This is a genomic window from Dyadobacter flavalbus (genome assembly GCF_006149045.1).
Taxonomy (GTDB): Bacteria; Bacteroidota; Bacteroidia; order Cytophagales; family Spirosomataceae; genus Dyadobacter; species Dyadobacter flavalbus.
On sequence record NZ_VBSN01000076.1, the window covers coordinates 173,015 to 230,685 of the forward strand.

Consider the following 57,671-nt stretch of genomic DNA (forward strand, 5'->3'; position numbering starts at 1 on the left):
GCTGCAATCAGCCGTGATACATGATAAATAATCAGCGGCGTTCTCGGATATTGATGTGCACAGCGGAAAGGTGCAGTCCGGTAACGGTCTGTTTCAATGACCGAACGGATGTAAGCAAGGCTGTCGTGATCGTGCCGGTTCAAAGGCAGGTTATGCCGGAAAATCAGCAGCATCAGATTGCTCAGCACGCAGACGTCAAATTCAATATACATATTCTTGCCAAACCATGTGGAGTAAGCCTGCAACGCGCTGTATTCCGGATACGTGTTCCGGATGCGCCGTCCGTTTCCGCTGGCATGCAGCGGCAGTTTCTGTTTGAGCCAAAGCATTTCATCCGTTGATGCTTTGGAGGTCAGGTAAATGAATGCTGTATCATCAATATCGTCAGGAATGCGGAAATGGTCAAAATGACGGAATATATGGCCATTCGGAAAATGCATCGAAGGTTTTGTTTTCCAGAAATTATAGGTTTTCAAGCCGTCTTTGTTCTGAAATGCAGGATAGTTTTTAATAACCTTGCCGCAAATTCTGTCAATCTGGTTTTGAAGTTCAGCGTCCGCCTGATTCCGGACTGATTGCAGCGTATAGCAGATAATGGCTGAAAAAAATATGGTCGTATCCGGCCTGTTATAACCAATAACCGGATTAACGCGGTATGCAGGAAAAATACCTTCCGGAAAATAACGGTTTCCTTCAGATTGCAGACTTTCGGTATGGTCAATGAATTTCCGCAGATTTTGCTTCATGTTCCGAAACTAATAAATCACTTTAAAAAAAGAAACCCTGCCTTTCAGACAGGGTTTTTGGCAACAATACAATTTAATCTTTAAACTCCTTCTGCCACAACCTGTTTTACATCCGGAACCATACGCGTAAGCAGATTTTCAATTCCGGCTTTCAATGTCAGCGTGGAAGACGGGCAACCGCTGCACGAACCCTGAAGCAATACTTTTACAACGCCGGAATCTTCATTGAACGAATGAAAGTTAATCGCGCCGCCGTCGGATTCCACCGCCGGGCGTACGTATTGGTCCAGCGCCGCCTTTATTTTCTGAACTGTGTCGGAATCCCTTGAATCTACAATAACCGTATTCTTATCAATGGTGCGCTGTTCGAAAACAGGGTGGTTTTCTTCAAAATAAATCTTTATGAACTGCTTTGTATCTCTCAGCACATCTTCCCACGCAATGGCTTCATCTTTGGTCAGCGTAATGAAGTTACTGGCTATGAAAACCCTTTTAACATGCGGAAACTGAAACAGGTCATAAGCAAGCGGCGAAGCACTGCCTTCTTCCAGAGCGGCTTCACGCGAAGGGTAATCAAATGAAAGTCCGTCGGGAACCAGTTCGAAATTCAATACAAATTTCATTGAATTCGGATTGGGGCTTAATTCCGTATATACAAAAACCGGTCGTGTAAGCATTTCTTTTTTATAAAATGATGGGGTAAATAATTCTCTACTGCAATGAACAAGTAAAATGAAGATTTGGTTTTCAAATCCGGAAATGCACTGCAATAAAAAAGCCCGTCAGCTATTTCTCTGACGGGCTTTCAAGGTTTAGCATGATAAAATGCTGTATTTCATTTCCTAAGCTTCTGCTGTTACAGGCTCAGCTGCTGCGATGGGCTCAATGTGAACGTAAGACTTGTTTTCGCGCGTTTTGCGGAAAACTACATTGCCTTCCACCAGTGCAAACAGCGTATGGTCGCGGCCGATGCCTACATTTTTGCCAGGGTTGTGTTTTGTTCCGCGCTGACGGACAAGGATATTGCCTGCTTTGGCAAGCTGGCCACCGAATAATTTTACTCCAAGACGCTTGCTTTCCGACTCACGTCCGTTTCTCGAGCTACCTACACCTTTCTTATGTGCCATGATATCTTAAACTGATTGTTGTAATTTCTTGATTTAAACAGATACTTGATTTCCGGGATGTGGAACAACTCAGGCTACGATTTCGTCAATGCTGATCTTTGTCAGGTACTGACGGTGACCATTTTTAACTCTGTAACCTTTACGTCTTTTCTTTTTGAAGACGATTACTTTTTCACCTTTAAGATGTTCAAGTACAGTTGCTTTTACAGAAGCGCCGGCTACTGTTGGCAAACCTACCTGTACTGTGCCTCCGTTATCAACGAGAAGGACTTTATCAAACACAAGGGCAGCGTTCACGTCACCTTCAAGCCTGTGCGTGAAGATAGCGAGACCCTTTTCAACCTTAAATTGCTGACCTGCGATTTCTACAATTGCGTACATGTTAATTGATTATGATATACTGAATTTCAAAATGAGGTGCAAATATAGGCACATAAATGCAGAATAACAATGCATTATGCCGTTTATTTGGTACCGCGAGCGGAGCCCGGAAAGAGAATAAAAATGCCGGCCGGATTATTTGTGCAATTATTTGTATAGATATAGTTAAAGCTGTTCAAACAATTACCTTTATACATCGGATAAAAAGTGCCGTTCACGGAATATTTGTCAAATTAAAGGATTAACAAACCTTAACATTCCAAAAATGTTACTTTTATCATTAAATTACGTCTTACCATAGAAATGATTAATAAAATATAAAATGAAAATTGGTCTGTGGATTTTGATTGCTGTATTTACGGGTTTGACAGGCCGAACGGATGCTTTCGGTTCAGATCCTATTTATCTGAATGATGAAAAACAGGTTTCCTCAGGTTATCAGATAGGCGATGCCGCGGCTAATTTCCAGCTTAAAAATGCAGACGGCAGCAATGTTTCTTTAAATGATTTTTCGGGTTCAAAAGGCGTTATTGTTGTTTTTACAAGCAATCACTGTCCGTTTGCAAAGGCTTATGAAGACCGGATTATTGCGCTGAATGATAAATTTGCGTCTCAGGGATTTCCGGTAATTGCCATCAATCCAAGCGATCCGGGGACGCATCAGGACGATACAGCTGAAAAAATGAAGGAAAGGTCTGCTGCCAAAAGTTACCGGTTTCCATATCTGGTCGATAATCTTCAGCAGACAGCCAGGGCGTTTGGAGCCATCCGTATGCCGCAGGTTTATATACTTCAGAAAAACGGCGCCAGATTCCTGGTTCGATATATCGGTATGATTGATGACAATCCGCAGGATCCGGGCGGTGTTACAAAATTTTACGTTGATGAAGCCGTAACCAATCTTTTAAGCCAGAAACCGGTTGTGACTACGGTGACCAAACCCGTCGGATGTGCCATTAAATGGAAAAATTAAAGAATAAATGATTCATTCAGTCTTATGAACAAACTTATAGCATTCGTCTTTTATGCCATTTTGTTATTGCTGGCGCAACCATCCTTTGCACAGACCAAAAGCAAGAACTTTTCCAACGAAGGTGAATTTACAAGCAATTGCGAAGGGCCTGCAGTTGATAAGGACGGAAACGTATATGCAGTCAATTTTGCGCGCGACGGTACTATCGCCCAGATCAACAAGAAAGGAAATGCCAGCTTTTTTGTTACGCTTCCCAAAGGAAGCACCGGGAACGGAATCCGGTTTGGCGATGAAAACACCTTTTATGTAGCTGATTTTACAGGGCACAATGTGCTGAAAGTGAATCTTCTTACAAAAGAGACGACCGTTTTTGCCAATGAACCGAAAATGAATCAGCCCAACGATCTTGCCATTACAGCCTCCGGGCACATTTTCTGTTCCGATCCGAACTGGAAAGAGAATACCGGCCAGATCTGGCATGTTTCACCCGATGGTAAAACAAAGATCGCCGCTGAAAACATGGGTACCACCAACGGTATTGACATCAGTCCGGACGAGAAAAAGCTGTATGTCAATGAAAGCGTCCAGAAAAATGTCTGGGTTTTTGATCTGGCTGAAGACGGCACTTTGTCCAATAAAAAACTGCTTTACCATTTTGAAGACGGCGGTATGGACGGCATGCGGTGCGACATTCTCGGGAATTTGTACATTGCACGGCACGGCGTCGGTGAAGTAGCCGTTCTTTCACCCGAAGGCAAAGTAATCCAGACCATTAAAACCATTGGCAAGAAAGTGTCCAATATCTGCTTTGGCGGACGCAATGGAAAAACCTGCTACATTACGCTTCAGGACCGCGGATGTCTGGAAAGTTTTCAGGCCAAATCTGCCGGAAGGGAATGGGCCATGATGAAGGCTTTTTCTGAAAAGAAGTAGAATGATCTTCAACGATCATTTTTGAAAGTCTTTTTGGTCAGGTTTTCAGCTACTCTTGAATTGCTTCACAGTTCTTTACACACGCTATATTTATGTATGAAAAACAGTTTTGTTTTCTTCAGAGAAATCTGAATATTGCCCTGCTTTCCATTGTTTCGTTTTCTGCCGTAGCGCTGCTTGCCTTTCGTATTTACAGCTACGACTGGGATTTTATATTTCTTGTCTGGAACCTGTTTCTTGCCTGGGTGCCATTGCTGTTTATTCAAATGGTCTGGTCATATGAAATCAGGCGCAGGCTTCCGCTATGGCTGCTGATCGTTTGTTTCCTGATCTGGCTTCTGTTCTTTCCCAATGCACCTTACATCATAACGGATCTGAAATACGTTCGCAGCGTTCCGCAAAATATGATCTGGTATGATGCACTGATGCTTTTCAATTTTTCAGTTGCAGGCTTTCTGGCCGGTCTTTACAGCATCCGGATTGTACACCGCATTTTTGCACATCGCTGGAATCATGCAGTTGCCTGGCTTGTGGTGATGATTTCTATGCTTCTCGGCGGTTTTGGCGTATACCTGGGCCGGTATGGCAGATGGAACAGCTGGGATATTGTGACGCAGCCGATAGCACTTTTACAAGGAATAACAAGCCGTGTGCTGGACCCGTTTGCAATAAAACATACTTTTACGTTTTCGTTCGTAATGATGTTGTTGTACTTTGCGTTCCATATTTTCGCCGAACTCAAAAAGCATGAAGGGACCCATAAATATTCTTAAAGCTGTGCGTAGCTTTCGATATGCCGGCGTAGGTATTTATAATTTATTCCGATACGAAAACAACGCCCGCATCCATTTGCTTGCCTGTATATTCGTCGTTATTGCAGGTGTTTACTTTGATATTTCAGCTGCCGAATGGTCATTGCTGGTTATCCAGATCGGGCTTGTATGGTCTGCGGAGGCGGTTAATACAGCCGTTGAAAAACTGGCAGACGTCGTTTCACCTGAATATCATCCCGGAATTAAAGTAGTAAAAGATACAGCCGCTGCCGCAGTGCTTATTCTTGCCATTTCGGCTGTCATTGTAGGCGGAATTATTTTTATCCCGAAAGTACTGCTGTTTTTCTGATCCGGTTATCAAATTCTCAACATTCATGCGCCTTCGGGTGAAACACTTTTAAGCTGCCATGCATCCAGAACAGGATTATCTTCAACAATTACATAGGATTCGCTGTTTTACAGCACGCTACTTCCAACTGCTGTTCAGCAGTAGGCATAGTCGCAGGCTTGCATGCATAACGGGTGCTTTTGTGTTGCTGACAACCTTCGAAAGCAGAGCTCAGCTTTCTGCTGACAGCACTTTGCAGCTTACCCGGAAATGGTACGATAAGGAAACGATTTACCTGAGAGGCGGCAACAGCTTTGTAAAAAACAATGTCATTTATTCCGGCGGAAAAGCCCTGCGCAGCGAATTCATGATTTCCCCAGGCGGGCTGGAATTATACCTGAAATCAAAACGGACAAGAAATATTGCTTTGTTAGTTTCACTGGCTGGTTCTGCCGGATCAATTGTTTCGCTTGTCTCAGGCAACAGGGACAATCTGCGTACATTCTTTTGGGTATCGCTGGGAACAGGAATAGTTTCCTCCGCTCTGACGATGCAGGCCAATAACCAGCGCGATCAGGCCGTCTGGCTGAGAAACCGTGATGCCATGATTTTAATGAAAGCGGAAAAGTGATTTTGGTGAGATGTATTTTGTAAGATGTAAGAAGAGGTTGACTTTTCTTGATTTTTTACACTGCATTTAAATTGCCGTTTGCTTACAGCTAATACAATCTTGCTTTGACTGGAAAAAGGCTGTTCTTGTAATTTTCTCTGCAAAACAAAAATGCCTGCACTTTACAGCACAGGCATTTTTTGCTTCGTAATTATAAAACTTAAAATTTCAAGGGAACCGAAAAACCTGATTTATCCCATTGAAAATCAAGAGAATTGTTCTTAACTGTAAAAGTCAGTTTCTCCTGTGAAGACGGATAAGTCTTGTTTGGAACCGTTACTTTCAGCACATCTTTTCCTTTGATTTCTTCATATTTGTAAGCACCCCATTGGTTTCCTTCGCTGTTCAGGATAATGGTCCAGTCTTTTTCGGTTGGAATTGCAAAGAATGTGTAAGTTCCTGCTTTAACTGCCTTGCCGCCAAACATTCCGTCTTTCTTGAACGTGATTGCCGTAGCGCTGTCGGCACCGATCCGCCATACTTTTCCATAAGGTTCAAGGCTTCCGCTTCCTGCGTTACCAAAAAGCACACGTCCTCTTTTGGATGGCTGGCCATAGGCAATGGTTACGTTTTCACCTTTTGCAGTTACTCTGGGGCTTTTTTGTGCAGATGCCCATGTAAATGCAATGAATGTAAGGAACAGCGTTAAAAATGTTGTTTTCATAAAATAATGAATAATAAACTGGTTTTGATGAAACTGGATTTTTGCAGTAACGAATTACGCTATTGAAAAGTTGTGAAGCAAGCCTTTTCGCTTTCATTCCTGATAAGTGATTTTAGATTGTATATTTGAATAATGATTTCTGAAAACAATCCACCGGTACGTACCCGTTTTTTCGATACCAAAATCGAATTCCTGAAAGGCGTTGGCCCGCAAAAAGCGGCTTTGCTGAATCAGGAACTGAATATCTTTACATACGGAGACCTTATTCAGCATTATCCGTTCCGGCATGAGGACCGCACTGTTTTTCACAAAATCAGTGAATTGAGCGAGCAGCTTCCCGCAGCGCAGATCAAAGGAAGGCTGCGCGAAATGACAACCGTAGGCGAAGGCGGAAAAAAACGGCTGGTAGCTTATTTTACGGATGGAACGGGCATCATGGAACTGGTCTGGTTCCAGAGTATCGGATGGTATGAAAAAAGCCTGCGGCCCAACTCGGAATACATTGTTTACGGCAAGCCCGTTGCTTTCGGCGGAAGGTGGAGCATGACGCACCCCGACATTGACCTGATGACGCCGGAAAATGAAAACGGTGGTTTCTGGCAGCCGGTTTATCCACTAACTGAAAAGCTGCGCAAACGCTTTCTGGATAGCCGTACGCTCAGCCGGATAATCCGGAATCTGCTTGAAATTGCCCATCAGCACATTCGTGAAACACTTCCTGAAAACCTTGTCCAGAAATATCGTTTGGTCTCAAAAGCAGACGCGCTCTGGAATTATCATTTGCCGCAAAGTCAGCAATGGCTTGTTCAGGCGCAGAGAAGGCTGAAATTTGAAGAGCTTTTTTACAATCAGTTCCGGCTGATCAAAAACAAGCTGCTGCACAAAACCGAATACCCGGGCCTTGTTTTCAGTAAGAATGATCTGGTCAGGGAATTTTATGCCAATCATCTGCCATTCAGTCTAACGAATGCACAGATCAGGGTTTTGCAGGAAATTCATGAAGACCTGAAAACCGGCAAGCAGATGAACAGACTTTTGCAGGGCGATGTAGGCTCGGGAAAAACGATTGTGGCTTTCATCACGATGCTCTTTGCACTGTCCAACGATGCGCAGGCATGTCTGATGGCACCAACCGAAATTCTTACCGATCAGCATTACATGGGCCTGAAAAAATTTGCGGATTTGCTCGGGATCAATCTCGGAAAACTGACGGGATCAACGAAGAAAAAAGATAGAGAAGTAATTCATCAGCAGCTGCTGGACGGTTCCATGCAGGTTTTGGTCGGAACGCATGCGCTGATCGAAGACATCGTGCAGTTTAAAAATCTGGGGCTGTGCATTATTGATGAACAACACCGCTTCGGCGTCGCGCAACGGGCAAAATTATGGGCTAAAAACCCGCGTATCAACCCGCACATGCTTGTGATGACCGCAACGCCTATTCCGAGAACACTTGCGATGACGCTTTACGGGGATCTGGATATTTCAGCCATTGATGAGTTGCCGGCAGGACGAAAGCCAATCAAAACGGTGCATCGATATGACGCACACCGCGCCTCTGTTTTCGGGTTCCTGAAAGATGAAATTGCCAAAGGAAGACAGATTTACATGGTTTATCCGCTGATCGAAGAATCTGAAAAGATGGACCTTAAGGATTTGATGGATGGGTATGAAAGCGTTTCAAGGTCTTTTCCGGATGTTCCGCTGAGTATTCTGCACGGCAAGATGAAGTCAAAGGATAAAGATTACGAAATGGCGCGTTTTGTTAGTCAGGAAACAAAAATTATGGTCGCAACTACGGTTATTGAAGTAGGCGTAAACGTTCCCAATGCATCTGTAATGGTCATCGAAAATGCGGAAAGATTCGGTTTGTCGCAGCTTCACCAGTTGCGCGGAAGGGTAGGGCGCGGCGCGGAGCAATCTTACTGTATCCTGATTACGGATTACAAGATAAGCAAAGACACCAAATTGCGGATTGAAACGATGTGCCGTACCAACGACGGTTTTGAAATCGCGGAAGTGGATCTTCAGCTCAGAGGCCCGGGTGATCTTTCAGGAACGCAGCAGAGCGGCCTTGTGGATCTGCTGGTTGCCAATCTTGCGAAGGACGGACAGATTCTGAAAGAAGCCAGGCTTTCGGCAGAAGCCATTCTTGAATCAGATCCCGAGCTGCTCCAGTCAATTAACCAGCCTATACGCCTTCATCTGGCAAATCTGCGTAAAGAGGAAACGAACTGGAGCAGGATCAGTTAACGGTTATGCCTTGATTTCCCTGTTGTCATTTAAAAACTCAAAGTTCTGCGGACGCGTAACATGCAGCGCAGCACCAAGCGAAGTCGCATACGGAAGGTCTGTGGCATGTACGGTATGGTTCGGGAAATTGCGTGCAATCAGTCTTGTGAATATTTCATTTCTGGCAAATCCGCCGTCAATGTAAATAGCTTGTACGTCATTTACGCCGACAAGTTCCAGTGAAACAGAAAGCATATCCGTCAGTCCTTTTAATAAATGATGGTATGCAGCATCTGCGGAAGCAAAAGCACTTACCTGCCATTCCATCGGGCTTGGTTCCGGGAACGGCCCGTTGCCTGTCATGCAGGCAGGATAAAACTTGGGCGTATCCGCTTTCAGAATTTCATCGTCAAACTTAACACTTTTATAAAAATCCGGTGCGACACGGAAATACTCTGCAATGCGAGTTACCTGATAATCGTGCTCCCTTCCAAGGAAAAGCCGCGATGCCGTAACGCCGCTGCCTTCGGGCGTAAGGTAATTCATGCAATCCCGTTCGAGCTGGTAAGAAGTTAAAGGCTTGGAAGTAAAGGAATTGAAATTGATACACCAGGTTCCGGTTGAAAGCAGCACAAACGGCTTTTTAACAGCCATACGGTATGGTATCAACGCAGCAGAGCTGTCGTGCAGACCAAATCCTGACTGGATTCCTTTGTCTCCGTTGCGGTAAATAAATGATGAGGAAGCCAGAACGGGCGCCAGTTTCTTGTGAATGCCTTCTGCTTTTACCCATTCGTGATAATCCCACATTTCAAAACTCCATAATGCCGTATGGCAGCCCAGTGAAGTGTAGTCGCTTACTTTTCTTCCGGTCAGCAGATAAAGAATGTATTGCGGCAAATGCAGCGTCATGGCGATCTGCTTGTAAATTTCCGGCTGCGTGTATTTAAGCCAGTAAAGCTGCATGCCCGAATTCAGCATGCCCATGGCGGGCGAGCCGGTCTGCAATGATATTCGGGTCGGATCGCCGTATGTACTGTAAAACTGGTTCAGCAGAGCTTCCGGGAATGGCTTCAGGTAAGAGTAAAGCGGTGTAAGCGGTTTGTGCGAAGCATCCAGGTGTACAAGGCTCGCTCCGTAGGCAGCCACATTCACTGCTTTGATGTCATACTCTGGATTATTCAGCAGATCGGTCCAGCGACTTTTTACCCAGTTGGTCAGAAGTTCTATGTCCTCCGTCGGGAAACCGTCTTCATCGGTCGTTTCGAGCAGCGACTCGGAGAATTCTTCTACAATCTGATACTTTTCATCAAAAAGTACGTACTTTTTATTGGTCCTGCCAATGTCAAAAACCGCTGTTAATTTCATTAATTTAAATGCTATGCCACTTCAAACCCGGAGAATGTTTCCGTTCTTATGTGACTTACGTTAAAACGAATACCCTTACTTCTTTAACTTTCTGAATTCACCGTCAGCCCTGGATTTTCAGGCTGTTTTTTCAAGAACCGGTTTCAGGACTTTGGTCCAGCGCCGGTAACCTTCGTCGTTCATATGCAAGCTGTCGCTTACGAAAATAGCCGGGTCCGGCCTTCCGTCTTTCAGCATAACAGGCCATACGTCGATATATCCGTGCCTACGGTCCTTTTTTATATAATCCTGAATAAGCTTGTTTGCCTTGATGACATCATCCCGCTTTGCCCATCTGGAAGGGGAAGGTTTCAGTGAAACGCCGTAAAGCTGGACGTCCGGCAATTTATCGCGGATCAGTTTAACAAGCGTGACATAAGCATCCCGGACTTGTTCCGGCGTTTTTGCTTTCGAGCCAAACATATCGTTTTCGCAGTAAATTACCACGGTTTTCGGCTTATATTTCGTGATCGTACGATCGGCATAATAAATGACTTCCGGAAAAGTGGAACCCCCAAAACCACGGTTGATAATTGGTAACGGCGCCAGATCTTTGCCGGCAGATTTCCATTTTGTAAAAGACGAACTTCCGGTCAGGACAATTCCGCCGGCCGCCGGCATCTGCTGCATATCCTGATTTTCAAATTCCCTGATCGCATTCTCTGACCTGTCAACCTTGTAATCCGGTTCCCACGGCGTACTCAGATTTGTGTAACTGGGTTTATGACAAGCATTTAGCCAGAGTAAGGCAAAAATCAAAAGGTATTTTTTCATTATTCATAAAATGGATATAGCAAATAAGGCATATATGTCCACTTTTTAATGATCCCGGGCCGAAAAATTGAAGAAACACCCAAGTTTTTACTCTTTCAGGAAATACCGGAAACCAAGTCCTACCGCAGGAAAATTGATAGCGGGTGCAAATTTGTAATTGAAAGTATTTGTCAGGATCGTTTCATCCGTTCCCTGCTGTGTTGATTCAAAAGCCGAATAGGATACGAAAACCGGGTTTGAAAATGCAAGCGAAGCCGTTATCCACCATTTTTCCGACAGTTGATAATACATTCCGGCACTAAGCCCGGCCGTAAGCGCAATCGTGTGGCCTTGGGTGTTGGGAAGGTTATATTCTGAACTCGGGCCTTTTGCAAAAGTATAGCCAAGGTCTATGTTCGGTCCTGCAAATACACCCAGTTTGTTGTTGAAATGCTTGTAATATTGCCAGAAGCGGCCAATGCTAAAACCCAGACTGTTGATGCCTTTATAAGTTTCCACGTTTTCATTATTGTTGAAAACTGTTTTTCCGCCGGTTAAAGAATGGCTGAGGTTCCAGCCGCTGGCTCTTGTTTCGGATTTGAATTTTCCGGCCTGAATACTGATGTTATAATTATATCCGTTTGTGGAAGCTGTCAGATCGGGATTGTGGTTGAAAAAATCAATGCTGGCTGCACCGGAAATAAATTTTTTTCCTGCAAACTGCGCATGTATGTAGCCGGCTGTACAGAACAGCAGCATAAGGGTAAAAATGAAGATCTTTTTCATAGCTGAGTTAGTTTGCTTTTTGAATATACCACGATGCCCTTAAAGAAAAATAGCTTGTCAGTCCGGTTGTTACAGCTGAATTAAAAGTGATGGAGTTAGTGTCGTTCATATGTCTGTACCCGATTCCCAGTGACAGTAAGTTCACATCCGCTTCCAGCGCAAACCTTGATTTGAGACGATAAGCAATGCCGGGCACAACGCTTAGCCCGGCAGCGTAACCGTTTTTAGTATACTTTTCCATTATATCGTTACTCAGCAGTGCTGACCTCAGATAAGAACCATAAACCGAAGTATTCAGGAAGGCATACCATTTTTCATTTAATGTTTTGTAATGCCGGATAAAAGGCGATAAAGTGTATGCCGCATTGATGTAACGGCGGTTCATATCCTCGTTTGGAGCCGTGTCTGTTCCTTTTAAAAAATCGAAATTTGCACCCAGGCCAAGACCCAGCATTTTATTGTTGCCGGTAAACCTGCCAAACTGAACAGAAGGACTGAAAGATACAGAACTGTTTCTGCTGTCAGAAAAAGCATTTTTGCCTTTTTGATGAGAGCCCTGAAAGCTCAGCGTGGCGGCACGATACCGCGTTCCCGCGGGAATTTGCGCCATTGTTTCACCTGCAAGGCAAAATATGCCGAGCAGGCCAATTAGAAGAAGTTTTTTCATGACCGTTGTTTTAGTTGATACAAGCAAGATACAGATGTTTAAGTAACTGTATTATTATTTAGCTTTATTTAACAAAAAATATAATAAAAGAGGCAGCCAATAAGCTGCCTCTAAAAATTACCGATACCAAATTTAACCTAACTGTCTGTGCAAAACATTGGCCGGCGGTTTCCCGGCATTTATAATGCTGTATTTTTCAAGGTCAGAAAACGCCTTCCCAGTTTCCCTGACGATAATATTGTAACAACCTCTGCTGCATCAGAAAACCGTATTTTGCCTGAATGGCATTTGCCTGTGCTTTGGCCAGATTGGCTTTGGCAAGTGAGTACTCAAAAATGTTTGCGACTCCGGCGTTCAGCTTGCTTTCCACAACTGCAAAGCTGGCAGTAAGCGATTCCACCTGTCCCTGCGCCGCGGCGTATTTGTCGGCCATTGCGTTCAGGTTCAGTACGGCCAGTTCTATGGCCTGCCGCAATTGCTGGTTGGTCACATCGAGTGTGTTCTGCGCCTGCCGTTCCTGTACTTTCGCAAGTTCGATTCTCGGGCGCGTAACCCAGCGGCCCATAATCGGAATGTTGAGGCTCAGGCTTAAAGATCCGTTTCGGGTTGCGTTCAGTTGCTTGAAGTAATCCAGGTTCGTGTTGGTGGAAGCGTAAAAAGCCCGGATATTGGTGCCCATGAATATGGAAGGATAATTTTCGGCTTTTATGGATTTTACCTGATATACAAAGCTCTGGCGGTACAGTTCGGCGCTGCGCAGTTCGGGAAACGTTTTTTGCGCATCTTCAAAAATGGCAACTGCATTGTCGGAGTGCTGCGTAGTATCTTTCGGGGCAAGCGATTCAAATTCCACATTGTCGTCGGGCGCAATGTTGATCCGCTGAAACAAGGCGAGCCGCGCCGTACGGTAATTGTTCAGTGCCGTAACCTGATCAAAACGGTCGTTGGCAAGCTGCGCCTTGATCTCGAACAACAGATTGGAGGCTGCGACGCCGGCATTCACCTGTTTTTCAACACGGTCCACCTGCTGCTGTGAAGATGCAACCTGCTGGTCCGCAGCTTCAAGCAATGACTTGGTCGCCAGCACATTTACATAACCCTGCATGAGCAGTACTGTTTGTGCATTCAGGACCGCCGTTCTGTTTTCCTCAAAGGATTCTTTCAGCAGCACACCCTGACGAATCTGGTTCTGAAGTTTAAATCCCTGAAAAACCGGAATTCTCAGCCCGGTTCCGATGGCGTTGTAACTGTAAACCTCGTCTATATACGCATTGGTATACTGGTCAATACTGCGCCCGACGTTCAGGCTCTGGTCTGCGGCAATGTAGATCTGCGGCAATATCTGTGACCTTGTCTGCTTCAGCTGTGCCTGTGAAGCTTCGGCCTGTAAATTGCTCTGCTGATAGGTAAGGTTGTTTTTTACCAGAAGGTCCACGCATTCGGCGAGGCTCAGCGTATTCTGTGCCTTTGTAAACAGCGGCAGCAGACAGAAAAGTAAAAGTAAATGTTTCATAGCTGTTAAATTTTTTTGAAGCTCGTAGCGTCTCATGCCAGCCAGCCGTCTTTCAACCGCACGGTCCGGTTTCCGTAACCTGCATTTACTTCCGAGTGCGTCACCTGAACAATGGTCACTTTGTCTTCCTTGTTGAGTTTCTGAAATAATTCCATGATTTCAATGGCTTGTTCGGAATGCAGGTTTCCGGTCGGTTCGTCGGCATAAATTACTTTCGGGTTGTGTACAATGGCTCTTGCCACGCCCACCAGCTGCTGTTGTCCGCCTGAAAGCTGATGCGGAAAAAGGTCTTTTTTGGCAACCATATTAAAGCGGTCGAGCAGTTCAGCAATGCGGCTTTTTCGTTCCGAAGACGGAGTTCCTTTGTAAAGCAATGGCGTTTCAATGTTTTCATAGACCGTCAGTTCGTCAATCAGGTGATATGCCTGAAAAACAAAGCCGATATGATGGCGGTGCAGCTCCGTGCGTTTCTTTTCGGAAAGTTTCTGAACGGGTTCGTCCATAAAAAGATATTCACCTTCCGAGGGCTCTTCCAGCAAACCGAGTATATGCAGCAAAGTTGATTTTCCCGAGCCGGACGGCCCCATGATGGATACAAATTCACCTTCTTTGATGTTGAGATCAATGTGGCGCAGAACATACGTCTTGCCAAAACCTGCCGGATAATACTTCGAAATCTTGTCTAACTTGATCATATAAAAACTGTAATTGAAAATTCAGGTGCAAATACCCGCTTCTCTGATGACTATCTTTTTTAAAAAGGCTTGCCAGAATATTAAGCTGTTGATAGCCAAAGAGTTTCCTTTTGGAGCGGAGTTGTGATCGTTCGGAATCGTACAAATGTGTACGGTATCGGACGAGGTTATTTTCTTGTACCAAAAGCAGTTTTCAGCCTTTTCCACGCATGCCGTTCAGCCGGTTATCCGCGTAAAAATACAGTCGCCGGCAGTCATGCAGCCTGGAACAACCGTCTGTTTTTGGTACAAATAATGATTTCCGGTAAATGTAAACGCTGGTATTTATCGTCGTGTAGCAAACATCGTTGCAGTGCAGGACATTTTAAGTGAAATGTTCTTTTATATTTCCAGAATGTATACAGGAAATCCCGGTTTGAACTAACTTTATGGAATAACAAGTATTTCAGCATAGCGTACGAACAACAAAGGTGCTGCGGTCAAGGTAATTATTCTACAAATCAGAAGCTATAAAACTTGCAGTTTGCATCAATTCAGAAAGAAGAGGCTTTAAAATTATTTGTAAGTAAAGCCATAAATTTTAATTTCATTCCGATTTCTTCTACTTTTAAATAGTCCTTTCCTTTTGGCAATGCACATATGCTGCTGTTGATTTTTAAGTTTTAGTTAGTAAACAATGTCAGAGAATAAAAACAAGCTTAAAAAAAAACAATCCGGCCAAATACCTGGTTCTATTGTTGTCATCGGCGGTTCGACAGGAGCACTGGAAGCGCTGACGCAGATTCTGGAACTGCTTTCCACAACGACCGGACTTGCATATATTTATGTACAGCATACTTTTCAGGAAGGTGAAACCCGGCTCGAAGCCACGCTGGATACACTTACGTCCATGCCTGTGCTCAAAGCTGCCGAAGGGCTCAGGATCCTGGCGGACCATTTCTATATCGTTTATCCGGATTCCGGGCTGGAAGCAGTTGACGGGAAATTCGTACGGGTTAACAGCAGCCTGCCGCAGGAAGCAAACATGCCGGTTGACAGCTTTTTTATATCTTTATCTGAACATCAGCAGGACGGTATTATCGGCATTGTGCTTTCCGGGATCGGAAGCGACGGCACACTCGGCCTGAAGTCTATAAAGGCGGCCGGCGGCATCACGATTGTACAGGACGAAAGCGCCAGATTCCAGAGTATGCCGATATCTGCAATTTCCGAGGAAGTTGTGGACCTGATCCTTTCTCCAAAGGAAATCGCCACAGAATTACTAAGGTTAAGCAAGAATTCGGCCATTTTCAGATCATTTAAATTCAATGAGGAGCAGCAGGATGCCGTTGATAAAGACCTTGTACTAATTCTCAGATACCTTAAAAAATCACTCGGAGTAGATTTTGAAAATTATAAGATCACAACGATCAGAAGACGGATTATCAGGCGCATGCTGCTTTTCAAGCTGGAAACCTTTGCCAGTTATCTTCAGTATCTGAAACTTCATGCTTCGGAAGCTAACCTGCTTTACGGCGACCTGCTGATCAATGTGACCAACTTTTTCCGGGACCCAGATACAATGGCGTATCTGAAGAACGAGCTGATTCCCAAAATCATTGAAAGCAAGAATCCGGGCGAGGCGATCAGGATATGGGTTGCAGGATGCTCTACCGGCCAGGAAGCTTATTCGCTGGCGATTATCTTCCTGGAAGTAATCGGGACACGACCGGCAAACATTCATATTTTTGCAAGTGACCTCAGCGAAGCAGCTATTACAAAGGCAAGGCTGGGCATTTATTCAGCAAGCGAAGTACAGGACATTTCGGAAGAGCGGCTTGAACGTTTTTTTATAAAAGTGGACGGTACTTACCGGATTAACAAAGCAGTTCGTGACCTTTGCGTATTTGCGCCGCATAACCTGCTGAAAGATCCTCCCTTTTCAAGGCTTGATCTGGTAAGCTGCCGCAATGTTCTGATTTACTTTGACAATCAGTTACAGCAGCAGGCTTTAAAAAGCTTTCATTATGCGCTGAACCCGGAAGGGCATTTGCTGCTGGGGAAATCGGAAGGAGCAAGCAGTGTTGCTTCCCTTTTCATTCAGGCAGACAAAAATCATAAGGTTTTTACACGACGAAACGGTTATTCCACTAAAATCCTTTATGATGTCGGTTCTTATACAAATGAAGCTAAACTACCCCAAATGCCACAAAAAAGGCCAGTATCGGGTAACTCACCCGTAACCACAATCGATCTTGAACAAATCATTGACGACCTGCTGCTGACCCGGTATGTTCCGGCGAGCGTCGTTGTGGATCAGGATCTGGAAATTATACAACTGCGCGGTTCCACAGGGCTTTTTCTTGAGCCTTCGCCGGGAAAACCAAGTTTCAATCTGGCCCGGATGGCAAGGCCCGTACTGGTTCTGGAACTGCGGAATCTGGTTCATAAAGCACGGAAAACAGGCTTGCCCGTTTCCCGGTCGGGACTGGAAATTCAGGTGAACGGCCAGACACATTATGTGAAAATCGAAGCCGTTCCTGTAAAAGGCCCCGCAGATCAGCTGCTTTGTCTGGTTCTCTTTCAGGAAATAATCCCTGAAAAATCTGCATCGCTGCCTTACTCGGATGCCGGTAACCATCGTATCAAGGAACTGGAAGAACAGCTTGCCGCGCTAAGGGAAGACATGCATTCGATTATTGAAGAGCACGAGGCCACAAACGAAGAGCTGCAGTCGGCAAACGAGGAAATCGTCAGCAGCAATGAGGAACTCCAGAGTATCAATGAAGAACTGGAAACCAGCAAGGAAGAAATAGAATCCACGAACGAAGAGTTGCTGACGATCAATCAGGAACTTCAGGTCCGGAACGATCAGCTTACCGAGGCTTATGGTTACTCGGAAGCCATTCTGAATACCATTCACGAAGCTACGCTGGTGCTCGACAAAAACCTGCGCATTAAAGTCGCCAACAAGGCATTTCATAAAATTTTCCGGATTCTGGAGCCGAACATCCGCGGAATGATGCTTTACGAGCTGGGCCAGAGGCAATGGGATATTCCGGTGCTGCGGCAAATGCTTTCGAATGTCATTGTCAACGATGCCATCATTACTTCTTTTGAGGTTAGCCTTTCTTTTGAAGGAATCGGTGAAAAAATCATGCTGCTGCATGCGCGCAAAGTGGTGCAGCATCAGCGTCAGCAGGCTATTCTGCTCGTTATGGAAGATATTACCGAGCACCGCAGGGCACAGAAACTTTTGCAGGAACGGCAAACGTGGTTTGTAAACCTGATCAACGATGCTCCGACGCTGATCTGGGTTTCAAAATCCAGCGGCGAAATCAGCTTTTTGAATAAAGCATGGCAGGAATTTACCGGCAATCAGTCGGAAATGGATATCATCAGGCACATTCATCCCGAAGATCAGGAAAATTACCTTGCCCGTTATTCGCAGGCTTTCCTGGCGCGCAAGCCCCTGAATTTTGAATACCGCCTGCTGCGTGCCGACGGCGCTTACCGCTGGATGCTGGAAAATGCCAAGCCGATGTTTGACAGTAACAATGTATTCACCGGCTACATCGGGAACTGCGTGGAAGTTCATCTGCAGAAAACGATGACGCAGGAACTCAACCGGCATGTAGACCAGCGCACGCGGGAACTTCAGCATATGAACATCGAGCTTGAGAATGCCAATTACAAACTGACAGAAACTGCGGAAAGTCTTCAGGCCGTGCTGGACAGTTCGCCTGCATCCATCGGATTTTTCAAAATGATTTTCAATGATTCGAATGAAGTTGAAGATTTCAAGCTTCTGATTTATAATCACAAGTTCCGGAAGTATTTCCCTGAATTAAGCAACAGCACCGAGCACAAAATGGCGTCTGAACTTTATTCTGCCTTTGAACTGGACAAAATGAAGCATGTTGCATTGACTGCAACCAGCCATTATGAAGAAAAACTGCAGGAAAACGGCAAATGGCTCGGTATTTCCATTACCAAACACGATTCCGGGGTCGTTGTTACGCAGCTCAACATTACGGCTATAAAGGAGTCGGAAAAGAAACAGTATGAACTGATCCAGCAGCTGGAAGGAGCGGGGCAAACGCTGGCTGCACTCGAAAGCATGCGTCAGTATGTGCGCGACCGCGGAGAATTCCTTCGTTCCACTTCACACGATCTGAGAGGAAGCTTCGGCATTATTGTAGGTGCCGCCAGCCTGCTGAACATGATGGATGTGGAAGAAGACCGTAACAAAACACTCGATATGCTGCAGCGAAGCCTGAAACAGGTGACTTACATGATTAATCAGCTGCTGGATTATTCACGGCTGGAATCAGGGCAGGAGGAACTGCAGATTGCTTCCTTTGATGTTTCCGAGCTGTTTACCGAATTATGCGAAACTTCGTTTGTAATGGCACAGCAAAAGAAATTGGCGTTGCCGTATTCTGGTCCTCAAAGTATGAAAATTGACGGCGACATAGTCAAAGTCCGGCGTATAGCACAGAACCTGATTTTAAATGCAATCAAATACACAAGCAAGGGCGAAGTAAGAATAAGCTGGGGAACTGAAGAAAATCCGGAAGAAAAGCGCTGGTTTTTGATGGTACAGGACACCGGGCCGGGCATAACGGATGAACTGATCAGCAAGCTTACAGAATCTGCTGTTCATATTGAAAGTGATAACATCCGGGAACCGAAAGCTTCACAGGAATCGGGCGGAGAAGGCATCGGCCTTTTCATTGTCAAGAAACTCATTGCCATGCTTCATGCCAATTTATACATTGAAAGCGATCCTGGAAAAGGAACGATGTTCAGGGTTTCATTTCCTGCTTCGTACTATTTTCCTGATTCCGAGATTCTGCCTATAAGCATGTAAGCAGTTTATCAGGCAAATGGGATTCTTTAAATAACTAAATTGATTTTATCAATAAACTGTATGGTTTTCCCGAAAAAGCAGAACATAAATCATTGTCAAACTTGTTACTCCGGAGAACACCACAATTAATAAGTTGAAAACAGTAACTTCACAAGATCCATACGCAGCGCTCCGCTATTCTGATTTCCGGTTTTATATTTCCAATACTTTTCTGTTTTCGGCAAGTATTCTTATTCAGGAAGTAATTGTCGCGTATGAACTATATAAAATGACTCATGACCCGCTTGCCCTGGGATTGATCGGGCTTGCCGAGGTTATTCCGTTTATCATTACTTCGCTTTTCGGAGGTTACATTGCCGATCAGAAGAATAAAATAACGATCATGCACATCAGTCTGGTGGTTATTCTGCTGGGTTCGGTGATTTTATACACCGCTTTTCAGCCCGGAATTTACAATATGCTGTCGCAGTCGCAGCATCTGATTGTTATTTATTCGGTTTTTGCTTTGATAGGCTTTGCAAAAGGATTTTATTCTCCCGCCTCCAGTTCACTGAAACCGTTTCTGGTGCCGAGGGCAATTTATCATAATTCCTCCACATGGAGCAGTTCATTCTGGCAGGCAGGTTCCATAACCGGGCCGGCCATTGCCGGTTTCTTGTATGCTTACATGGGGCTTACCAATACGCTCCTGCTGGTTATTGCCAATTTCGTTGTTTGCTGGATATTGCTGGGCATGATCAAAACGCGGCCTGAACTGGCAAAAATATCCCAGCCGATCCTCGAAAGTCTTAAAGAAGGATTTCGTTTTGTGTTCCGGACCAGGATTGTACTTTACGCCATTTCGCTCGATCTGTTTTCTGTACTGTTTGGCGGCGTAGTAGCCATTTTGCCGGTATTTGCAGAGGACATTCTGAAAGTAGGGCCCGAAGGACTGGGACTGCTCCGGGCTGCTCCTTCCATCGGCTCGCTGCTTACGATGTTTGCCATGGCGTACTTTCCGCCCACGCACAATGCCTGGCGGAACATGCTGATTGCGGTTGCCGGATTTGGCGTATTCACGATTGTTTTTGCTCTTTCAACCAACTTCCTGCTGTCCTGCGCGGCGCTTTTTGCCACCGGTGTTTTCGATAGTGTAAGTGTAATTGTACGGCAAACCATCCTTCAGATTTATCCGCCGGATGAAATGCGCGGGCGGGTTGCGGCAGTGAACGGCATGTTTGTGAGTTCTTCCAATGAGCTGGGTGCTTTTGAATCCGGCGCCATGGCCAAGGCTTTTGGAACGGTTCCTTCCGTAATGATCGGCGGCATCGTCACGATTGTTGTCGTTTCATGGATTTACCTGAATTCCAAAGATCTGTTTTCGGTAAGGCTGAGTTAAAGCGTTTGCCAGATATTTATCCGGTTTTCTAATCCGTTTTCAGGGACTTTACAGGGTTCATTAAAGCAGCTTTATACGTCTGCATGCAAACGATGATGCTGATGATTGTCCCGAAGAAAAGTCCGGCCCATGCAAATGTGGAAAAGCCGATTTCAATACGGTAAGCATAATTCTGAAGCCATTTGCTCATGGTGATGTAAACCAGCGGAAAAGATACAGCGGCAGCGAACAGCAGTACAAGCAGGAATTCCCTCAGAAACAGCAAGATAATACTGATTCCCGAAGCGCCCAGAACCTTGCGTATCCCGACTTCTCTTGTACGGCGGGCAACGTTCAGTGAAACCATTCCCAGAACGCCGAGCAGAACAATGACCACCGAAAGTATTGTAGCAAGCTGCGACGCTTTTTTCAGCTGAACTTCCGATTGATAAAGTTTCTGAAGCGTATCGTCCATGAAAGTGTATTCAAACGGCGCATCGGGCATGAGTTCCCGCCATTTTTGTTCAATAGCAGCCATCGATTCGCTTAAATCTGAAGGGTTCAGCCTGAAAGTAAGGTACCTGTAAGCGCCGCTTTCGCGCACGTGAATAATGGCCAGCGGCTTGATGGCCTTGTGCATGGATTCAAAATGAAAATTATGAATGACGCCTTCGATCGACAGCGGCCTTGGAAAATAATGTACCCTGATCTGGCGGCCCACTGCTTCTTCAGCACTTTTATACCCTAATGCTTTCAGCACAGCTTCGTTTATAATGATTTTGTCGGTATAAAAAGATTCGCCCTGACCGGATTGAAAGTACTTTCCCGAGACCATTTTTAAACTGTACGTATCGGCGTATTTTTCATCCGTTGCAAGGAACTGCGTATGAATGGCTTCCGTGGAGTCCTGGCCAATTTTGTAAATGCCGTAATGTCCGCCGTTGTTGCCGTTCGGGATTTCATAGGACAAACTGACCTGCTTTACTTCCTTAAGTCGTGAAAATTCATTCCTGACCGATTCCATTCTGGCCAGACCTTCCGGTGTCCAGTCGCGGGGAACAGCCAGGGAAACCAGTGATTCTTTATTGTAACCAAGATCTTTGCTGAAAAAGAAATTTACCTGCTGCGATACAACGGCGGCGCAGGCAAAAACAAACAGCGCCGTTACAAACTGCGAAGCAACAAGCAGCCTTCGGAACAGCATATTTTCTTTCATCGATTTCAGCTTGCCTTTCATGGAATCAAGCGAAGGAACGCCGGAAAGCACAAAAGCCGGGTAGATACCAGCCAGCGAGCCGACGAGCAAAGCACTTGCAACCGGTATGAAAATGGAATAAGGAAACAAATGGATCAATGAATCCAGCGGTTTCCCCAACAGGTTTCCAAATAGTGTCCGGAATGCTTCATAGCATGCGACTGACAGGATTACGGAACAAAATGCAAGCAAGATGGATTCAGCAAGAAACTGGCCGACAAGCTGCCGTTTAAGGCTTCCCAATACTTTGCGTACACCGATTTCTTTTAACCTTGAAGAAGATTTCCCGATAGAAATATTGACAAAATTGACAATGGCCATCAGCATAATAAACGCAGTAACGCCGGAAAGCGTCAGGATCATTTTTCTGACCAAACCGTCATTGGCTTCGCGGTAATAATCCGTCAGGGAAGTTAAATAAACCTGCAGATCGGTTTTTATATTTTCAGGAGCATGCGTCGCCAGAATTTGTGCAACCGGTTTTTTCAGTTTTTCCTTTGTAACGCCATCGCGGAGTTCTACATACGTGATTATGAACGGATTTTGCCAGTTGTTTTCCGAGCCTTTCCTTCCTTCCAGGCTGCTGAGCGGTATGAACAGCTCTGCCTGATTTTGTAACAGATGGCTTACTGAATTATTGGAAAGCGTTTTCAGGACGGCCGAAACTTCATATTCCTGTTTTCCGCCTACGAAGTTATGCAGTGTAAGGGTTTCACCCACGGCATTGGTTTTTCCAAAGTATTTCAATGCTTTGTCTTCTGTAATAACAATGGAATTAGGCTTGCTCAGCGCGGCGCCTGCATTGCCATCAACAAGCGGAAAGCCGTACATGGAAAGCAGCGTGGAATCGCCTGTCTGTACATCCTCGCGAAAATGTTTGTCGCCTTTGGAAACGGCCACGGTAATGGCATCATAGCGATAGTAATTGGCGACCAGGTCCGGATATTCTTCTTTAAGCGTTTTGCCAAGAGGCCCAAGGGTAGCTATGTCAATCCCCATATCGGGGTTTTTCCATTTGCTGCGGATAATGTACTGGTTTTCGGTATTCCTTAAATCCCGGTTCACTTTCAGTTCGCCCCATATGTAGCTCATGATAAGAAAGCTGAATGTCATTCCGACCGACAGGCCGAAAATGGTGACAAACGAGTAGAACTTGCGTTTGAGAATATTCCGCCAGGCAATTTTGAAATAGTTTTTAAGCATGTGTAACTGAGATCATTTAGGTGAGTAAGACAAAGCTAGGCCAAATGTGCTTTCAGAAAATACAGCGGATCGTGGTTTAACTATTTTTAACCTTTTACTACACATGCCGGATTGTTGCTGGACAGCAGGAAGTCTGAGGTTGAATGGTTTGGTGCCAAACGTGTGAAGACATACGTTCATGCGTCCAAGGGCGCCCGTACCCGTTCCGTGCAGATTTGCTTCAGACCAGCAGCAAATTAATCCGGATCATTGAGCATGAATTTCAATCCCCACAGGCAAAATTTAAGCATATCAACGTTCCATGCCGTCAAAATTCCTATTTTTGCCAAATTCATGATTTTAATGGATTTACAGTCTTTTTTCAATAGATTTTAAACAAACAGAATGAATCAAGCACCTGCTACTTCTTTACAAGACATTGTTGGGCATGCCAAAGAATATGGCTTTGTATTCCCTTCTTCTGAAATATATGATGGATTGCAAGCCGTTTACGATTACGGGCAAAATGGTGTTGAACTGAAAAACAACCTGAAAGCGGCGTGGTGGAAAGCAATGACGCAGCTTCACGACAACATTGTCGGGATTGACGCGGCTATTTTCATGCATCCTCTGACCTGGAAGGCTTCCGGCCATGTGGATGGTTTCAATGATCCGATGATCGACAACAAGGATTCTAAGAAAAGGTACCGTGCGGACCAGCTACTGGAAGGAAAAGCCGAACAGTATGAAGCGGAAGGCCAGCCTGAAAAAGCAAAGGCATTGCTTGCCGAAATGGGACGGCTGCTGAGCGCCGAAGATCTCGCAGGCGTTCGCGAACTGATCATTTCCGAAAACATCAAATGTCCGATTTCCGGCACGACCAACTGGACGGAAGTCCGTCAGTTCAACCTCATGTTCAGCACGCAGGTTGGCTCCGTAGCCGAAGATTCAAGTCTTATATACCTGCGTCCGGAAACAGCGCAGGGCATTTTTGTGAATTTCCTGAACGTGCAGAAAAGCGGAAGAATGAAAATTCCTTTCGGGATCGCACAGATCGGAAAAGCATTCCGGAACGAGATCGTGGCGCGTCAGTTTACGTTCCGTATGCGGGAGTTCGAACAAATGGAAATGCAGTTTTTCATACGCCCCGGCACAGAAATGGAATGGTATGAAAAATGGAAAGAAGCCCGGATGAAATTCCATAAAGCCGTTGGTCTGCCCGCAGAAAAGCTCAAATTCCACGATCACGAAAAACTGGCGCATTATGCCAATGCAGCCGTGGATATTGAATATGAGTTCCCGTTCGGCTTCCGCGAAATTGAAGGAATCCATTCCAGAACCGATTTTGACCTGAGAAATCATCAGGAACTTTCCAAAAAGAAGCAGCAGTATTTTGATGCGGACCTCGATGAAAACGGCAAGCCTTACGGCAATTACATTCCTTACGTCGTTGAAACTTCCGTAGGCGCAGACCGGCTTTTTCTGGCTGCTTTCTGCAATGCATATACCGTCGAAACAGTAGGCGAGGGCGAGAGTCTGAAAGAACGTACGTATCTGAAGCTGCATCCGGCTCTGGCTCCGTTCAAAGTAGCTGTGCTTCCGCTGGTGAAGAAAGACGGACTTGCTGAAAAAGCGCAGGCTATTGCCAATTCGCTGAAATCGTCATTCCGCACGACTTATGACGACGGCGCGGCCATTGGAAAACGCTATACGCGTCAGGATCTGATCGGAACGCCGTTCTGCATTGCCGTGGATTATCAGACGATGGAAGACGACACCGTTACAATCCGTCACCGCGATACCATGGAACAGGAACGTGTGGCCATCAGCGAGCTGAAAGAAAAGATCGGTTATCAGGTTGCCATTGAAAGAATCCTGGAAGCGATCTGATTTTCGTAAGAGGTTTTTTATGAAATGATAGATGATCTGAACAGTTCATAATCAGATTTTTAGCGATTAAATTTTTCGGAAGTGTGAAATTCCTGATTGTAAATGATCAGGAATTTTTTTTAAATAGCCCTTTGGTATAAACAGTAAACAGAAAAATGATCAACAAACTATACGGCACTTCACTGAGCCTGCTCACCGATTTGTATCAGCTCACGATGGCTTATGGCTACTGGAAAGCAGGCAAGGCGGAGCAGGAAGCGGTGTTTAACCTCTACTTCAGAAAACATCCTTTCCAGGGCGGATTTACAATTACATGCGGATTAAACAGCGTGATTGATTATCTGAATGAATACAAATTTGAGAAAGAAGACCTGGAATATATCGGTTCGCTGACGGGCAGCGACGGAAAAAAGCTGTTCGAGCCGGGCTTTCTGACTTATCTGGAATCCATGGAATTCCAATGCAGTATTGATGCCATTCCGGAAGGAACCGTTGTTTTTCCCAATGAGCCGCTGCTGAGAGTTCAGGGCCCGATCCTGCAATGCCAGCTGCTGGAAACGCCTTTGCTGAACCTGATCAATTTTCAGTCTTTGATTGCTACAAAAGCAGCGCGCATGCGCCTTGTTGCCAAAAACGATGCCTTGCTGGAATTTGGCTTGCGGCGCGCACAAGGTCCCGACGGCGGCGTTACGGCCAGCCGCGCTGCATACATCGGCGGATTTGATGCCACTTCCAATGTGCTGGCGGGAAAACTTTACGACATTCCCGTCAAAGGAACGCATGCGCACAGCTGGGTCATGTCGTTTGACAGCGAACTGGAATCCTTTGAAACCTACGCCGAACACATGCCCAACAATGTAACGTTGCTTGTAGATACGTACGATTCGCTTCAGGGCGTCAGGAATGCGATTAAAGTCGGGCATCAGCTTCGCGAACGCGGTTATGAACTCGGCGGCATCCGGCTGGATTCCGGCGACCTTGCTTACCTCAGCATTGAAGCCAGAAAATTGCTGGATGAGGCCGGATTTGAAAAAACCGGCATTGTGGCCAGCAACGATCTGGACGAACATATTATGGACAGCCTTAAAAGACAAGGCGCACGCATCGGCATCTGGGGCGTTGGTACCAAGCTGGTTACGGCTTATGATCAGCCTGCGCTGGGCGGCGTTTTCAAGCTTGCCGCTATCAAAAACCAGAATGGCGAGTGGGATTACAAACTGAAATTATCCGAACAGGCCATCAAAGTTTCCACGCCGGGCATTCAGCAGGTGCGCAGGTTCAGGGATTCAAAAGGTTTTATTTCGGATATGATTTTCAATACAGAAACGGCTCTGATCGGAAAGTCAACGATGATTGATCCTTACGATTTTACACGGAACCGCTCATTTTCCGAAACGATGCATTATGAAGATCTGCTGGTTCCTGTGTTTGCCAAAGGGCATCTGGTTTATACTTTACCGTCAATCCATGAAGCACGCGAACGTGTAAAATCCCAGCTTGCCAGTTTCCATGAAGGAACCAAAAGGTTTGTCAATCCGCATACGTATCCGGTCGGGCTGGAAAAATCATTGTTTGATTTAAAGACGGATTTAATCCTTAAATTACGTGCAGACAGCGAAGCTGCAAATCAAAACTGAAACAACTATGCAAGAAATTTTATCACCCGACTCTGAACTTCTGAAAGAACTGATTGTCTACAAAATGCCTTTTGGTAAATACAAGGATTGTCTGCTTACCGAGCTGCCCATAACTTATCTCGAGTGGTTCCAGCGTCAGGGATTTCCTTCCGGCAAGCTCGGCATGATGCTGAGTACCCTTTATGAAATTCGCCTGAACGGACTGGAACATCTGTTGAAAGGACTTAAAAAGCTGCATTCAAAATCATAAACTATTTGCTTTCCGGCATCAGCACTGCTTTAATGAAATCCGCATCCTTGAAGTATTGCTGTGCCGCAGCTTTTGTGCTGGCTTCGGTAATGGAACCAAGCAGTTTTTCCTCCTGAAGAATTTCGTTCAGGTCGTCGCCCAGATACGTGTTGTCGTCCAGATAATCCAGCCAGAAACTGTTTGTTTTCAATGCAGTTTCCAGTTTGCGCCTTGTTTCTGCAACAAATTTTTCAATGTCTTTTTTATCCGCGCCGTTCTGCTTGATCTTGTCAATTTCTTCCTGCGTACGCTTAACCAGTTTTTCCACATTTTCCGGCGCACAGCCGAAGCTGATGCTGAAACGGTAATGTCCGGTCGGGAATTTATCCGTTCCTTCGGAAACGCTTACGCCGTAAACGCCGCTTTCTTCTTCGCGCAGCGCCTCAATGAGCTTGATCTGTAATACTTCCTGCAATGCCTCGATCTGAATGTTGTTCTCAGGACTGTATTCAAATTCACCGCTGGAAATCAGCGTAACGCGGCTTTTTGGTTCCAGGCCTTTGTAAACCGTCTTTTCAATACGGCCTTTTGGCGGGAAAATATTCGGATGATTAAAGTTGTCGTCACGTTCCGTAGAAGGAAGTGCGCCGATGTATTTTTCCAGCAAAGGCTTGATCTCATCTGTTTTGAAAGCGCCTACAATCGTGAACACAAAATCGGAAGCATCTGAAAAGCGGTCTTTGTAAATTTCCAGCGCACGGTTCAGGCTGACTTTATCGATACTTTCCGGTTTCAGCGGCCGGCGTTTGGGATTATGGCTTGTCAGTATGGCGTTCAGCGAATCGGAAAAGACTTTTTCAGGCGTCAGTGTTTTCTGCATATTTTCAAGATATGCTTTTTGATTGGCCAGGATTCCGCTTACGACAGCCGTATCCTTTCGCGGAGCGGTAAAATAGGCGTAAATCAGCTGCAAAGCCGTTTCCAGATCTTTCGGGTTTGTATTTCCGGCAATGCCTTCGGTAAGTTCGCTGATGTACGGCCCGACGCTGGCAGTTTTTCCGGCCATAAACTTCTGCAGCTGCGTCTGGTTATACGGCCCGACGCCGCCCGATTCCACAAGATAACTGGCAAAAATTCCGGTTTCACGTTCATTCGGGAAAAGCGAATAGCCGCCCTTTGCCGTGGCTTTGATCAGGATTTCGTCATTCTTGAAATCCGTTGGTTTGAGCAGCACTTTGACGCCGTTTGATAATTTAAGTTCCGTAACGTCCAGTTCAGGCAACGTTTTTTCACTGGTGACTTTGCCGGCTTTCGGCTCGGAGCTGAGCAGCGGCGAATCCACAGCCTCATCCACGTACGCCGTAACGTTTTTCCCGGCAGTAGCCAGAAGCGTTCTTATTTCTGCCTCGGTCGGCAGTTCATCCTTGCTTTTTTCCGGGCCCATGACGACAACCGCACGGTTTTTATCCGTAATGTATTTTTTTGCAAGCGCATTGACTTCCGCCAGCGTAACGCCGCCAAGGTATTTTTTCACAAATTCAAAATAGGCGTCGGCGCCCATGTAAGGTTTGTCCAGCAAAAAATGGTTCAGATATTCCTGAACATGGCTCGAAGACTTTGTTTTGTCTTTTTCCTTGTAATACTGTTCTATTGCGTTCAGGAAATCTTTCTTTGCACGGTCGAGTTCAGGCTGCGTAAAACCGAATTTCTGAACCCTTGCATTTTCTTCCAGCAACGCCGTCAGCGCCGTTTTCATGGACGGTGCATCCTTGGCCAGCGCAATGGAAGTATACGAATCCAGATTCCCCAGAAAATCGCCGTACTGGCTTCCTCCGTACAGAAACGGCGGCTTCGCCGTTTGCGTAAGTTCCTGAATGCGCTGCCCCATCATGGCATTATATAATTCCTGCGCAAAGTTGTCACGCACATCTTTCAGCGATTTGTCTTTTTTGTTCGGCTGTTTGTAAATGAGCTGGATCAGGTTCTGCGGATATTCCGGATCGGTTACGATGGCTACTTTCGTGGTTCCGTCCAGCGGAATGTCATATTTAATTCGTTTTTTAGGGTTAACGGGCGCCGGAATGGAGCTGAATTTCTGAATGATGATCGCTTCTGTTTTGGCCACATCAAAATCTCCGACTGCAATCACCGCCATCAGATCCGGACGGTACCAGTCTTTGTAAAACGATCGGATGGCCTGCGGTTTGAAAACCTTCAGAATGCTGTCCTTCCCGATCGGCAGACGCTCTGCATAACGGGAATTGTTGAGGATCACTTTCAGGAACTGATCTCGCATTCTTTGCTGCGCGCCGCGGCCCATGCGGGATTCTTCCAGCACAACGCCTCTTTCTTTTTCTATTTCGGCAGAATCCAGCAATGCGCCATGCGCCCAGTCTTCCAATACCTGAATGCCTTTTTCCAGCAATCCTGCGGAGTCCGTCGGGATCGGGAGCATGTATACCGTTTCATCAAATCCGGTATATGCATTCAGATCCGCACCAAAACGGACGCCTGTTTTCTGAAGGAAATTGACCAGTTCATTTTTTGGAAAATTCGTGGTGCCGTTGAAGTTCATATGCTCCATAAAATGGGCAAGTCCCTGCTGCTGATCCGTTTCCAGCACCGATCCGGCTTTTACGGCAAGGCGGAGTTCCGCACGGTTTTTGGGCTCGGCGTTTTTCCGGATATAATAAGTAATCCCGTTTTTCAGCTTTCCGGTTTTAACGTTCGGGTCAAGCGGAATTTTCCTGGCTGACAAATCCTGCGCAGAGGCAAATGGAACCGTACAAATTCCGGATACGGCAATATATAAAGCTACAACAGCCTTTTTCATTTTTCTGATTTTAATATGAATAGGATGCACGAGGAACGAAATAGAGGTTCAAAGATTGCGGTTGTTCAGCGGTAAATGAATCGCCGGCCGCTACTTGCACGGAACGCCTTTAAACGGCAATCCTTTTTTGAAACTGATTTTTGTCCGGTCTTTAAAGGCCGTTAATCCCGCTTTTTCTTCTGTTTCACCAAAACCTTCCGTCCATGTACTGCTGTTTTTCAGGAAAATAACGTCGCGTGTGGACAACACGCCTTCGGATATGAAATGATATTTGGCCACAAGCGTATCTCCACGCATTTTTCCGATGATTTTTCCCTGGTTTTTGTCTTTTTCAAAAAATATGTAGACCAGATCGCCGGTCACAATGCTGTCGGCAACGTTGAGGTGCATGAATGCCGAGTCTTTTTTGTTGATGTAAGCAAAACATTCGTAGATCTCGAAATTATTCACAACCTTTTCCACTTCGGCCGTCCTCACATACTTTATTCTTTTGCCATCCGGTTTTTCCAGGATCAAAGTGCTGTCGGCAACGGAAACGATCTTGAGTGTTTCTGTAATGCCGGAAGACTGTTTATTTTCTGGATTGCTTCCTTTGAGAATCAGCAGGTCGCCTTGTTTTTCCCACTTTTCATAATTGAGGTTTTTCATGTTTATGGATGAAGCGTTGCCGTCATCTTTCAGGCTGAAACCGTATTTGTGCTGCGGCTGGCCCGGCATTTCGGTTACCCAGTTGCCCGATATGGAGCCGGATTCCTTATTGCAGGCTTGTAAAATACAAAAGAGGACAATTAAAACAGGAATGTACTTTTTCATTAGCTGTTATTCGTTTGGTTGAGGCGCTTCTAAAGTGATCATTTTTTAATCAACTAAAAACGGATTGTTAATGAAAAAGTATTTTAAAACGGTTAAGAAATGTTTTTTTGATCAATTCTGTTTTACCGCGTCGCAGAATCCATGCGGGAAATTTCAGTGACTTCAATGCTCAGAAATCCGAATTCCTCCACGACAGTTCCGCAGATGCGGTAAATGCCTTTTACCGAAAAATTGGATCTGGCGGCTATTTCAGGAAAATGAACGGTATCGATAAAGTGCCCTTTCTGATCCAGAAATGTTCCGAACTGCATGGTTTCTCCTTTTGATGTACGCGTGTTTTTAACAGCAACCATATAGCCGTACAACGTAACTTCTTCATCAATATGCAGATCCAGGTCTTCGGCCATGATGCTTTTGGGCAACGCATTTTTCAGCAGGTTAAAAGGACTGCAGAGCGGGAAACCGAGCAGTTCAATCTGGTCATAAGCATCGTCGAGCGGCGTGGAATGGAACGACGGCAGTTTGTAATCTTTTATTTCAGAATGGAACAATCGTTTCTGCGGCACTTTGGCAGGACTTTTGGCAAGCTGAAAATGCGCTTTCCAGAGCAGTGTTTTCTTGTTGATGCCCGTAAACCGGAATGCTTCGATACGGATCAGGATCGTTAATTGTTCAATAGAAACCGGCACACGGTCCAGGAAATTGTTCAGCGACGTAAATTCCCCTTCCGCTTCTCTTGCCTGAATGATATTGGATATGGTTTTTTCTTCGATTCCGTTCAGGAACTGCATGCCGATGTAAATGTCGTTGCCTTCGATGACGGTTTGTGCATGGCTGTGGTTTACGCAGGGCGCCAGCACATTTGCGCCCAGCATGCGCGCTTCGTGCACATACAGTTCGGTTGCATAAAAACCGCCGCCGTTATTCAGCACGGCCACCATGTATTCCAGCGGATAATATGCTTTCAGAAAAAGTGTCTGATAACTTTCCACGGCATAGGAAGCGGAATGTCCTTTGGCAAATGCAAAACTGGCAAAGCTGGAAATCTGCATCCAGATATCCTTGGCAAGATCCTCCGGGTAGCCTTTTGCTTTGCAGTTTTTGAAAAACTTTTTCCTGACACGTTCAAATTCATCGCGCCCGCGAAACTTTCCGCTCATGCCTCGGCGCAGAATATCCGCTTCGCCCAGATCCAGACCGGCAAAGTAATGCGCCACTTTAATCACATCTTCCTGATAAACCATCACGCCATAGGTATCTTTCATCAGTTCCAGCAGGATCGGATGTGCTTCTTTCCTTTTTTCAGGAATGCGGTGGCGCAGTATATATTCACGCATCATGCCGCTTTTGGCAACACCCGGACGGATAATGGAACTTGCAGCCACCAGACCCAGATAACTGTTCACTTCCAGTTTCCGCAAGAGCATGCGCATGGCAGGCGATTCGATATAAAAACAGCCAATGCATTGTGCCGCTTTGATCATAGCATTGATCTTCGGGTCGGACTTGAATTTTTTTACATCATCAATATCGAATTCCGGCGCTTCCGGGCGGTTATAGCGAATGATTTCAATGGTTTCCTTTATTTTGGCCAAACCTCTTTGTCCGAGAATGTCATATTTGTTGAGCCCGACATCTTCTGCAATGAGCATGTCAAACTGCGTGGTGGGAAAGCCTTTCGGCGGCAGGTTTGTAGCAGAAAAGTAGTTAATCGGCTTCTCCGAAATCAGGATTCCGCCGGCATGGATGCTCAGATGATTAGGCTGGTTATTTTCCTGAAAATACTTTGCATACCGGATCACAAGCGTAGAAAACTGATCCAGCTTTTTCGGGTCAAATTTTCCTTCGCTGAGCAGATCGATTTCATGAGCCGGCAGTCCGAACACTTTTCCGAGTTCCCGTACGGCAGCACTGTGCTGAAAGGTGTTGTACGTAGCCAGCAAAGCGGCCCGGCCGTCTTTTCCGTATGTATCAAATATGTACTTGGTGACATCCTCGCGGTCTTTCCATGAAAAATCAATGTCAAAATCCGGCGGATTTTTCCGGTGCAGGTTAATGAAGCGTTCAAAGTACAGGTCCAGCTCAATCGGGTCCACATTGGTGATATTCAGCAGATACGCTACAATGCTGTTGGCACCGCTGCCGCGTCCGACGTAATAATAACCCTTGCGCCGGGCATAGCTGACAATATCGTGATTGACCAGAAAGAAAGGCACAAAATTCTGTTTTTGGATCATTTCCAGTTCCTTGGCGATCCTGTCAAAAATCTGGTCCGTAATTTCGTCCTGATACCGGTAACCAAGCGCCTGATAACTTAACGTGCTGAGTCGCTGGAAATCATCTTTTTCACTTTTCCCGAATACTTTCAGGTTCTGGTTTTCACGGCTGTCCCCAAAGCTGAAATGGATCTCGCATTCTTCCATCAGCTTTGCCGTGTTGTAAAGGATCTTGTCAAAGTCGTTGTGCGTAAAATGATATTCCAGCACTTTCCACGGCATGATCTGCTCCGATACATCTGCGAATTCGGAGGGTAAAACTTTACCGAGCATCGAATTTTCATCAATGGCCCTCAGCAAACGGTGTGCATTGAAGTCGCGTTTATTACGGAAGCTCAGCGGCTGCATTACGACAAATTTGTCTGTATATTTTTTTAATGGTGAAATCCTTATTTTATCAAGATCCTTGATGGAAACGCCGATGTATTCATTGGGAAGCATTTTTTGCTTTTTCAGTTTGAGCAGCTTTTCAAACGGATAGATGAACACGGCATTTCCCAGCCGCGGCGCCTGATCCGGAAAGTCCTTTTTAAAATGCAGATGTTCTGACAAATAAGCATTCAGTTCCTGAAATCCCGCATTGTTCCTGGCAAGTCCCACGAATTGCTGCCGTATGCCGTTCCGGAAATCAATGCCGACTATGGGTTTGATGTTGTATCTAGGCGCCATGCGGATGAAGCTCAGGCAGCCGGACGTATTGTTGATGTCTGTAAGAGCAATACAGCCGTAACCGTTTTCTCTGCTCATGCGAAGCAATTCTTCTTCCGGGATCATTCCGAAACGAAGGCTGAAATAAGAGTGGCAGTTGAGTAGCATGTTAGTGGGAAAAATACGGGGTACTTACTTTTAACGTTGGCAAAAAATGATCGATAGGGAATTACTTTAAGGTATCTGGTTTGATAATGAAACATGCCGCTTGCCGGATGATACAACTTGTAAAATGCAGGAATTGCGTGTTCACTGATTCCGGTGCGCAGGAATAACGGGCGGTTCGCCGTTGAACGGGTTTCCCATGCTGGCAATATTGGGTATGCCCAGCGTTGTGCCCCAGCTCAGGATCGCATTGCCGCGTTCGTCTGTTCCGTATTTGTTCCGGATATAATCCATGGCCTGATAAAGGTTGAGCCGTTCCTCGCAGTCATCGAACATGTTGATCTGATAATTTCCGGTCACCAGATCGCTGAACGTAACGCCTACAAGCCGCACCATCATGCGCCGGTTAAAAAGCTGGTCAAACAGTTTCTCGACTTGCGGGATCAGCAAATGATCGGCGGAAGTATAAGGGATTTTAATCTGTCTTGAAAAGGTGTTGAAATCGGAATAACGGATTTTTACGGAAACGCAGGAAGTCAGTTTGTTGCCGTTGCGGAGCTGGAACGCCAGGTTTTCGGCCATGGCGCGGATCATTTCACGCATGCGGCGGACGTCGCCGGTATCTTTCCCGAAAGTGCGTTCGTTGGAAATGGACTTGCGTTCGTGGAACGGTACGATGGGCGTGTCGTCGATGCCGTTGGCGCGGTTCCAGAGCACGATGCCGTTTTTGCCCAGAACCCTTCCCATGACTTCCATAGGCATCTGCTGAACTGTTTTTACATATTTGATCCCGAGATTGTAAAGGATCTGGTTTGTCTTTTCACCCACCATCGGTATTTTCTTGATGAGCATGGGCGCAAGGAACGGCTTTTCTTCTCCGGCTTCCACTTTCCGCTGATTGTCGGGCTTTGCCACGCCGGTGGCTACTTTGGAAACGATTTTATTGGTAGAAAGACCGAAGGAAATGGGAAGCCCGCTTTCCCGCCTGATCCGGTTTCCGAGCTGCGTTGCAATTTCATAGCACCCGAAAAACTTGTCCATGCCCGACAAATCGGCATAAAATTCATCAATACTCGCTTTTTCGAACAACGGTACGCCTTCCCGGATGATTTCTGTTACGATTTTGGATTCTTTGGAGTAAGCGCCGGCATCGCCTTTGATGACCGTAGCCTCCGGGCAAAGTGCTTTTGCCATTTTCATGGGCATGCCGGAATGTACGCCGTACGGGCGTGTTTCATAGCTGCATGCGGCCACAACGCCGCGGTCTCCGATTCCTCCTACAAGCACAGGCCGGTTTTTAAGCCGGTTGTCGTACTTCCTTTCTACAGATACAAAAAATGTATCGAGATCCATGTGTAATATTGTTCGGTCCATTGAGTTTGGAATTTTTACAAGTTTATGGAATATTTCCAAATATATGGATGTTGTCCAAAATATGAAAGGAAATATTCCAATTTTTTTGTATATTTGAATGTATTAAGAAATTAAAGGATTACGGATTTCATAAGCTGAATATGCTAATTGACGAAGAGTTCAGGCGCTTTAAGCAAATAAGGGAAGAGTTGAATCTGACGCAGTCGGCCTTTGCCGAAGAGCTGGGAATCAATGCAACTACGGCTGATATTGAAAGAGGCCGGACACGCATACCCGGCCATGTTGTCAAAGAGCTTTTAAGAAAATACCATATCAATCCGCTATGGCTTTTTGGCGACAGCAAGCAGAAATACCTCTATGCCGAAAAGATTCTGATGAGCCCCAAAGTAGTTACCGTGGACAGCTCGGGAAAAGAGAATATTGTAATGGTAAGCGCAAAGGCCGCAGCCGGGTATCCCAATAATATCGGCGATGCGCAGTGGTTTGAAACGCTGCCCGCGTTCAGTATTCCGCTCCCCGAGTACCGCAATGCCACTTTCAGAGGCTTTCAGGTGGATGGCGACAGTATGTCGCCTGTGCTGCATTCCGGCGAGTGGATCGTCGGAAAAGCGGTGGATGACTGGGAAAATCTCAACAACAAACAGATGTACGTTGTCGTGACGGTGGACAGTATTCTGGTGAAAAGGGTGCAGAAAGAAAATCAGGGCACGTTCATCAACCTCATTTCAATGAATCCGGAATACGGTGCTATTCGCCTTGACCGCAGCGAAATCAGGGAAATATGGCTGGTGAACAGCAAGCTTACTTTTGACCTGGAAGCGGATGTACAGCAAATAAGCCTGCAAAACCTGCATCAGGAAATGAAAGAGCTGAAAGAAGAAATGAAAAAGCTTGCGAAAGCCAGATAGCAGAAAATCCGGTAACCGGATTTTCTGCAGACAAAAAGGGTTACTGGCAAACGGGGCGTTATACTTCTTCTGCCAGTAACTGCTTTTCGTAAAGTTCCTTGTAAGCTCCGTTATGCGTCATAAGCTCGTTATGCGTTCCCTGCTCCACAATTTTCCCATCGTCCAGCACCACAATCCGGTCAGCCAGCTTTGCAGAAGATACCCGGTGTGAAATAATCACGGAAGTCCGCTGATCCATGATCCGCTTAAGATTGTTGAGGATGATATTTTCCGTATTGGTATCCACGGCAGAAAGGCAATCGTCGAGAACCAGGATTTTCGGATCGCGCGCAATGGCCCTTGCAATGGAAAGCCGCTGTTTTTGTCCGCCCGAAAGCGTAATGCCTCTTTCTCCAAGTGTTGTTTTGTAACCTTCCGGAAAATCAATAATGTTGTTGTAAAGATCTGCGTCTTTTACAGCCTGTTCAATCCGTTCAAAAGGCATGTCGAGCGTACCGAAGCGGACATTGTTTTCAATGGAGTCTGAAAACAGGAACACGTCCTGCGGAACATAGCCGATCTGCCGGCGGTAAGCATGCACGTCGTAGTCCTTCATCGGAATGTCGTCGATCAGGATTTCACCTTCGGTAGGATCGTACAACCGGCAGAGCAAATGCGCCAGAGTACTTTTTCCTGAACCCGTCGTTCCCAGAATGGCGACCGTTTCGCCCTGTTTCACTTCCAGATCAAAGTTTTCCAGTGCCTGGATTCCGGAATCAGGATAAACAAAGCCGACGTTGCGGAACGAAATGGCTCCGTCAAGGTCTTTAATTACGTTCTTTTCGGAAACAAGCGTGGTTTTTTCATCCAGGAATTCATTGATGCGCGCTTGGGAAGTAGCAGCGCGCTGGATCTGGCTTGTTGTCCAGCCTAATGCCATCACCGGCCAGGTGAGCATGTTTACATAAAGAATAAATTCGGTAATGTTTCCCGGCGTCAGGTTTCCGTTGATAATTTCCTGCCCGCCCACATAAATGATCAGAATATTGCTCAGTCCGATCAGCAGCAGAATAATCGGATAGAAAAAAGCGTCCACTTTGGTAAGGCTCAGCGATTTGTTCTTGAAATCTTCTGCCTCTTTCTGAAAATTACCGAACGAATGATTTTCCTGCACAAACGATTTGATCACCCTTATTCCTGAAAATGCTTCCTGAACATAAGTCGATAATCCCGAAAGCTGCTTCTGAATGGCCTGAGAGCGCTTCATGATCATGCTGTTCACAATGTAAACGCTCACGGAAAGCACAGGAAGCGGCAACAGTACATACAATGTTAGCTTGCTGCTGACGGTCAGCATGTAGGAAATCACCAGAAAGAAAAGAACGATCAGGTTGATGCCGTACATCAGCGCCGGCCCGAGATAAATCCGGACGTTGCTCACATCTTCCGAAATGCGCGCCATCAGGTCGCCGGTATTGTGGCGGCGGAAAAAGCTTGCGGGCAAAGTCTGGTAATGGCTGTAGATATCATTTTTAAGATCAAACTCGATATGCCTGGACATGACGATGATCGTCTGCCTTACAAGAAACAGGAATATGCCTTTCAGCAGCGCCATAACAAGGATCAGCAGACCGTAGAGCAGAATGCTGAAAGCGAAAATATCATACATTTCACTTTGCAGCGAAGCACCGTCGAAAAGGTAATAAATATTCAGGGTTTCAATCACAAGGTCCAGCGCATAGCGCACAAGCTGAGCCGGAAGGATTCCGAAAAGGTTAGAAATAATCGTAAAAACGGTTCCGAGAATCAGGTACCATTTGTACTTCCACAAGTACTGGTTGAGGTACTTTAATGCTTTCACTTAGATATAAAACTTTAAATGGCTGATGCTGCTTTTGGGCATATTATTAACCAACATCCTATCTATTTAAAACGTTGCAAATTTAAAAGGCATGATTTCATTTTTTCAATTCTAAACAAAATAGTCTAATTTTGCGGTCAATTTTAAATCAGAAATGCGGGGTATATTAAATTGACAGCCTTGCTTTACATGCAGAAACGTTCTTTGATTTACTGTACCTTTTATCCCAATTAGTATTCCGGCTTATGCTGAATAGAAGATTATTAAGAACCAAAGCAGTACAGGCGCTGTACGCACGCCAACTAACAGCAGACGCCAACCGTTTGCTGGCTCTTGACCATATTGATGAAGCTTTTGCTCCGGATCTGAATTCCATGGAACCTCAGAACCGCCAGAAGCTGGCAGGGATGAAGCGACTGGCCAGCATTACGCTGGATGAATTGATCAAGCACGGAAAACCGGCTGATGACGAAGAACTTCCGGCACAGGTATTGAAGGTGGCAAGAAGCGCATACGAAGCTTACAACCGGCAGACAACTACCGACGGCGAGAAAATGGTTCGCCGCGTGCTGAATGAAACAGAATCCATTTATGTGGATTTCATACGTGTGATTTCCATGCTTATAGAACTTTCACATCAGGCCAAAATGGATCGTGAAAGAAGATACGATGATCCCGAATTTCCTTTTCCGAAAGATTCCGGCCTGGACAGCAACAGAGTGATCAAAGTGCTGGAAGAAAATGAGAGCCTTCAGGAGGAAATCATCCGCAACGGCATAAGCTGGCATAACGATATGAACCTCATACGTAAAATATACCGGGATGCCTTGCGGAAAGATGAAGTGTATGAAGCCTATTGCAAAGAAACCACGCATACCGTTGAAGAAGATCAGGCCATTATCCAGCATATTCTGAGGCAGGTGATTTTCAAGCATGAAATTCCGCTTGATTACCTTGTACAGCGCGATCTTTACTGGGACGATCATAGTGAACTGATCCGCAGCCTTGCGATCAAAACCCTGAAATCGGCGGACAACAGCCATACTTTTCAGCTGGCGCCGTTTACAAAGGACTGGGAAGAAGACCGGTTTTTTGTGGAAGAGCTTTGCCGAATCGTGGTGCAGGAAAGCGATCAGTATGCCGTGTATCTGGACGAACAGCTTAAAAACTGGGAGCTGGAAAGAATCGCACTCGTTGATCTGATCATTCTCAAAACTGCTTTGGCCGAACTGATCCATTTTCCCGGAATCCCTGTAAAGGTGACGATAAACGAGTTTATTGAGATAGCCAAAAGGTATAGTACTCCAAAAAGTGGTAAGTTTGTGAACGGCGTCCTGGATGTTCTGTCAGTCAAACTGGCCAAGGAAGGAATCATCAGAAAGAGCGGACGCGGATTGATCGATAACAAATAAGTTGCAGAAGGAATAATTTTTTTGGACAGCAATTACAGTATCAATACAAAGCCTCGGCGCAAGCTGAGGCTAAAAACTTAAAAGTCATGAGTAAAACCAGTAACACTTTAATTGCATTTTTGACCGGCTGTGTCACAGGCGCTGCTTTGGGCATTTTATACGCTCCGGATAAAGGAAGAGTGCTGCGCACACAATTAACATACAGATTATCCAAATACCGTGAAAAGCTGGAAGAAGTTGTTCACGATCTGGTCGACAAAAAAGACCCGTATGACAGTTCCGCGAGAACAGAAGGCAAAAGAGTTGTGAATGACGCACGCGAGAAGGCAGAAAAATTGCTTGAAGACGTAGACAGGCTGATGGCGCAGATCAAAGGGCAGACCAACTGATACTTACATGAAAAAAATATCCGTTTGTGTATTGCTGGGAATTGCACTGGCTTTTTCCGGCTGCTCAAAGGTCAGAGACAAGGACAATGCAGAACAGGCAGATTCAAAAATGCCTGTTTTTGCTTTGATTGACAGTTCAGCTTATGATTTTGGCACAATAAAGGAAGGCGAAGTCATAGAACATGATTTCAAATTCCGGAATGACGGAGAATATCCCTTGATACTTAATAATATCACAACTTCCTGTGGCTGCACTACGCCGGAGTGGCCCAAGGAACCGATCGGACCAAAACAGACTTCCAGTATCAAAGTCCGGTTTGACAGCAAGAACAAGTCAGGGCCGCAGGTGAAAACCATTACTGTTTATGCCAACACAGAGCCGGCATATTCGGAACTCCGACTGCGGGGAATCGTTAATTCGGTTCCTGAAACACAGACGAAAGACCATTAAGACCGCAATTATTTCCTTGACAGGATTCCATATTTACTAATCCATTTATTACAATGAAGTTTTCTCTTTTAGCACAAGCAGCAGCAGGCGGTTCCGAAGCCATGATTTATCAGGTTGTCATGTGGGTTGGAATTATAGGCGTATTCTACTTTTTTATGATCCGTCCGCAGCAAAAAAAACAGAAGGAGCAAAAAGAGCTTCTGAACAATCTTAAAAAAGGAGATCAGGTTGTAACAATAGGAGGCATCCACGCCCGGATTTACACCGTTGAAGAAAATACAGTTACGCTGGAACTGGATAAAGGCGTAAAGCTGACGGTTGATAAATCCGCAGTTTCACGTACCATAGCAGGATAATTGCCTGTTATAAGTATTTGTTTGTTACTTTAAGGTTTTAGTAAGTAATAAGTAAATAAAGAACGGCATACATTTTGAAGTGTGTGTAAATTAAAATTGCTGTGAGTAACGTTCCACCAAACCAAAACAAAATCAAAACTTTCCTTGGATGCTTTCTGGCAGCATCATTCTTTTGGTTGATGAACGTCCTGAATAAGGACAATTACTCTATAAAGCTCAATTATCCGCTTGCCATAGAGTACGATAACTCGGCATTTGTACCGATGCAGCCTTTGCCGAAAAGGATTTCGGTAAATGTTTCCGGCGACGGTTGGAGCCTGCTTCAGAAATCATGGCTGAATTTCAATGCCAATCCGGTTGTTTATAAAGTACTCAATCCCAACGAAGCCAGTTTTATCAATTCGACGACACTGACGGATCAGATCACAGAATTGTTCCCAAACCTGCATGTCAATTACGTTGTCGCCGATACTTTCGAGCTGAATTTTGAACGCAAGATCCGGAAAATTATTCCGATTCGTGTGGACAGTGCAGGGATCAACATCCGGGAAGGTTACGTTATCTCAAGTATAATCAACGTTTCGCCTTCTCTGATTTCCGTGGACGGTCCTGTGTCGCTGATCCGGTCCTATCCGGATACCATCCGTATTTCTGTTCCTGTTCCGAAAATCCAGAATAATTTTGACGAAAGCCTGCCCATACCTTTGCCGGTTTCGCCTCTGGTGGAAGTAAGCCACAGGGATGTTTACATCAGTTTTGAGGTTGCACAATACCTGAATGCCGTTCCTCAGTAACAAATCAGGAAGTTTATTTAAATACATTCATTGCCAGACTGATGTCACAAGCTCTTCAGATCGGGGTTACCGGAGGAATCGGTTCAGGTAAAAGCATGGTCTGCCGGCTGTTTTCCTGCCTGGGTATTCCTGTTTACAGCGCCGACAGCCGTGCCAAATGGCTGACCAACCACGATCCGGTTATCCGGGAAAAAGTAACCGCACTGCTCGGCCCGCAGGCTTATAATGAATCGGGCATTTACAATACGGCATATGTAGCGCCGCTTGTCTTCAGTAATGAAGCTTTGCTTAAAGAACTGAATGCCATTATACATCCGGTTGTCATGAGCGATACCGAAAGCTGGGTTTATCAGCACTCCGATTCACCGTATGTGATCAAGGAAGCGGCCATCATGAATGCAGCCGGGGATAAAAATACGCTGGATTACGTCATTGTCGTTGAAGCGCCGGTTTCGTTAAGAATCAGCCGGATATTAAGCCGCGACAACCGCAGTGAAAAGGAAATCAGCGCCATTATAGAAAGACAGGTTTCAGATGAAAAACGCAGGGAAATTGCGGATTTTACGGTTATCAATGATGAAACAACTGCTTTGATACCGCAGATTATGAAGCTGCACCGTATTTTTATGAATGGTAAAAACGCCGGTTAAAAATCCACATCCAGCCCCAGCGCTTGCTTTAATTCCAGCAGATACGGATTTTTTTCAGCCATATAATTGAATTTTTCGGCCGGCGTGTAAGGCAGTCTGTTTACTTCCTGCGGAGCTACACGCGGGTTTATATCCAGATCGGGCGCATCCAGTCTGCTTTTCAGAAAACCCATCAGATCATAACGCGCATTCTGAAGTGCTTCCAATTGATGCGTATTGTCCAGCGCAATTTCAATCGTTTTTCCATTCAGCGAAAATCCCTTGTTCAACGTGATTTCTTCAGTTGTCGAATTTCCGGCCTGTTTTCGCTTTTCTGCAAATTGAAACCATGCAGTCTGCAGGCTTTCCAGCGTAAGTGCTTCTTTCCTTGCATGGCTGACAGGCGTTTCCGCTTGTGGTTTAACCACCGTTTCCTTTGCCGGACCGGAAGGCGGAGCGGTCATGCTGAGCGGAACAGTATTCTTTAACCGGGAAGGCGCAGAGGCAGCCTGAGAAGGCTGGGCCGCATTAGGCTGGGCCGCATTAGGCTGAGCCGCAGTCGGCTGGGCCGCAGTCGGCTGGGCCGCATTAGGCCGGGCCGAACTTTGCTGGACGGACTGTGTATTTCCATCCGGCGAAGTTCCGGTACTCCTGTTTTCAGAATTGACCGGAGTTGCTGTGGTTACAGGCTGTGGCTCAACTTTTTTTTTTGCCGTTTCATCAACGGCTGGCAGTGAGTCAAGATGAAGTATTCCGGGCAGATTGGCCAGCTTCATCAGACAAAGCTCAACGTGCAGACGCTGGTTTTTGGCTGACTTGTAATTGATATCGCATTGGCCCGCAATGCTGAGCGCAGACAGCAAAAAACTCATTTCGGACAAAGCGGATTGCTCCACATATTTCCTTTCGGCAGATTCTGAAACCTGTAAAAGCGTAACCGTAGCAGGATCTTTGCAGACCAGCAGATTTCGGAAATGTTCCAGAAGCCCGACAACAAACAAATGCCCGTCAAAACCTTTTCTCAGGATTTCATCAAAAAGAACCAGTGAACGCGCAATGCTGCCCGAAGTAAGCGCATCCGTTATTTTGAAATAATAGTCATAATCCAAGATATGCAGGTTTTCAAGAACGGATTCGTAAGTAAGCCGGTTATCCGTTGAAAACGTCACATTCAGGTCGAACATGGAAAGCGCGTCGCGCAGACCGCCATCGGCTTTTTGTCCGATCAGTTCCAATGCTTCTTTCTCCGTTGCAATGCCTTCTTTCCTTGCGATATCGGCCAGATGATGCGCAATGTCTTTGGGCTGAATGCGGTTGAAGTCAAAAATCTGGCAGCGTGATAAAATCGTCGGCAGGATCTTATGCTTTTCCGTTGTGGCCAGAATAAAAATGGCGTATCCGGGCGGTTCTTCCAGCGTTTTCAGGAAAGCATTGAAAGCAGCCTGCGAAAGCATGTGAACCTCGTCAATGATATAGATTTTATATTTCCCGGTCTGAGGCGGATAACGAACCTGATCGATGAGGTTTCTGATGTCTTCTACCGAATTGTTGGAAGCGGCATCCAGTTCATGAATATTGAAAGACGCGTTGTTCTGGAAACTGATGCAGGATTCGCATTCTCCGCAGGCTTCCACATCGTCGCCCAGGTTCTGGCAGTTGATCGTTTTGGCAAGGATCCGGGCACAGGTCGTTTTTCCAACTCCGCGCGGCCCGCAGAAAAGAAAAGCCTGCGCAAGGTGATTGGTTCTTATTGCATTTTTTAAAGTAGTCGTAATGTGTGATTGTCCAACCACCGAATCAAAGGTGACGGGACGGTACTTCCTGGCCGAAACAACAAAATTATCCATGGTGCAAGTTACTTCCATGCACTGGAATTTCAAAGCTACTTTTTCTGTACAAGCGGGTAAACACGGACGTAATCCACTTCCATTTTCTGCGGGAAAATACTGTCATCCACACCTTTCTGTCCGCCCCAGCTGCCTCCGACAGCAATATTCAGGATGATGTGAAAAGGTTTGTCAAAAGGCCATTCCTGCCATTGGTATGCGTTTTCCTTTGTAAATCTGAAATACTCCTTTCCGTCTGCCAGAATGGAAATATAGTCCGGCGTCCATTCCCATGCATAAATGTGAAAAGCTTCGGATGCGTTTTCGACCATGATATTGTTGCCTTTGTTGGTACCGATCGAATGATTAAATGCCTTGGTATGAATGTTGCCGTGAACGCGGTTCTGGTCAAATCCGACGTGTTCCATGATGTCGATTTCACCGTTATCCGGCCAGCCTTTGTTGCCGTAATTATTTTCGCTGGCCAGCATCCAGATCGCAGGCCACGTGCCGCGGCCTTTTGGAAGACGGGCTTTTATCTCGAATTTTCCATAGAGAAAATCGCCTTTGCCTTTTGAAACCAGCCGGGCGGAACTGTAATCGGCTTTTCCGGATTTTTCCTTCAATGCCTCAATAACAAGCTGTCCGTTTTCAACTCTTGCATTTTCCGTTTTGTCCGTATAATCTTCCAGTTCCTTGTTTCCCCAGCCGTGATCGCCCAGGTTGTAGCTCCACTTTGCGGGATCAGGCTTTCCTGAATAGTCAAATTCATCCTGCCAGGAAGGCGTGGTTGCAAATGTGTATTGCGGAGCAGCCGGCATGTTTTGCGAGCAGCCCGAAAATGCAATGAAAAATACATACAGGAAAGATCCAAAAAAGGGCGCGGTTCTAGGCATTTCAGGTCCGGATTAAAATTTAAACACATATTATTATCAATATTATCACTTTCTGCGGATTTTCGAAATCGTAACAAGTGCTTACTGCTTAATTCCGTTAATTTTGTATTACCCATTTTTTTAATGAATTGAATGAAGCAGATTAAATTAAGTACCGAAGTCAGCATAATTCCCTCCGAATGGAAGATCAGTCATAATTCGAAAGTACTTACCATAGGCTCCTGTTTTGCAGATGTGCTTGGCAGGCAGCTGAGTGATTATAAATTTCCCGTTCTCAATAATCCGCTCGGGAACGTATTCAACCCTTTGGCAATCACACGCATACTGGACAGTGCGCTGGATGGAAAACTGCCGAATCCGGCTTTGTATATCCAGGATTCCGACCACATCTGGTTTCATCATGATTTTCATTCGTCGCAATGGAGCCATGACAGGAAAGATCTGGAAATGAAACTGATAGGAAAGCTGAACACAGTCAGGGAATTTCTGAAAAGCTCGGATATCCTGGTCATTACGCTGGGAACAGCTTATGCTTACAGGCACCGCCAGTCGAACATGATCGTAGGCAATTGTCATAAAATGCCCGGCGATAGTTTTGTGAAGGAACTTTTGCATCCCGATCAGGTGAATATGGCGCTGGAACAGCTTATTCTCAAATTGCAGCCTTTTCAGAGGAACCTACGGATTGTTCTTACTGTCAGCCCGGTTCGTCATACGCGGGATACCCTGCCGCTGAATCAGGTCAGCAAATCCACTTTAAGGCTCGTTTGCCACAGGCTATCGGAGAAATTCAAACAGGTCGAATATTTTCCTTCCTACGAAATCATGATTGACGAACTGCGCGATTACCGGTTTTATGAAGAAGATCTTATCCATCCGAACCGAACTGCAGAGGATATCATCCTGAATGCTTTTGCGCGCGCTTTTATTGATACCGGTTCACTTGCTTTCATGAAGGAATGGGATGCCATCCGCCAGATGATGCTGCACCGGCCCATGCACGGCCTGACCAAAAGCCAGCTGCGACTGCTGCAATCCATTCATGCCAAACTGCGGGCTATTTCGGAGAATACAGACGTTTCTTCTGAACTGCGTGAAATTGAGAAGAGAATTCAGGAATTTTCGCACCTGCAATAAACTCATTGAGGATATTTGGTGTTGAAAACATATAACAGTTCAAGGTATTTTTTAAGTAAGGCAATCGGGATTAAGGCGCGGCCGTAAATCATTCAAATTGCCCAAATCCGCTACAATGGGAGAATTTACAATCAATAAGGAAAAAGTACTGCAGGCCCTGAGCACTGTGGAAGAGCCTGATCTGAAAAGGGATCTGGTGACACTCGGTATGATTCAGGATATTGAAATAGGAATAAATCAGGTCAGTTTTACGGTTGTGCTTACAACACCGGCCTGCCCTTTGAAAGAATTGATCAGAAGAAACTGTGAAGCTGCAATCCACGAACATCTGAGTCCGGATGTGGAAGTGAATATCAAGCTGATTGCCAATGTAACGTCTACACGGGACGCCGGCCCGATGATCCCGGGTGTTAAAAACGTAATTGCCATTTCGTCCGGAAAAGGCGGAGTCGGAAAATCGACCGTAACGGCAAATCTGGCCGTGGCACTGCACCGTTCAGGCGCCAAAGTAGGGATTATCGATGCGGACATTTCAGGGCCTTCGATTCCGGTTATGTTCGGTGCGGAAAACATGCAGCCGACCATTACGCCGAAAGACGGCAAAAATTACATTAACCCGATCCGCCAGTACGGAATCAAAATGATTTCCATTGGTTTCCTTACACCGCCCGACAGTGCGATTGTGTGGCGCGGCCCGATGGCAAGCCAGGCTTTGAAGCAGTTTTTCGGGGATACGGACTGGGGCGAACTGGATTATCTTCTGATTGACCTTCCGCCCGGAACCAGCGATATTCATCTTACGCTTGTACAAACGGTGCCCGTTACAGGTGCTGTGATCGTTACAACGCCTCAGAAAGTTGCGCTGGCCGATGCGTCCAAAGGAATGGCGATGTTCAGGCAGCCGCAGATCAATGTTCCGATCCTTGGCGTAGTGGAAAATATGTCTTGGTTTACTCCGGAGGAGTTACCTGAACATCAGTATTTTATTTTCGGCAAAGGCGGCGGCCAGTCACTGGCGGATAAGTTTGACGTGCCTTTGCTGGGTCAAATACCTTTGGTTCAGGGAATACGCGAGTCCGGCGATGAAGGCCGTCCGGCAGTTATGAATGTAAATCCGATTGTAAATGATGCTTTCAGAGATGCAGCAGAATCGCTTGCACAGCAGGTAGCCATCCGAAATGCTTCCAGAGAGAAAACACGGCCGGTAGAAATTCAGGTTTGATATAACCGGCAAAAGATTTGATTTTTTGAACATAATCTTGCATCTTAGCGAACATACTTTTTTATAATGGATTCAAAAGAAAAAACAATAGAACTTATCGAGCAGGCACTCGATTCGGTACGTCCTTATTTGCATGCAGATGGCGGAGATGTCAAATTCATTGAACTGACTGATGATCTGACTGTGAAACTGGAACTGCAGGGATCCTGCCAAAGCTGCCCAATGAGTGCAATGACTTTCCGCGCCGGCCTTGAAGAATCGATCCGCAAGGCAGTTCCTCATGTCAACCGCGTCGTGTCGGTCAATGTACCCGCTCTTGCCTGATTCAGCATCGTATCATACCAATTTCAACCAAAGCAGTTTTCTTTCCGGAAACTGCTTTTTTGTTTAAAAAACAGGCCGTACTTCTTGCAGAAATTGATTCCTCCCGTTTAGTGACTTATATTGCGGGTAAGATTTGAATGCATTAATCAGAATTAAAACATGCGTATCGGGATTTTTTTTGGTGGCCCTTCCCGTGAAAGGGAGATTTCATTTGCAGGCGGAAAAACAGCTTTTGAGTATTTGGACAAGTCACTTTTTGAGCCCATACCCATTTTTGTTGACAGCTTCGGCCGGTTTGTCAGGATTCAGGAAGATTTAATGTATGCCGGTGAAATAAGAGATTTCTACCCTGCAAAAAACCATTTTCAGGATGGTTTCAGAATCTATATCGAATCTTTTCCCGCGCTGGAAAACGAACCTTTATCACCCGAAACCGGCGTTCTGATTTCACCTTCAGAATTTAAACAGCATTTTGACTTCGCTTTTCTGGCTATGCACGGCCCGGATTGTGAAGACGGCGCCATTCAGGGCCTGCTGGAATGGTATAAAATTCCGTATAGCGGCCCGGGATTAATGGGCTCGGCCGTCGGAATTGATAAAATACTTCAGAATGAAATGATTGCGCTCGTGAATGCGCAGCAGAAAAAAAGCTGGACACTGCGTTTCGACCAATGGGTTCCCAATGAATATGCCATTCTTTTTCAGGTATTAAAAAAGCATCTCGGTCTGCCGCTTGTTATCAAGGCTCCGCATCAGGGTTCGTCCATCGGCGTTGCCATTGTAAAAGAGGATTCTCTGGATGAATTCGTATATGCAGTCAATCAGTGCTTTTTCCAGGTAGAGCTGGAAAGTACAACCTGGAATGCGATGGACCCGGCGCAAAAACAGGCCTGGGGACAAAAAATGGCCAACTTGGACGAAGGAATCGGTTTCCCGGTTTTGTTTAATGGCCACACTGTTTATCACCCGGCTGCGCTCATCGCTGAACTGGATGCTTACTTTTTACAGGATCAGGTAACGGCTTTTATCAGCAGTGCCAATGCCGAAGATCAGGTGCTTGTTGAAGAGTTTATCGAAGGTCAGGAGTTTTCGTGCGGCTGCATTCAGTTCGATAACGGAAAACCTTTGGCGTTGCCGCCGAGTGAGGTCATCAAAATGGTCAGGGTTTTTGATTTTAATGCCAAATACAAGCCCGGAGCAAGCCGCAAGCGCATTCCGGTGGACACAACGCTTGAAATAAACCAGGAAATCCAGCGGGTCATTGCCGATGTTTTTCAGCAGCTCGGCATTAACGTATGCGTGCGAATTGACGGTTTTCTGACGCCGGAAGGAACCATCGTGCTGCACGATCCGAACACGATCCCGGGTATGTCGCCGACTTCGTTTATTTTCAAGCAAATGGCTGAAATCGGCCTGAATGTAACGCAGGCACTCACTTATCTGATCCGGCAATCGCTGCGTGAAAGGATCCGTTCGGGCAAGCATACATGGCAGCTCCGCAGTCTGCTTGGTTCACTGGATGAAAAAATCAGACAGAATAATGCAGTTTCAAAACCATCTGAACTGATCGTTTTTGAAGCAACGGATGAACAATATGCGGCTGCCCGACTGAAATACGGCAGCATGCACGCAGCAGGTAAGTCGGTACCGGTTCCGGTTCTGCATGCAAATGACGGCAAGTATTACAAATTGACCAATCCGCTGATGTTTAAGGAATTTGTAGCTGATATAGAAGATTTATTACATGCGGAACGACATCCGTTACTGACTGAAACTTCCCGGAAAGCAGCTGAGATTACGTCCTTTTACGGAGGAAATCCGGATTTCAGAATCGGCGTATATACAAGTCTGGCAGAATTGGAAGATTCGGTTTTGTAACCTTGTTTTAAGTTCGGTTAGTTCATTTTATTGTGTCTGATTGTTATGATTTCTATCAGATTATATAGTTTTTGGAAACCTGCATCTTAATTTTTGTAGATTTACAATGAATTTCATTCCTTTTCAGAAAATAAAAATATAATGGCACACGGCGCTGAAAAAGTTAGATTAAGCCTTCAGAAAGAAAATACGGGATGGAAAAAGTGGGGTCCTTATTTGTCCGAACGTCAATGGGGGACCGTCCGGGAAGATTATAGCGGCAATGGCGATGCATGGAACTACATAACCCATGAAATGGCACTTTCCAAAGCCTACCGCTGGGGTGAAGACGGAATCGGAGGTTTTTCTGACAATAAACAGCATATATGTCTGTCATTCGCATTCTGGAATCACAAGGATAAACTGATCAAGGAAAGAATATTCGGACTTACAAACCGCGAATCCAATCACGGCGAGGATGTGAAGGAAATGTATTACTATCTGGATAGTACGCCTACGCATTCTTATACGAAGATGTTGTACAAATATCCTCAGCAGGCTTTTCCGTACGAAAAAATCCGTCAGGAAAATGCCCGAAGAGGCAAACAGGATCCGGAATACGAGATCATGGATACGGGGATATTTGAAAATGACGAATACTTTGACATTTTCATCGAGCATGCCAAAGCGGATGAAGAGGATATTCTGATGAAAGTCACCGTTTTCAACCGTGGTCCGAAAGATGCCCCGATAACGGTTCTGCCTACGATCCTTTTTCGCAATACGTGGTCGTGGGGTTACGAGGCTTTCAATTACAAGCCGATCATGAACGGCATTTCAAACCGTCTGATTGAAGTGACGCACCGGAAGCATGGAAAATATAACTTGTATCTGGATAATGCGGACGAGCTTCTGTTCTGTGAAAATGAAACCAATTTTAAAAAGCTCTACGGAACTTCCAATAATACTTCTTACCCGAAAGACGGGATCAACGACCATATTGTAAGCGGAGGAAAGTCGGGAACGATCAATCCGAACAGCATCGGTACCAAAGCATCTGCAAGATTTACAAAAACCATAAAAGCCGGCGAAAGTGCTACTTTCAAACTGAGATTTGTGAATCATACGATTTCGGAGCCGTTCGGGGGTTTTGAAGATCTTTTCAGCAAAAGAATCCGCGAAGCGGACGAGTTTTATGACGACCTGCAGAAAGAAGTTTCCGACCCTGACCTTAAATCCATTCAGCGCCAGTCGTATGCGGGCATGTTATGGAGCAAGCAGTTTTATTACTACAACGTTTATGAATGGCTGAAAGGCGACCCCGCGCAGCCCGGACCTAATCAGGGACGAAAATGGGGGCGGAATTCGGGATGGAAACATCTGTATGCCGCCAACATCATTTCGATGCCGGATAAATGGGAATATCCGTGGTTTGCGGCGTGGGACCTTGCATTTCACTGTGTTCCACTGGCGCGCGTGGATGCGGGTTTTGCAAAAAGGCAGCTTGAAATTCTGCTGCGCGAATATTACATGCACCCGAACGGGCAGATTCCTGCCTATGAATGGAATTTCTCGGATGTGAACCCGCCTGTACACGGCTGGGCGACATGGAAAGTGTACGAAATTGATCAGGAACAGAATAACGGCGTAGGCGACATCGAGTTTCTTGAAAAAATATTCCATAAGCTGCTTCTGAACTTTACCTGGTGGGTAAACCAGAAAGATGATACCGGAAACAATATTTTCAGCGGCGGATTTTTAGGGCTGGATAATATCGGGGTTTTTGACCGGTCCACGCCGATGCCGTTTGGCGGAAAGCTGCAACAGGCAGATGCAACCGGCTGGATGGCCATGTACACGCTGAATATGCTGCGGATTTCGGTTGAAGTTTCGCTGGTGCATCCGGTTTATCAGGATATGGCTTCCAAATTCTTTGAGCACTTTCTGCATATTGCGGGTGCCATGGAGTCGATCGGCGGCAAGAATTCCTCGATCAGCCTCTGGGATGAAGAAGATCAGTTTTACTATGATGTCATTCACATTCCGAACGGACAAAGCATTCTGCTGAAAGTGCGTTCCATTGTCGGGCTTATTCCGTTGTTTGCAGTTGAAATCCTTGATCCGCAGAATCTTGACAAACTGCCTGTTTTCAAGCGGCGCGTGGAATGGGTACTTGCCAACAGGCCGGACCTTGCGCGTCTGATTTCAAGATGGTTTGAATCCGGAAAAGGAGAAAACCGCCTGCTATCCATCCTGCGCGGACACCGTATGAAAATGATCATGAAACGAATGCTGGATGAAAGCGAGTTTTTATCCGATTTCGGCGTGCGGGCATTGTCCAAATATCATGAAGCAAATCCTTACAAATTCTATATAAACGGAGAAGTTCTTCAGGTTGACTATACGCCTGCAGAGGCACTTACGGATATCATGGGAGGAAATTCCAACTGGCGTGGGCCAATCTGGTTTCCGCTGAATTATCTGATCTTTGATTCGCTGATGAAATTTCATGCGTATTATGGTGAAGATTTCCTGATTGAAAATCCTACCAATTCGGGCAACCTTACAACAATCAAAGATGCTGCTGTAGGAATAGCGTGTCGTCTTATTGATATATTCAAGAAGGACACTGAAGGCAACCGCGCTGTATACGGCCACGATCAGAAGATGCAAAAAGATCCGCATTTTAATGAACATGTTTTATTTTATGAATATTTTCATGGCGACAACGGACGCGGATGCGGTGCCAGTCATCAGACAGGCTGGACGGGACTGGTGGCTGAGCTGATCCATAAAACGGCTCACGAGCAGGTTAAACAACTTGAAAAAGAAGAACTGGAAATAAGTAAATAATTCCGGTATATATATTTACACTATAAATCAATTCTACTAAGCTTTATTATGACCGCAAAATTGGAACCGAATGTAATGACCAAGGTAAGTAGCTGGCTCACCGGTGATTACGATATCGATACAAAACAATCCATTCAACAATTGATTGATGAAGGAAATGACACCGAACTGACGGATGCATTTTACAAAGACCTGGAATTCGGAACAGGTGGCTTGCGCGGATTGATCGGAATAGGTTCCAATCGCATGAACCGTTATACCGTTGGCACTGCTACTCAGGGACTTGCCAATTACCTGAACAAGGCATTCCCGAATGAAGAAAAGAAAGTGGCCATTGCTTATGACAGCCGCATCAAATCGGACGAATTTGCCAGGATTATAGCGGATATTTTTTCTGCAAACGGTATCTCGGTTTATCTTTTTGAGGCATTGCGTCCGACACCTGAATTATCGTTTGCCATTCGTCTTCTGGGATGTAAAAGCGGTGTTGTGGTTACAGCTTCGCATAATCCGAAAGAATATAACGGTTACAAGGCTTACTGGGATGACGGCTCGCAGGTGGTCGCTCCGCATGATTCCAATATCATTGATGAGGTAAATGCCATCAAATCCATTGATGAAGTAAAATTTGACGGAGACAATTCGAGAATTACCAAAATCGGTGCGGAAGTAGACGAGAAATATATCAATCATATTCTTTCACTTTCGATTTCCAAAGGTGCACTGGAACGTCAGAAGAACCTTAAAATCGTTTATACGCCTTTGCATGGAACGGGTGTGACACTGGTTCCGGCTTTGCTTTCCAAAATGGGATTTGAAGCCGTTACGGTCATTGAAGAGCAGGCAGAGCCAAAAGGCAACGGACAGTTTCCAACGGTTGTTTATCCGAATCCCGAGGAAAGTGAGGCTATGTCAAAAGCAGTTGCAAAAGCCCGTGAAATCGATGCGGACCTTGTACTTGGAACAGATCCGGATGCGGACCGTGTCGGGATTGCCGTTAAAAATCATCATGGTGAAATTCAGTTACTGAACGGAAACCAGACGGCAAGTGTACTGATATATTATCTTCTGAATGCCTGGAAAGATGCCGGCAAGCTCACAGGAACACAGTTTGTTTGCAAAACGATCGTAACAACTGACCTGATCGATAAAATGGCAGCTGCCTATGATGTAAACTGTTACAATACACTTACAGGTTTCAAATACATTGCGCAGGTTATTCGTGAAAAAGAAGGCGTTGAGCAATTTATCGGCGGAGGTGAGGAGAGCTATGGTTATCTGATCGGTGATGCTGTTCGTGACAAGGATGCCATTGCTTCCTGTGCCATGATTGCAGAATTATCGGCTTATGCCAAAGACAAAGGACTGAGCCTGTTTGATATGCTGATGGAAATCTACAAGCAGTTCGGCTTTTACTATGAAGGCTTGATCTCGCTGACCAAAAAGGGTAAGTCCGGTGCAGATGAAATTCAGCAGATGATGGCAGATTTCCGCGCCAATCCGCCAAAGACGCTTGCAGGTTCGCCGGTGGTCCGGATGGATGATTACAAAGCTTTGACAACAACTGATTTTACAAGCGGTACAACCAGTCAAATTCCATCCGGTGAAATGGGTATTGAGACTTCAAACGTGCTTCAATTCTTTACTGAAGACGGAACGAAATTTACATGTCGTCCATCCGGAACGGAACCGAAAATCAAATTTTATGTTGGTGTAAGAGCTCCTCTGGAAAAGAATGAGGATTTTGATGATGTGTATGCTGCTTTGAAGGATAAAGTTAAAGCAATCGGCGAAGAGCTTGGATTGAAATAGTTTTATGTTCTTTTTAATAAAGGGCTGCTCTTTGTAAAGAGTGGCCCTTTTTTGTGTAAGAAACTTGTCTAGAAAACAGGCCACTCCTGCGGAGTTTCACAATTATATTATAATCCGTTTCTATAAACAGAATGCTCCTCCGGAGCAGGATGTAACGCCCCGGCGGGGCATCCTGTTTGTAGTAAAATTGTCTTTACATGTGGTTTTGGCTCCGGAGGAGCCGCCTTTGTTTACGATTATGCAACAAATCATGTACATATCCGACAGATTACAAACTCCTATTTTATATTTGGGCTAAAAAGCTTTGAATTTCATTTATGTGTCTGATTTTAATACGCCGTATCATTGGTAATCTGCAATTCATTGCCTTTCTGCTATTATTTAATACCACACAAACCTTTGCCCAGCAAAGTACATCCGTTACATTAACCGGCAAGGTTACGGACGAAAAAACCGGCAAGCCACTGCCTTTTGCCAATGTTTTTATCAATAATTCTTCCATCGGAACCAATGCTGATGAAAATGGTAACTACAAGCTGCCCGATCTTTCCATTGGAAACATTGAGATTGCTGTTTCATTTCTGGGATACGAAACCATTAAACAGACGCTTCGTTTCGAGCAGCCGGGTGTGAAAACAGTATTGTTCAAATTAAAAGAAGGAATGGAACTTCAGAGTGTAACTGTTTATGCCAGAAAAAACAAGAAAAGAGAAAAGCATTTAAAAATTATTACCCGTGAATTGCTCGGAAACAGTCAGTTTAGTAAACAATGCAGGATTGTAAATCCGGAAGTGCTGCGGATTTCCGAAGACGATGACGGCCATTTGGGAGCACAGACTACCAAGCCGCTGATTATTGAAAATAATGCACTTGGATACCGTATTCATCAGGATCTGGATGACTTTGATTATTTTAACGGAAAGGTTTATTACGGAGGCAGCACGCGTTTTGAATTGCTCACACCTAAAGACAGCCTGCAAAAAAAATCGTGGCGCTCAAATCAGAAGATTGCCTATCAGGGTTCGTTGAAGCATTTACTGGCCAGTATGGTTGCCGACAGTTTACAGGAACAAGGCTTTAAAGTATATCAGGCCATTCCTGATTCCTTGCGTATGTTCAAATCAGTGCGGTCTGTCAATGGCGTTAATACGCTGGCCAACCATTTGCATAACCGCATTGAGGCCATAAGAGGAATGAGGCTGATCCAGCCCGGCGAACTGATTACAGAGCGGCTGGTCGTTTCACGTACGCAGCTTGAAATCTTCAATACCAAAAAAAGAGGAAGGTCGCCTTATTCAGACATGCCGTATGCTTACTCGCAGATTACATTTCCCCAGGGGTACATGATTATAACGCCGCAAGGCTGGGTATCCATGCCGATGGGTTTTGAAATCGCAGGCGATCTGGCAAATGACCGTTTTTCAACCCTTTTGCCTGCGGACTGGAAAAGAGACAATTAGCTATTGGCTTAAATTTGATTGCCGGCAGCTCCTTAACGGATTACTGGATTTCAAGCGATCACTTACTCTTTTTGTTCAGGATGTTGTTTTCCAGTACCACAAAAGGTGTATGGATATTCCAGCTCGGCTTCACATTTTCCTGATTCAGAAAACCTTTCGAATAATTTCCCAGAACAATATCCGTGTCGCCGTCATTGTCATAATCGTTTGCATCCATACATATCCAGCGGCCATTTGCCGTAACAGGAATTACATGCGGCTTGAATGTTATGTCTTCATTGACGTGTTCAAAATATAAAAATGTTTGGGCCGGATTGCTTTTGAAATCTGCGAAAAAAGCAATCACGGCAACATCCGTATCTCCGTCTTTATCAAAATCGGCAGCAATGGCCTTTGTACAGCCATTTACCGGATAAAAGTATGATTTTTCAAAATGAAGGTTGCCTGTGTTCTTGTAAATATAAATGCCGTGGTAAGGTTTCAGGATTCTGGAATAATCACTGTTATCGCCGGCTGTATAAACAATGTCCTCATTTCCATCTTTATCCATATCAATCAGTTGAAAGCTGCTCGAACCAAATGAAGGCGGAAAACGCATGATGTTTTTTGCAGTAAATCCGCCGCGCTGATTATTCAGGAACAGCCATATGCCCTCATCGCCATGTGCAAACAAAGTCATGATATCCGGCCAGCCGTCATGGTTGAAATCCTGTACAATACTTTGTGTTGCACCCGGAACCTCCCGGACCGGCACTTTTCCAAAAGTATGATCCGCATTTTGTTTCAGAATATACAAACCTCCGCGGTTATGCCCGAAAGCACATACGACATAATCCTGCAATCCATCCTTGTTGTAGTCCAGCGGCCGGGTTTGTATGGGTCGGATCAGGTCAGACGACAGCAGATCGGCTTTGCCGTTTTTTTGCCTGTATTTTAAAACTTGCCCTTTGGTATTATCCATGGCCTGCATTCCGCCCATGCATGTGATAATGTCATCCTGTCCGGGTTGTTGTGCAAATGAAATGTCGATTGCAGCGGAAGGCAAGTCAGAGCTAAGAATTATTTCGAGGTTTGAACTGTATTCATATATAGCAGAGCGTTCAGAACTACTTGTCAGGATCCGGTGGTTTTTTTCATCAATGGCAACCATTGTCGTGCTGCTGACTGCACCCGGATCTTCTTCGGGTTTTTTTAATACAAAATGGCACCAGTCATTTGCAGCAACAACCGGAACAGCGGCTTTTTGCAGTGTATCCGGTGCCAGTGTTTTGTAATACTCGACCAATCTGGACCATTCCTTTCCTGTAAGTGCCGATTTCTTGTCTGTCAGATAAACATTTCCCTGTAATACCTCAATGCCAAGCTGGCCGGCCATTGCCGGCAAAACACCATTAATCCACGTTTTTTTATCAAGTAAGGCCGGTTCCGGGAATAAATGGCAGCTGCTGCAATATTTTCCGGCCAGTAATTTGCCTTCGGTTAAAGCCGATTCTCTTTCAGACTGACAGGAAAGTATAAGACTGCATATAATTAGTATCGAAAAGATATGTCTTGCAAAAAATAAAGTGTAATACAATTTTATCATTCAGATATAAGATACTAAAAGGTTTCTATCGGATACAAAAGTTAAATATTCCTGTATTCGGGCTAAAAAGTGTTTCTAAGTAGCCTTATTGCATGTTTGAGTGACATTATTTTATCTTTTTATAATACTATTTTTTCACTGTAAAAAAATATTAATGCATATGAGACAAAAATATGTTTAAATAATTATAAATTTGGTTGCTTAAAGATTATTAACCTAATAGAAAATTATGAAAAGAATTTACAGGAATCCTGCGAGGTATCTTGTCTTCTCCCTTGTGCTCAGCCTTTTCTCGTTGGCGGCATTTGCACAGGAAAGAAAGGTAACCGGAAAAGTTACAGATGTTGCGGGAGTGGGAATCCCGGGTGCAACCGTTGTCCTGAAAGGAACACAGACCGGAACCAATACCAATGGTGACGGTGAATTTTCACTTACCGTAAGATCGGGGAACGATGCACTGGTTGTCAGTTTTGTTGGCTACAAAACAATTGAAGTACCGGTCGGCAATCAGAGCGTTGTCGATATTAAAATGGAAGACGACATTTCCAGTCTTGAAGAAGTGATTGTAACGGGTTACACCGTCGACAGCCGGCGCGAAACCACGGGTGCCGTGGCAACCGTAAAATCAAAGGACCTTACTGCCACACCGTCCGGTAACGTTGAGCAGCAGCTTCAGGGACGCGTTGCGGGTGTAACGGTTATTACCAACGGGCAGCCCGGAACAACCAGCCAGATTCGTGTAAGGGGATTTGGTGCATTTG

The 57,671-nt window shown here is 45.4% G+C and carries 46 protein-coding genes (2 of these 46 running past the window's edge); 26 read left to right on the plus strand and 20 right to left on the minus strand.

What is annotated here, in order from left to right; genetic code table 11:
* The 4 genes from FEM33_RS25970 to rplU all read right to left on the minus strand — a co-directional run.
* On the minus strand, nt 1–746 hold the 5' portion of the coding sequence (locus FEM33_RS25970) for a hypothetical protein (RefSeq protein WP_139014878.1). 364 nt of this gene lie to the left of the window's left edge; 746 of the gene's 1,110 nt are visible here — the first part of the coding sequence; the start codon lies at nt 744–746; its stop codon lies off the left edge, out of view.
* Nucleotides 747–826: 80 nt separating this feature from the next.
* Nucleotides 827–1,423 carry a NifU family protein gene (locus FEM33_RS25975; protein ID WP_139014879.1) on the minus strand — a complete coding sequence of 199 codons (597 nt, stop codon included), beginning with the start codon at nt 1,421–1,423 and terminating at the stop codon, nt 827–829.
* Nucleotides 1,424–1,588: 165 nt separating this feature from the next.
* A complete protein-coding gene (rpmA, locus tag FEM33_RS25980) occupies nt 1,589–1,873 on the minus strand; it encodes a 50S ribosomal protein L27 (protein ID WP_139014880.1) in 285 nt (94 codons plus the stop codon).
* 69 nt (nt 1,874–1,942) lie between these two features.
* Nucleotides 1,943–2,254, minus strand: a complete 312-nt coding sequence (gene rplU / locus FEM33_RS25985; protein ID WP_139014881.1) for a 50S ribosomal protein L21 — start codon at nt 2,252–2,254, stop codon at nt 1,943–1,945.
* A gap of 322 nt (nt 2,255–2,576) precedes the next feature.
* Here rplU and FEM33_RS25990 point away from each other — a divergent pair, with 322 nt between their 5' ends.
* The 5 genes from FEM33_RS25990 to FEM33_RS26010 all read left to right on the plus strand — a co-directional run bounded on the left by FEM33_RS25990 (nt 2,577) and on the right by FEM33_RS26010 (nt 5,892).
* A complete protein-coding gene (locus FEM33_RS25990) occupies nt 2,577–3,227 on the plus strand; it encodes a thioredoxin family protein (RefSeq protein ID WP_139014882.1) in 651 nt (216 codons plus the stop codon).
* Nucleotides 3,228–3,251: 24 nt separating this feature from the next.
* Nucleotides 3,252–4,160 carry an SMP-30/gluconolactonase/LRE family protein gene (locus FEM33_RS25995; RefSeq protein WP_139014883.1) on the plus strand — a complete coding sequence of 303 codons (909 nt, stop codon included), beginning with the start codon at nt 3,252–3,254 and terminating at the stop codon, nt 4,158–4,160.
* 92 nt (nt 4,161–4,252) lie between these two features.
* Nucleotides 4,253–4,933 (plus strand): DUF1361 domain-containing protein, encoded by a 681-nt coding sequence (locus FEM33_RS26000; protein WP_139014884.1) that lies wholly within the window; start codon nt 4,253–4,255, stop codon nt 4,931–4,933.
* Nucleotides 4,908–5,282, plus strand: coding sequence for a diacylglycerol kinase family protein (locus FEM33_RS26005; RefSeq protein ID WP_139014885.1), 375 nt, complete (start codon nt 4,908–4,910; stop codon nt 5,280–5,282). Before FEM33_RS26000 ends, FEM33_RS26005 begins: the two co-directional genes overlap by 26 nt.
* A gap of 58 nt (nt 5,283–5,340) precedes the next feature.
* Nucleotides 5,341–5,892, plus strand: a complete 552-nt coding sequence (locus tag FEM33_RS26010; protein ID WP_229214432.1) for a hypothetical protein — start codon at nt 5,341–5,343, stop codon at nt 5,890–5,892.
* A gap of 199 nt (nt 5,893–6,091) precedes the next feature.
* On the opposite strand, the gene FEM33_RS26015 is transcribed toward FEM33_RS26010, so the two are convergent.
* The gene (locus tag FEM33_RS26015) at nt 6,092–6,595 is read right to left on the minus strand and encodes a DUF2911 domain-containing protein (protein ID WP_139014886.1); all 504 of its coding nucleotides are present in this window, start codon (nt 6,593–6,595) and stop codon (nt 6,092–6,094) included.
* 132 nt (nt 6,596–6,727) lie between these two features.
* Between FEM33_RS26015 and recG the strand changes: the two genes are divergently transcribed.
* A complete protein-coding gene (gene recG, locus FEM33_RS26020; RefSeq protein ID WP_139014887.1) occupies nt 6,728–8,848 on the plus strand; it encodes an ATP-dependent DNA helicase RecG in 2,121 nt (706 codons plus the stop codon).
* Nucleotides 8,849–8,851: 3 nt separating this feature from the next.
* On the opposite strand, the gene FEM33_RS26025 is transcribed toward recG, so the two are convergent.
* The 6 genes from FEM33_RS26025 to FEM33_RS26050 form a co-directional block, all read right to left on the minus strand.
* A complete protein-coding gene (locus tag FEM33_RS26025; protein WP_139014888.1) occupies nt 8,852–10,195 on the minus strand; it encodes an FGGY-family carbohydrate kinase in 1,344 nt (447 codons plus the stop codon).
* A gap of 117 nt (nt 10,196–10,312) precedes the next feature.
* On the minus strand, nt 10,313–11,008 hold the full coding sequence (locus FEM33_RS26030; protein ID WP_139014889.1) for a GDSL-type esterase/lipase family protein: 696 nt from the start codon (nt 11,006–11,008) through the stop codon (nt 10,313–10,315).
* A gap of 87 nt (nt 11,009–11,095) precedes the next feature.
* Nucleotides 11,096–11,773: a hypothetical protein gene (locus FEM33_RS26035; RefSeq protein ID WP_139014890.1), complete on the minus strand. Its 678-nt coding sequence runs from the start codon at nt 11,771–11,773 to the stop codon at nt 11,096–11,098.
* A gap of 7 nt (nt 11,774–11,780) precedes the next feature.
* On the minus strand, nt 11,781–12,440 hold the full coding sequence (locus FEM33_RS26040; protein ID WP_139014891.1) for a hypothetical protein: 660 nt from the start codon (nt 12,438–12,440) through the stop codon (nt 11,781–11,783).
* A gap of 202 nt (nt 12,441–12,642) precedes the next feature.
* Nucleotides 12,643–13,953: a TolC family protein gene (locus FEM33_RS26045; RefSeq protein WP_139014892.1), complete on the minus strand. Its 1,311-nt coding sequence runs from the start codon at nt 13,951–13,953 to the stop codon at nt 12,643–12,645.
* A gap of 32 nt (nt 13,954–13,985) precedes the next feature.
* Nucleotides 13,986–14,648 carry an ABC transporter ATP-binding protein gene (locus FEM33_RS26050; protein ID WP_139014893.1) on the minus strand — a complete coding sequence of 221 codons (663 nt, stop codon included), beginning with the start codon at nt 14,646–14,648 and terminating at the stop codon, nt 13,986–13,988.
* A 676-nt stretch (nt 14,649–15,324) separates the two neighbouring features.
* On the opposite strand from FEM33_RS26050, the gene FEM33_RS26055 reads away from it, so the two are divergent.
* Both FEM33_RS26055 and FEM33_RS26060 read left to right on the plus strand, forming a co-directional pair.
* On the plus strand, nt 15,325–19,500 hold the full coding sequence (locus tag FEM33_RS26055; RefSeq protein WP_139014894.1) for a CheR family methyltransferase: 4,176 nt from the start codon (nt 15,325–15,327) through the stop codon (nt 19,498–19,500).
* Nucleotides 19,501–19,633: 133 nt separating this feature from the next.
* The gene (locus FEM33_RS26060; RefSeq protein WP_139014895.1) at nt 19,634–20,878 is read left to right on the plus strand and encodes an MFS transporter; all 1,245 of its coding nucleotides are present in this window, start codon (nt 19,634–19,636) and stop codon (nt 20,876–20,878) included.
* Between the two features lie 28 nt (nt 20,879–20,906).
* Here the strand turns inward: FEM33_RS26060 and FEM33_RS26065 are convergent, their stop codons facing one another.
* Nucleotides 20,907–23,315 (minus strand): ABC transporter permease, encoded by a 2,409-nt coding sequence (locus tag FEM33_RS26065; protein WP_139014896.1) that lies wholly within the window; start codon nt 23,313–23,315, stop codon nt 20,907–20,909.
* Between the two features lie 384 nt (nt 23,316–23,699).
* Here FEM33_RS26065 and FEM33_RS26070 point away from each other — a divergent pair, with 384 nt between their 5' ends.
* The 3 genes from FEM33_RS26070 to FEM33_RS26080 all read left to right on the plus strand — a co-directional run bounded on the left by FEM33_RS26070 (nt 23,700) and on the right by FEM33_RS26080 (nt 27,071).
* A complete protein-coding gene (locus FEM33_RS26070) occupies nt 23,700–25,184 on the plus strand; it encodes a glycine--tRNA ligase (RefSeq protein ID WP_139014897.1) in 1,485 nt (494 codons plus the stop codon).
* A 155-nt stretch (nt 25,185–25,339) separates the two neighbouring features.
* Complete coding sequence (locus FEM33_RS26075) at nt 25,340–26,821, plus strand: nicotinate phosphoribosyltransferase (RefSeq protein ID WP_139014898.1); 1,482 nt, start codon at nt 25,340–25,342, stop codon at nt 26,819–26,821.
* A 7-nt stretch (nt 26,822–26,828) separates the two neighbouring features.
* The gene (locus FEM33_RS26080) at nt 26,829–27,071 is read left to right on the plus strand and encodes a DUF3820 family protein (protein WP_139014899.1); all 243 of its coding nucleotides are present in this window, start codon (nt 26,829–26,831) and stop codon (nt 27,069–27,071) included.
* Nucleotide 27,072: 1 nt separating this feature from the next.
* On the opposite strand, the gene FEM33_RS26085 is transcribed toward FEM33_RS26080, so the two are convergent.
* The 4 genes from FEM33_RS26085 to dinB form a co-directional block, all read right to left on the minus strand.
* Nucleotides 27,073–29,883 (minus strand): M16 family metallopeptidase, encoded by a 2,811-nt coding sequence (locus FEM33_RS26085; RefSeq protein WP_139014900.1) that lies wholly within the window; start codon nt 29,881–29,883, stop codon nt 27,073–27,075.
* Nucleotides 29,884–29,973: 90 nt separating this feature from the next.
* The gene (locus FEM33_RS26090; RefSeq protein ID WP_139014901.1) at nt 29,974–30,696 is read right to left on the minus strand and encodes a lipocalin-like domain-containing protein; all 723 of its coding nucleotides are present in this window, start codon (nt 30,694–30,696) and stop codon (nt 29,974–29,976) included.
* A 122-nt stretch (nt 30,697–30,818) separates the two neighbouring features.
* Nucleotides 30,819–33,788, minus strand: a complete 2,970-nt coding sequence (locus tag FEM33_RS26095) for a DNA polymerase III subunit alpha (protein WP_139014902.1) — start codon at nt 33,786–33,788, stop codon at nt 30,819–30,821.
* Nucleotides 33,789–33,929: 141 nt separating this feature from the next.
* Entirely contained in the window at nt 33,930–35,159 is a 1,230-nt protein-coding gene (gene dinB / locus FEM33_RS26100) for a DNA polymerase IV (RefSeq protein ID WP_139014903.1), read from the minus strand.
* Nucleotides 35,160–35,299: 140 nt separating this feature from the next.
* Between dinB and FEM33_RS26105 the strand changes: the two genes are divergently transcribed.
* On the plus strand, nt 35,300–36,067 hold the full coding sequence (locus FEM33_RS26105; RefSeq protein ID WP_139014904.1) for an XRE family transcriptional regulator: 768 nt from the start codon (nt 35,300–35,302) through the stop codon (nt 36,065–36,067).
* A gap of 58 nt (nt 36,068–36,125) precedes the next feature.
* On the opposite strand, the gene FEM33_RS26110 is transcribed toward FEM33_RS26105, so the two are convergent.
* Nucleotides 36,126–37,907: an ABC transporter ATP-binding protein gene (locus tag FEM33_RS26110; RefSeq protein WP_139014905.1), complete on the minus strand. Its 1,782-nt coding sequence runs from the start codon at nt 37,905–37,907 to the stop codon at nt 36,126–36,128.
* A 245-nt stretch (nt 37,908–38,152) separates the two neighbouring features.
* Here FEM33_RS26110 and nusB point away from each other — a divergent pair, with 245 nt between their 5' ends.
* The 6 genes from nusB (at nt 38,153) to coaE (ending at nt 41,959) form a co-directional block, all read left to right on the plus strand.
* Nucleotides 38,153–39,319, plus strand: coding sequence for a transcription antitermination factor NusB (gene nusB, locus FEM33_RS26115; protein ID WP_139014906.1), 1,167 nt, complete (start codon nt 38,153–38,155; stop codon nt 39,317–39,319).
* A gap of 86 nt (nt 39,320–39,405) precedes the next feature.
* Nucleotides 39,406–39,708: a YtxH domain-containing protein gene (locus FEM33_RS26120; protein WP_139014907.1), complete on the plus strand. Its 303-nt coding sequence runs from the start codon at nt 39,406–39,408 to the stop codon at nt 39,706–39,708.
* Between the two features lie 7 nt (nt 39,709–39,715).
* Entirely contained in the window at nt 39,716–40,159 is a 444-nt protein-coding gene (locus FEM33_RS26125) for a DUF1573 domain-containing protein (protein WP_139014908.1), read from the plus strand.
* Nucleotides 40,160–40,212: 53 nt separating this feature from the next.
* Nucleotides 40,213–40,515, plus strand: a complete 303-nt coding sequence (gene yajC, locus FEM33_RS26130; RefSeq protein ID WP_138281861.1) for a preprotein translocase subunit YajC — start codon at nt 40,213–40,215, stop codon at nt 40,513–40,515.
* A 179-nt stretch (nt 40,516–40,694) separates the two neighbouring features.
* Entirely contained in the window at nt 40,695–41,309 is a 615-nt protein-coding gene (locus FEM33_RS26135; RefSeq protein ID WP_139014909.1) for a YbbR-like domain-containing protein, read from the plus strand.
* A gap of 41 nt (nt 41,310–41,350) precedes the next feature.
* Nucleotides 41,351–41,959, plus strand: coding sequence for a dephospho-CoA kinase (gene coaE, locus FEM33_RS26140; protein WP_139014910.1), 609 nt, complete (start codon nt 41,351–41,353; stop codon nt 41,957–41,959).
* Here coaE and FEM33_RS26145 read toward each other — a convergent pair.
* Both FEM33_RS26145 and FEM33_RS26150 read right to left on the minus strand, forming a co-directional pair.
* Complete coding sequence (locus tag FEM33_RS26145; protein ID WP_139014911.1) at nt 41,956–43,785, minus strand: DNA polymerase III subunit gamma/tau; 1,830 nt, start codon at nt 43,783–43,785, stop codon at nt 41,956–41,958. The two genes, coaE and FEM33_RS26145, sit on opposite strands and share 4 nt — an antisense overlap.
* A 35-nt stretch (nt 43,786–43,820) precedes the next feature.
* Entirely contained in the window at nt 43,821–44,660 is an 840-nt protein-coding gene (locus FEM33_RS26150) for a glycoside hydrolase family 16 protein (protein ID WP_139014912.1), read from the minus strand.
* A gap of 132 nt (nt 44,661–44,792) precedes the next feature.
* On the opposite strand from FEM33_RS26150, the gene FEM33_RS26155 reads away from it, so the two are divergent.
* From FEM33_RS26155 to FEM33_RS26185, 7 genes are all read left to right on the plus strand, one after another.
* Nucleotides 44,793–45,797 carry a GSCFA domain-containing protein gene (locus FEM33_RS26155; protein WP_139014913.1) on the plus strand — a complete coding sequence of 335 codons (1,005 nt, stop codon included), beginning with the start codon at nt 44,793–44,795 and terminating at the stop codon, nt 45,795–45,797.
* Between the two features lie 115 nt (nt 45,798–45,912).
* Complete coding sequence (locus FEM33_RS26160) at nt 45,913–47,019, plus strand: Mrp/NBP35 family ATP-binding protein (protein WP_139014914.1); 1,107 nt, start codon at nt 45,913–45,915, stop codon at nt 47,017–47,019.
* A 66-nt stretch (nt 47,020–47,085) separates the two neighbouring features.
* On the plus strand, nt 47,086–47,343 hold the full coding sequence (locus tag FEM33_RS26165) for a NifU family protein (protein ID WP_138281868.1): 258 nt from the start codon (nt 47,086–47,088) through the stop codon (nt 47,341–47,343).
* 159 nt (nt 47,344–47,502) lie between these two features.
* Complete coding sequence (locus tag FEM33_RS26170; protein ID WP_139014915.1) at nt 47,503–49,221, plus strand: D-alanine--D-alanine ligase family protein; 1,719 nt, start codon at nt 47,503–47,505, stop codon at nt 49,219–49,221.
* A gap of 141 nt (nt 49,222–49,362) precedes the next feature.
* Nucleotides 49,363–52,053 (plus strand): MGH1-like glycoside hydrolase domain-containing protein, encoded by a 2,691-nt coding sequence (locus tag FEM33_RS26175; RefSeq protein ID WP_139014916.1) that lies wholly within the window; start codon nt 49,363–49,365, stop codon nt 52,051–52,053.
* 48 nt (nt 52,054–52,101) lie between these two features.
* On the plus strand, nt 52,102–53,865 hold the full coding sequence (locus FEM33_RS26180; protein WP_139014917.1) for a phospho-sugar mutase: 1,764 nt from the start codon (nt 52,102–52,104) through the stop codon (nt 53,863–53,865).
* A gap of 317 nt (nt 53,866–54,182) precedes the next feature.
* Nucleotides 54,183–55,325 carry a carboxypeptidase-like regulatory domain-containing protein gene (locus FEM33_RS26185; RefSeq protein ID WP_139014918.1) on the plus strand — a complete coding sequence of 381 codons (1,143 nt, stop codon included), beginning with the start codon at nt 54,183–54,185 and terminating at the stop codon, nt 55,323–55,325.
* 58 nt (nt 55,326–55,383) lie between these two features.
* Here the strand turns inward: FEM33_RS26185 and FEM33_RS26190 are convergent, their stop codons facing one another.
* The gene (locus tag FEM33_RS26190; protein ID WP_229214434.1) at nt 55,384–56,700 is read right to left on the minus strand and encodes an FG-GAP repeat domain-containing protein; all 1,317 of its coding nucleotides are present in this window, start codon (nt 56,698–56,700) and stop codon (nt 55,384–55,386) included.
* Nucleotides 56,701–57,139: 439 nt separating this feature from the next.
* On the opposite strand from FEM33_RS26190, the gene FEM33_RS26195 reads away from it, so the two are divergent.
* A protein-coding gene (locus FEM33_RS26195) for a SusC/RagA family TonB-linked outer membrane protein (RefSeq protein ID WP_139014920.1) crosses the window boundary here: on the plus strand, nt 57,140–57,671 show its beginning. The gene runs 2,720 nt beyond the window's last position; 532 of the gene's 3,252 nt are visible here — the first part of the coding sequence; its start codon is at nt 57,140–57,142; the stop codon falls past the right edge of the window.

Bases quoted from the DNA above. Each gene is read 5' to 3' on its own strand.
- FEM33_RS25995 (WP_139014883.1), top strand. From the start codon at position 3,252: ATGAACAAACTTATAGCATTCGTCTTTTATGCCATTTTGTTATTGCTG.
- dinB (WP_139014903.1), bottom strand. From the start codon at position 35,159: ATGGACCGAACAATATTACACATGGATCTCGATACATTTTTTGTATCT.
- FEM33_RS26030 (WP_139014889.1), bottom strand. From the start codon at position 11,008: ATGAAAAAATACCTTTTGATTTTTGCCTTACTCTGGCTAAATGCTTGT.
- FEM33_RS26025 (WP_139014888.1), bottom strand. From the start codon at position 10,195: ATGAAATTAACAGCGGTTTTTGACATTGGCAGGACCAATAAAAAGTAC.
- FEM33_RS26015 (WP_139014886.1), bottom strand. From the start codon at position 6,595: ATGAAAACAACATTTTTAACGCTGTTCCTTACATTCATTGCATTTACA.
- FEM33_RS26085 (WP_139014900.1), bottom strand. From the start codon at position 29,883: ATGAAAAAGGCTGTTGTAGCTTTATATATTGCCGTATCCGGAATTTGT.
- recG (WP_139014887.1), top strand. From the start codon at position 6,728: ATGATTTCTGAAAACAATCCACCGGTACGTACCCGTTTTTTCGATACC.
- FEM33_RS26070 (WP_139014897.1), top strand. From the start codon at position 23,700: ATGAATCAAGCACCTGCTACTTCTTTACAAGACATTGTTGGGCATGCC.
- FEM33_RS26145 (WP_139014911.1), bottom strand. From the start codon at position 43,785: ATGGATAATTTTGTTGTTTCGGCCAGGAAGTACCGTCCCGTCACCTTT.
- FEM33_RS26075 (WP_139014898.1), top strand. From the start codon at position 25,340: ATGATCAACAAACTATACGGCACTTCACTGAGCCTGCTCACCGATTTG.
- yajC (WP_138281861.1), top strand. From the start codon at position 40,213: ATGAAGTTTTCTCTTTTAGCACAAGCAGCAGCAGGCGGTTCCGAAGCC.
- FEM33_RS26040 (WP_139014891.1), bottom strand. From the start codon at position 12,440: ATGAAAAAACTTCTTCTAATTGGCCTGCTCGGCATATTTTGCCTTGCA.
- FEM33_RS26185 (WP_139014918.1), top strand. From the start codon at position 54,183: ATGTGTCTGATTTTAATACGCCGTATCATTGGTAATCTGCAATTCATT.
- FEM33_RS26165 (WP_138281868.1), top strand. From the start codon at position 47,086: ATGGATTCAAAAGAAAAAACAATAGAACTTATCGAGCAGGCACTCGAT.
- FEM33_RS26160 (WP_139014914.1), top strand. From the start codon at position 45,913: ATGGGAGAATTTACAATCAATAAGGAAAAAGTACTGCAGGCCCTGAGC.
- rpmA (WP_139014880.1), bottom strand. From the start codon at position 1,873: ATGGCACATAAGAAAGGTGTAGGTAGCTCGAGAAACGGACGTGAGTCG.
- FEM33_RS26055 (WP_139014894.1), top strand. From the start codon at position 15,325: ATGTCAGAGAATAAAAACAAGCTTAAAAAAAAACAATCCGGCCAAATA.
- FEM33_RS26125 (WP_139014908.1), top strand. From the start codon at position 39,716: ATGAAAAAAATATCCGTTTGTGTATTGCTGGGAATTGCACTGGCTTTT.
- FEM33_RS26190 (WP_229214434.1), bottom strand. From the start codon at position 56,700: ATGGCCGGCCAGCTTGGCATTGAGGTATTACAGGGAAATGTTTATCTG.
- FEM33_RS26135 (WP_139014909.1), top strand. From the start codon at position 40,695: ATGAACGTCCTGAATAAGGACAATTACTCTATAAAGCTCAATTATCCG.
- FEM33_RS26010 (WP_229214432.1), top strand. From the start codon at position 5,341: ATGCATCCAGAACAGGATTATCTTCAACAATTACATAGGATTCGCTGT.
- FEM33_RS26050 (WP_139014893.1), bottom strand. From the start codon at position 14,648: ATGATCAAGTTAGACAAGATTTCGAAGTATTATCCGGCAGGTTTTGGC.
- FEM33_RS26175 (WP_139014916.1), top strand. From the start codon at position 49,363: ATGGCACACGGCGCTGAAAAAGTTAGATTAAGCCTTCAGAAAGAAAAT.
- FEM33_RS26180 (WP_139014917.1), top strand. From the start codon at position 52,102: ATGACCGCAAAATTGGAACCGAATGTAATGACCAAGGTAAGTAGCTGG.
- FEM33_RS25975 (WP_139014879.1), bottom strand. From the start codon at position 1,423: ATGCTTACACGACCGGTTTTTGTATATACGGAATTAAGCCCCAATCCG.
- FEM33_RS25990 (WP_139014882.1), top strand. From the start codon at position 2,577: ATGAAAATTGGTCTGTGGATTTTGATTGCTGTATTTACGGGTTTGACA.
- coaE (WP_139014910.1), top strand. From the start codon at position 41,351: ATGTCACAAGCTCTTCAGATCGGGGTTACCGGAGGAATCGGTTCAGGT.
- FEM33_RS26120 (WP_139014907.1), top strand. From the start codon at position 39,406: ATGAGTAAAACCAGTAACACTTTAATTGCATTTTTGACCGGCTGTGTC.
- FEM33_RS26005 (WP_139014885.1), top strand. From the start codon at position 4,908: ATGAAGGGACCCATAAATATTCTTAAAGCTGTGCGTAGCTTTCGATAT.
- FEM33_RS26095 (WP_139014902.1), bottom strand. From the start codon at position 33,788: ATGCTACTCAACTGCCACTCTTATTTCAGCCTTCGTTTCGGAATGATC.
- FEM33_RS26035 (WP_139014890.1), bottom strand. From the start codon at position 11,773: ATGAAAAAGATCTTCATTTTTACCCTTATGCTGCTGTTCTGTACAGCC.
- FEM33_RS26000 (WP_139014884.1), top strand. From the start codon at position 4,253: ATGTATGAAAAACAGTTTTGTTTTCTTCAGAGAAATCTGAATATTGCC.
- FEM33_RS26150 (WP_139014912.1), bottom strand. From the start codon at position 44,660: ATGCCTAGAACCGCGCCCTTTTTTGGATCTTTCCTGTATGTATTTTTC.
- FEM33_RS26090 (WP_139014901.1), bottom strand. From the start codon at position 30,696: ATGAAAAAGTACATTCCTGTTTTAATTGTCCTCTTTTGTATTTTACAA.
- FEM33_RS26080 (WP_139014899.1), top strand. From the start codon at position 26,829: ATGCAAGAAATTTTATCACCCGACTCTGAACTTCTGAAAGAACTGATT.
- FEM33_RS26170 (WP_139014915.1), top strand. From the start codon at position 47,503: ATGCGTATCGGGATTTTTTTTGGTGGCCCTTCCCGTGAAAGGGAGATT.
- nusB (WP_139014906.1), top strand. From the start codon at position 38,153: ATGCTGAATAGAAGATTATTAAGAACCAAAGCAGTACAGGCGCTGTAC.
- rplU (WP_139014881.1), bottom strand. From the start codon at position 2,254: ATGTACGCAATTGTAGAAATCGCAGGTCAGCAATTTAAGGTTGAAAAG.
- FEM33_RS26065 (WP_139014896.1), bottom strand. From the start codon at position 23,315: ATGCTTAAAAACTATTTCAAAATTGCCTGGCGGAATATTCTCAAACGC.
- FEM33_RS26105 (WP_139014904.1), top strand. From the start codon at position 35,300: ATGCTAATTGACGAAGAGTTCAGGCGCTTTAAGCAAATAAGGGAAGAG.
- FEM33_RS26045 (WP_139014892.1), bottom strand. From the start codon at position 13,953: ATGAAACATTTACTTTTACTTTTCTGTCTGCTGCCGCTGTTTACAAAG.
- FEM33_RS26155 (WP_139014913.1), top strand. From the start codon at position 44,793: ATGAAGCAGATTAAATTAAGTACCGAAGTCAGCATAATTCCCTCCGAA.